The sequence below is a fragment of the Stutzerimonas kunmingensis genome, from assembly GCF_014764705.1.
GTDB lineage: Bacteria > Pseudomonadota > Gammaproteobacteria > Pseudomonadales > Pseudomonadaceae > Stutzerimonas.
Genome location: NZ_JACXXG010000026.1, coordinates 1 through 55919, shown reverse-complemented (window position 1 = coordinate 55919; position 55919 = coordinate 1). Strand labels below are relative to the sequence as shown.

Below are 55919 nucleotides of genomic sequence, written 5' to 3'. Positions count from 1 at the left end.
CTGCGCATTGCCCAGGCACTGGCCGAACGCGCCAGCCCGAGCGAACGCGAAGTGATCTGGCCGCGACTGGCAAAGGAATGCGATCGGCTGGAAGCGTTGATCAGCGAGATTCTCGAACTCTCGCGCCTGGATGCGGAACCCGGCACGACAACGGCCGTCGACCTGCCAGCAATGTTCGAACAACTGGAGGACAACGCCCGCATCGTCGCGCCTGCCCAACGTATCGACAGCCGGGTCGAGCCAGGCCTGGCATTCACTGGCTGGACGGAAATGCTCGAACGTGCGCTGGACAATCTGTTGCGCAACGCCCTGCGCTTCAACCCCGAGGGCGTGCCCGTGGAGCTGCGCGCGCAGCGCGACGGTGACGAGCTGGTACTGAGTGTGCGCGACCACGGGCCAGGAGTCGCCGACGAACACCTGCCGCAACTGAGCCAACCCTTCTTCCGAGCGCCAGGACAAACGGCGGCCGGGCATGGCCTCGGATTGGCCATCGCCCGCCGTGCGGCCGAGCGCCACGGCGGGCAGCTGCAGCTGGCCAACCACCCCGATGGCGGCTTTATCGCGAGCCTGCGTCTGCCGTTGGCAAACGCAGCAAGCACGGTGTCAGAAATCCAGGCCCATCACTGACCGTTCCAGGCGCTGACGAAAGCCTCGGGCTCGAGCACCGGAGCGCTACGGATGCGGCCCTCCGGCGTGCCCAGGTACAGGAAGCCCAGCAGACGTTCCTGCTCGGCCAGGCCCAGTCCCTTCATTACATGCGGGTCATAGGCGAACTCACCGGTGCGCCACACCGCGCCGATCCCCTGGGCATGGGCGGCCAACAGCAGACCATGCGCCGCGCAGCCGGCAGCCAGCAGCTGTTCGCCTTCCGGGACTTTCGGGTGCGCCTTCGGACTGGCGATCACCACGATCAACATCGGCGCACGCAGCGGCATGTTGCGCGCCTTCTGCAGCGCTTCGTCCGAGGCATCGGTCTGCCGGGCCTGCAGAGCGTCGGCAAACAGCTCACCGAGCTTGCCGCGCGCATCGCCCTCGACGGTCAGGAAGCGCCAGGGGTGCAACTGGCCGTGATCCGGCGCACGCAAGGCTGCACGAAAAAGCAGATCGAGTTGATCGGCATCGGGTGCCGGCTCGCATAGGCGAGTGACAGATACACGGTTGAGCAACAGGTCCAGAGCGTCCATCCATTACCTCCTGAAAGGGTCGGACATTCTAGAGGGTGTTGGCGACGTACCGCGAGTGATGGCCGGCCGACAGCGCAAACAACGCGCCGGCCGGCGCTGGTGGCCTGTGCAGTGAGTTGGTTGAGGCAAGTTCGGACGAACATGGATCCGAGACAAGGCGCTGCGACGAGTCATAGCGCGCTTATGGCAAGGAGCAGCAACACAGTATCGGGGCCATGGTCATCCGAAATTGACCAACCGAACTTACCAAACAGCCCACCAGGTCAAGCCACCCGATCCGGCGAGAGCTGCGGCTGCAGCGGCGGCACCAGCGGTGGCAGGCCGTGTGCCGCCCGCGCCGCGTCGCAATGCGCATTGTGCTCGCCGTTCTCCCAGGACGCCTCAAATTCGCGGCAGGTGCTCGAACGCTGCTCGTACATGCTGCAGCGCACGCCGCAACCGACATCGCCCAGCAGTCCGACGCAGCGCGCAGGCTTGCTCTCGGTCCCGAGCATGGCCACATGAAACGGCGAAACCTGAACCGTCAGCTGGTCCGGCACCGCACCGCCGGCAGAAACGCATTCACCAAAATAGAAGGACACACGAAAGTACGCGCAGCAGGCGCCGCACGTGAGGCAGGGATTGTCGATTGACATGGAAGGTGAACACCCAGAGACCGGAAATGGGCCGGCGCCCGGGCGGCTATTCTATTCATGGCGCTGCGCTTGGGAAGGGGCTCCGCGGCTGCCGAGAAAACATTTTTCTACCAGCCGTCGGGCGGTTTACTGGCGGAGCGACGCGAGTAGAATGTCCGCCCTCTTTCACCGTGCCGAGCACCCTCTACATGGCCCTGCCGACCTTACGCATCATCGGTTTCATCCTCGGCATTTTCCTGATCACCCTGGCCGTCAGCATGATCATTCCGATGCTGACCCTGCTGGCATTCGAACGCACCGATGACCTGCAGGCATTCATCTGGGGCAGCCTGATCACCTTTTCCTGCGGCTTCGCCCTTGTCGCACCGGGCAGACCGGCCAACACCAACCTGCGGCCGCGCGACATGTACTTCCTGACCACGATCAGCTGGGTGGTGGTCTGCTGTTTCGCCGCCTTGCCGCTGATGCTGATTCAGCACATCAGCTATTCGGACGCCTTCTTCGAAACCATGTCCGGTATCACCACGACTGGCGCCACCGTGCTCTCGGGACTGGATAGCGCATCGCCCGGGCTGCTGATGTGGCGCTCGCTGCTGCACTGGCTGGGTGGCATCGGCTTCATCGGCATGGCGATCGCGATTCTGCCGCTGCTGCGAGTCGGTGGCATGAGGCTGTTCCAGACCGAGTCCTCGGACTGGTCGGAGAAGGTGATGCCGCGCTCGCACGTGGCCGGGCAGTACCTGCTGGTCATCTACGTGACGTTTACCGTCGCCGCGTTTCTGGCCTTCCTGTTGACCGGCATGAGCATGTTCGATGCCATCAACCATGCGATGTCGACCGTCGCCACTGGCGGCTTTTCCACCTCCGATGCATCGATGGGCAAGTTCGGGCCGTCCGCGCACTGGGTCGCGGTATTCTTCATGCTGCTCGGCAGTCTGCCGTTCACCCTGTACGTGATGACGCTGCGAGGCCATCGCACGGCGCTGCTCAAGGATCAGCAGGTGCGAGGCTTCGTCCTGATGCTCACCATCACCAGCGTGCTGTTCAGCGGCTGGTATTGGCTGAACAATGACATTCCGGCGCTGGATGCACTGCGCATCGTGACCTTCAGCGTAGTTTCCGTGGTTACCACGACCGGTTTCGCGGTGGATGACTACACCCAGTGGGGCGGTTTCGCCGTCATGGCATTCTTCTACCTGACCTTCGTCGGCGGCTGCTCGGGCTCGACGTCGGGCGGGCTGAAGATGTTCCGCTTCCAGGTGGCCTACTCGCTGCTACGCGCCAACTTCAAGCAGCTGATTCACCCCCGCGCGGTAATCCGCCAGCAGTACAACGGGCACAATCTGGACGAAGAAATCGTTCGCTCGATCCTGACCTTTTCCTTCTTCATCACCATGACCATCGGCGTGCTGGCGCTGTGCCTGGCGCTGCTGGGCCTCGACCCGATCACCGCGCTCACGGGCGCGGCGACCGCGGTCTGCAACGTCGGCCCGGGGCTGGGCGAGATCATCGGGCCAGCCGGCAACTTCTCCACACTGCCCGACACGGCCAAATGGCTGCTGTCGATCGGCATGCTGCTGGGACGCCTGGAGATCATCACGGTGCTGGTGCTGCTGACCCCGGCCTTCTGGCGCCACTGACTCAGGCCGCGGCGCCGGAGCCGCGCTTGAACAGCCGGCCGCCAAGCGTAACCAACGCCAATACCACGCCGCCGGCGACGATGCCGAATGCGGCGTCGAGCAGCGTCGGCAACAGGCCGCCGAGTACCGCTCCGATATAGGGCAGTCCGAGCGCTTCGTGGGCGCTGTTCTCGATGAAATGATGCACGGCGCGTATACCGTGCGTGAGGATGCCGCCGCCCACCATGAACATCGCCGCGGTGCCGATGACCGACAGCGACTTCATCAGCCACGGCGCGACGCTAAGAATGCCGCGCCCGATGGCGCTGGCCACACCGCTGGCCCGCTTGCTCAGGGCCAGACCAAGATCGTCGAGCTTGACGATGGCGGCTACCAGCCCGTAGACGCCTATCGTCAACAGGATGGCGATGCCCACCAGAACCATGACCTGCTGACTGAACGACGCGGCGGCGACCGTGCCGAGGGTGATGGCGATGATTTCGGCGGAGAGGATGAAGTCGGTACGCACCGCGCCGCTGATCTTTTTCTTCTCGAACGCCACCATGTCCACGGACGGGTCGGCGAGCGCCTTCACCGTCTCCGCGTGATCGCTGTCATCGCTATGAAGAAAGCGGTGCGCCAGCTTCTCGAACCCCTCGTAACAGAGAAAGGCGCCGCCGAGCATCAACAGCGGTGTGATTGCCCAGGGCAGAAAGGCACTGATCAGCAACGCAGCGGGGACCAGGATCGCCTTGTTGCGAAACGAGCCCTTGGCCACTGCCCACACCACAGGCAGTTCCCGGTCGGCATTCACCCCGGTCACCTGCTGCGCATTGAGTGCCAGATCGTCGCCCAGTACGCCAGCGGTCTTCTTGGCCGCCACCTTGGTCATGAGCGAGACGTCGTCGAGTACGGTCGCAATATCGTCTATTAACGCGAGCAGGCTGGTGGCCAATTGGGTCACTCCATCATGGAAAGGCGCATATAAGTAACCGATCTTCTCTAGCTAAGGCTATGTGGGCTTTCACAGGTTCCTACTGTCGTGGGCGCGCGGCCAGACGGTATTCGCCGGGCGTGACGCCGAACCAGCGCTTGAACGCCCGGTAGAAATTGCTCGGATCGGCGAAGCCAAGCAGATAGGCGATTTCCAGCGGCGCCAGGTCCGGCTGGGCGAGGTGCTGCACCGCCAGATCGCGACGCGTATCGTCCAGCAATTGCTGGAAGCTGCTGCCCTCCTCCTGCAGACGCCGTTGCAGGGTGCGCTCCGACAGGCAAAGCGCCTGCGCCACGACTTCGCGCCTGGGCTCGCCCTGCGGCAGCAATCGACAGAGTATCTGCCGCGCGCGATGCATAACTTTGCTGTCGGAGAAGCGCGAGAGGTACTCACCGGCGAAACGATCATGCAATTGCGCCAGCGCTTCATTGGCCGTCGGCAACGGCATTTCCACATCCTCTTCGCGAAACAGCAACGCGTAGCGAGGCGCGTCGAAGCGCAAAGGCGCCTGGAACAGCTGCCGATAGGGCTCCAGATCATCCGGCGGTTGGCCCTGAAAGCTGACTTCCAGCGGCAGCAACGGCGTTCCTGTGAGCCAGCGGCAGAATGTCAGGCAGCCTGCCAGGGAGCCTTCGGCACTTTGCCTAGCTGGCGGCAAGCGGTCGCCGATTATCGTCAGACTCAACCGATAGCCCTGTGCGCAGGGCTGGAAATCCAGATCGGCACCCTCGGCGATGATCCGCTGGTAGCGCACCAATCTGGCGAAGCCTTCCTTGAGATTGCGGCTGGACATCAGCGCATAGCCGACCACGTTCAGCGCAGCCGGCCGCGCCTGGCGCGCCATGTTCAGGCCAATCGCGGGGTCACCGGAAACCGCCACCGCGCGTTGCCAAAGGCGCGTCATGTCATCCTGGGCAAAGCGCGCGTCGGGGTCGTCCAGAGCGGCATAGTCCAGATGCAGCTCAATGAACAACTGGCGGCAATCGATCCCGGCGGACTCCAGGGCCTGGACGATACTCAGCGCCCAGCTCGAGGAAGTGGTGCGTTCGGTCATGGGGTTTTCTTGTTCTTCGATAGGTGGGGCAGCTGCGCCTAAGGCTACTAAACTGGCCCTGATTGTCACTGACACGCAAGGTTAGCGATGACTAGTCTGTGCGCGACAATAACAGGAGGTACGCCATGAGTACGCAAACCGCCGAACGCTTCAGCCGCTTTGCCGATTTCTATCCGTTCTATCTCGCCGAGCACAGCAACCCCACCTGCCGTCGCCTGCACTTCGTCGGTAGCCTGCTGGTGCTGGGCATACTTGGCTACGCACTCCTTACCCAGCAGTGGCTCTGGTTGCTGGCGATGCCGGTGGCCGGTTATGGCTTCGCCTGGGTCGGCCACTTCATCTTCGAGAAGAACCGGCCGGCGACATTCCAGTATCCGCTCTACAGCTTTCTCGGCGACTGGGTGATGTTCAAGGACATGCTGACGGGCCGGATTCGCTTCTGAGCCTGATGACAGCGGCTATCCGACCGGTGCCATCATTGTTTTCATCCTCTGGTTTGGCGATGCGGCGTTGCTTGGTTATGATCTGACGGCTTTCGCGCGGGCCGGCCATCGCCGAGCTGGCCCCGTGATCGCGAGGCTGTCGCTGATGTGCTCGAAAGCTGTCGCCTTCGCAGGGTGACCCGACGATCGAGCCTAGCGTCAGTCTGCAAGGCGCGAGAGAACGGCGTCGAAAAACTACCAGGGATCGTACGCACACATGACTTCCACTCCGGTTGAGCGCCGCAATGGCCTCGCCACTCGCCCGTTGCGCGAGTACTACTCCCGCGTGCTCGCCTACCTGATCTGCGCCGCCACGCTTGCAGCTGGTACCTACACCCAGTATTTCTCGATGGACCTGCTGTGGATGGTGCCGTACGCCCTGCTCTATCCGCACCTGGCCTATCACCTGAGCTATCGCTTCAAGCGCGATCATCCCGAGCGCACAGCGCAGGTTCTGCTCTGCCTGGATGCCTTGAACGCCGGTGGCGGCATATTGCTGCTCGGTTTTTCGATCGTGCCCAGCCTGATGTTTCTGCTGACACTCAGCTTCAGCGCGCTGGTGAGCGGCAGCCTGCGTAACCTCGCCATCTCGCTGATCTGCGTGGGTGTCGGGGTTGGCCTGGCATCTCTCGTGGTGCCCCTGAGCTACCGCGGTACCACACCGCCACTGGTTTCTCTGGTGAGCATCCTGTTCACGACCTTTTACATATGCGCCACCGCCTACTTCGTGCACCAGCAGGGCCAGCGCCTCGCCCAGGCGCGCAAGGAGATCGAAACGGAGCAGGCCAAGGCCGCGCGCCTGGCACGCAACCTCGCCAAATACCTCTCGCCCCAGGTATGGGAGTCGATCTTCACTGGCAAACGCAGCGTTCGCCTGGAAACCCAGCGCAAGCGGCTCACCGTGTTCTTCTCCGACATCAAGGGATTCACCGAGCTGGCCGAGGAACTGGAGGCCGAGGCCCTTACCGACCTGCTCAACAACTACCTAAACGAGATGTCGAAGATTGCCCTGAAGTACGGTGGCACCATCGACAAGTTCGTCGGCGACTGCGTGATGGTGTTCTTCGGTGACCCTTCTAGCCAGGGTGCCAAGAAAGACGCGGTGGCAGCGGTTTCCATGGCCATCGCCATGCGCAAACACATGAAGGTGCTGCGCCAGCAATGGCGCGCGCAGGGCATTACCAAACCCATGGAAATCCGCATGGGCATCAACACCGGTTATTGCACGGTGGGCAACTTCGGCGCCGATACGCGCATGGACTACACCATCATCGGGCGCGAAGTGAACCTGGCCAGCCGTCTTGAAAGCGCCGCCGAGGCCAGCGAGATCCTGATCTCCCACGAAACCTATTCGCTGATCAAAGACGTCATCATGTGCCGCGACAAGGGCCAGATCGCGGTCAAGGGTTTCTCCCGCCCGGTGCAGATCTACCAAGTGGTGGACTTCCGCCGCGACCTTGGCGCCACCTGCAGTTTCGTCGAGCATGAACTCCCCGGCTTCTCCATGTACCTGGATACCAACGGCGTGCAGAACTTCGACAAGGAGCGCGTGATTCAGGCACTGCAGCAAGCGGCCGAGAAACTTCGCGACAAGGTCATCCTCTGATTCTCTGACCGCTGGCAGCCAGCCGTTGACTAACCGAATCTGGCCAAGTGCCCTGTTTGGTAAGTTCAGTTGGTCAATTTCGGCGCCCAAGGCCCCGATACGGTGTTGCAGCTCCTCGCCATAGCCCGCTATGACTCGTCGCAGCGCCTTGTCTTGGAGCCATGTTCATCCGAACTTGCCTCAACCAACTCACCGCACAGACCAATGGTCAGCGGGCCTGCTTCGGGACAGCCGCCAGATGCTATCGCTGCGCAACTACCATCACCACCTCATCGCCCATAGCCACGAACACCCGCAACTGGTGTTCGGCCTGAAAGGACTGCTGGAATTCGAGATTGCCGGGCGCGGCAGCCGCGTCGGCGAGCAGAGTCTCGCGGTAATTCCGTCCGCCACTCACCATGCCTGTGCCAGTGTCACCGGCAGTCACTGCCTGGTGCTCGATCTCCCGTCGGAGAGCTGGGTTCGTCAGCGCTTGGGCCACCACACCGAACCCAGCCTGCGTCTGATCGATCGACCGGATACCGTGCGCCTGAACGCCAGCCAGCAGCGCCTGGTCGCCTGGCTGGCGCACAGCCCGATCAATGATCCATTGATTGCCGAACAGGGCGCCGTACTCCTGCTCGCCAGTCTGGCCAGTGGACAACATATCCACCATGACCAACACGCGCTGCCGGTCGCCGCTATCGACGCCTTCATCGATCAGCATCTATCCCACCCACTTCAGGTTGCCGACCTGGCCCGTATCGCCGGGTTGTCGGTGGCAGGTCTGCACGCGCGCTTTCTTCGCGAGACGGGCCGAACGCCGATGGAACACGTACGCCAGCGCCGCTTGCAGCATGCCGAGGCGCTGTTGCACGACACCCTCCTGCCGATCGGCGAGATCGCCGCGCAGGTGGGCTATGCCTCGCAAAGCGCCTTCACCGCCGCACTGGTTCGCGCACGAGGCTGCGCACCCCGCGCACTGCGACGCGAGCTGCGCGACAAAACCGGTGACTGACGCGACAGACACACTCCAAGCCACGGCCTAGCATGGTCCTGATTCGCAAGGTTCAGGTAGCCATGACCCTACTCATCCGTTCACACCACACCGCACGCACACACCACTCGCTCGGGTGGATCGTTCCATGACGCCGCGCAACGCCCTGTTGGCCATCCATCTCGGCGCGCTGATGTTCGGCCTGTCCGGCGTGCTCGGAAAACTGGCCGAAAGCTCGGCGCTGATCATCACCTTTGGTCGTGCACTGTTCGCCGTGTTGGCCCTGCTACTGGTGGCGCAGTTGCTGCGACCCAGCGGGGCGACGCCAAACTGGCGGCAGCGTGGCGGTCTGGCCTTGGGCGGGCTGTTGCTGGGTGCGCACTGGTTGACGTTCTTCATCGCAGTGAAGATCGCTGGCGTCGGCATTGCAACCCTGGGCTTTGCCAGCTTCCCCGCCTTCACCGTGCTGCTCGAAGGCCTGCTGTTCCGCGAACGCACCCGCGCCATCGAGTTCGCCATGGTCGGGCTGGTCTGTGCCGGCCTGCTGCTTGTCGCGCCGGCGTTCGATCTCAGCAGCGGACCGACTGCCGGATTGCTCTACGGTGTGCTTTCCGGCCTGCTGTTCGCGCTCCTGTCGCTGCTCAACCGTGCCGTCACCCGCGGCCTCGATCCGGTTCGCTCGGCGCTCTGGCAGAACCTGGCGATCCTCGCAGCCCTGCTGACATTCTGCTGGTCGACGATACCCGCGATACCCGCGCAGGACTGGCTCTGGCTGGCTCTGCTCGGCGTGCTCTGCACCGGACTCGCACACAGCCTGTTCGTCGCTAGCCTGCGGGTCCTGAAGGCGCGTACGACGTCGGTGATCTTCGCTCTCGAACCGGTCTACGGCATCGCCTTCGCCTGGTGGCTGTTCGGCGAGCAGCCGACGCTACGCATGCTGCTCGGCGGCGCCTTGATCATCATCGCCAGCGTGGTTACCAGCCGCTTGAAAAGCCCGCCGAGTGTCGTTCCGAAAGTGGCCAGCTGACGCTCAGCGGTCGTTATGCCCCAACGAGCGCTGCGGGTCGATGCGATCACGCACGCGCTGCTTGAGCTCCTTCGCCTCGGGAAAGCCGCCATCGAGCTTGCGCTCCCAGATCTGCACGCCATCGCAGCTGATATGGAAGGTGCCGCCTGTGGCGGGTACCAGACAGACGCGGCCCAGGTCATCGGCAAAGGTCGACAGCAGCTCCTGTGCGAGCCAGGCAGCACGCAGCAGCCACTGACACTGGGTGCAATACGTAATGACGATTTCCGGTTTGCTTGCGGTCATTCAGGACAGCTCCGAAGGGGATACGGCGGCCTATAATAGCCGCCTCTCCCCCCTTCCCCGGTTCAGCCATGCTCCGCCTGTTCGTTTCCCTGCTGATGCTGTTAACCCTGCCGCCGCTGTTCGCCGAGCCGGCTCAGCCGAAGACCGGGCTCGTCCTGTCTGGCGGTGCGGCGCGCGGGCTGGCTCATATCGGCGTGCTCAAGGCGCTGGAAGAGCAAGGCGTACGCATCGACGCCATCGCCGGCACCAGCATGGGCGCGGTGGTCGGCGGGTTATACGCAGCAGGCTATAGCGTTGCCGAACTCGAGCGCCTGGCATTGACCCTCGACTGGCAGCAAGTGCTGTCCGACGATCCGCCGCGCCAGGACATCCCCTACCGCCGCAAGCAGGACGACCGTGATTTCCTCATCAAGCAGAAGCTGAGCTTCCGCGACGACGGCAGCCTCGGCCTGCCGCTGGGCGTGATTCAAGGGCAGAACCTCGCGCTGCTGCTCGAGCGCCTGCTGGTGCACGCCAGCGACACCCGCGACTTCGACCAGCTGCCGATCCCCTTCCGTGCGGTGGCCACGGATATTGCCAACGATGAAAAGGTGGTCTTTCGCAGCGGCCACCTGCCCCAGGTGATTCGCGCCAGCATGTCGATTCCGGCCGTGTTCGCACCGGTGGAGCTGGACGGCCGCCTGCTGGTGGATGGCGGCATGGTCGACAACATCCCGATGGACGTGGCACGCGACATGGGCGTCGACCGCCTGATCGTGGTGGACATCGGCACGCCGCTCAAGCCGCGCAAGGAATTGCTGACAGTAGTCGACGTGCTCAACCAGACCACCACCATGATGACCCGCCGCAACTCCGAAGCGCAGCTGGCCACCCTGCAGTCGCAGGACCTTCTGATCCAGCCGCCGTTGGCCGCTTACGGCTCCACCGACTTCGCCCGCGCCGAACAGCTGGTCGATGCCGGCTACCGTGCCACGTTGGCTCTGGAGGGACGTCTTGCCGAAATGCGCATCACCACCGGTGGCAATCCGGCACTGAGCCTTGCGCGCTCCAGCGACCCGCGAACACCGGTCATCACCGCTATTAGGGTGGAGAACGACTCGAAGGTCAGCGATGCGGTGATCCGCCGGCATGTCCGCCAGCCGATCGGTGAACCGCTGGATCTGGAGGACCTGCAGAAGGACATGGGCACCCTTTATGGCCTGGACTATTTCGAGCGCGTGGAATATCGCGTTCAACGCGGCAAGCTCGGCAATACGTTGGTCATCAACGCCCGCGAGAAGCGCACCGGCACCGATTACCTGCGACTGGGCCTGAGCCTGTCCGACGACTTCCGCGGCGACAGCGTATTCAACCTCGGTGCGAGTTATCGGAAGAACGGCATCAACGAACTGGGTGCCGAGTGGCTTACCCGGCTGCAGCTGGGTGATCGGCAGGAACTCTACAGCGAGTTCTACCAGCCGCTGGATGCCGGCTCGCGCTGGTTCGTCGCGCCGAACCTGTTCGTCGAGGCGCAGAACGTCGAGTCCATTCTCGACAACGATCCGATTGCCGAGTACCGCCTGCAACGCTACGGCTACGGTCTCAATCTCGGCAGACAGATCGCCAACAATGGCGAGATCCGCTTTGGAATCGGCCAGGCCTGGGGTGAGGCCGATGTGCGAATCGGCGAACAGGATCTACCCGACTTCAGCTTTACCGAGGGCTACTACGAGCTGCAGTACTCGTTCGACACCCTCGACAACATCGACTTTCCCCGCGAAGGCGAGGATATCCGCCTGACCATGCGTCAGTACGACCCCAGCCTGAGTTCGGACCAGCGTTATCGACAGTGGCACCTCAAGCTGGACAAGGCACTCAGCCACGGTGCCAACACCTGGGTGCTCGGTGGGCGCTACGGTCGCACGCTGGATGACGCGGAAGTGGTGACGTCGAGCTTTCTGCTTGGCGGCGCGCGTCAGCTGTCGGGCTTCCGTCAGGATGCCCTGGCCGGCCAGAACGTCAGCCTGGCGCGCATGGTGTACTACCGTCGCGTGACGCCGCGAGCGTTTCAGCCGCTGGACTTCCCGCTCTATCTCGGTGGATCACTGGAGCGCGGTCGCGCCTGGAATGCCGACAATGCCTTCGACAGCGGCTATATCAACGCCGCGAGCATCTTTCTCGGCTACGACACGCCACTGGGGCCACTGAACTTCGGCTTCGGCTTCAATGACGAGGAGGAACAGGCGCTGTACATGAATCTGGGGCGCAGCTTCTAGCCGGCGTGCCCGGCCTGGATCAGCGCCGGTCGAGATTGGCCAGGATCCGTGCATGCACCTGCTGGCACTTGCGCAGATCTTCCTCGTCGATCCCGGCAAAGGCTTCCTGACGCACCTGTGTGGAAATCGCCTCGATCTTCTCGATCAGCGGCCGTGCCGGCGCACCCAGGGAAATACGTTTGGCCCGGCGATCCTCTGCAGACGCCTTGCGATGCACCAGCCCCTGCGCTTCGAGACTATCGAGCAAGCGGGCCAGCGTCGGCCCTTCAACGGCAACGCTTTGGGCCAGCTCGCGCTGAGTGGGTTCGTGATCGAAACGGGCCAGGTGCAACAGCACCAGCCAGCGCGCCTGCGAGAGTCCGAGATCAGCCAGGCGTCGATCCAATTCAGCGCGCCAGCCACGAGAAAGTTGTGCCAATTGCATGGCAAAGCGATGTTGCTCGGCGTACATGTACGGCCATTCCTGCAAAAACTAATTATTAGTGAGCTAACCACAGCTCCGGAAAGCAGGCAAGACGACCTTCGAACCCTGATCGAGCGACAGAAGTCGTAATGATGGCACGGCTGGCGTTGCAGCCCGGCAGACGCCAGCTGTCGCAGCGGCTTCAGACCGAGCTGCAGGATGCACCTAGTTACAATTCGAACTCGACCTGCAGTGCGGCACGCACGCAATAAAGCACCTGTTCGGGTACCCGCCCAGCGAACTGCTCGGCCACGGCGCTCACCGGTGGCAGCTCGCCCTCGCCGTCGAGAAAGGCCTCCTGGATTTCCCCGAGCAGATCCTCGGGCAGATCCAGCGCCTGTTCCAGGCTCAGCTGTTGCAGACCGATGGCTTCGGCGAGCATCGCGTAGACGTTCTTCTCACTGCAGTCGAGCTGACGCGCGATCTGTGCAGGCGTCATGCCTGCGCGCGCCAGCGTGATCAATTCGTGTCGCAGATCGGCAGGTGACTTGGCCACTTCGACGCTGCCTTGCAGAACCTCCAGGAAGGCCTGACCGTAGCGCTCCAGCTTGCGCGCGCCGACACCGCTGATGGTGGCCATGTCCGACAGCGAGGCCGGCTGGCTGCGTAGCATCTCCAGCAGCGTGGCATCCGGGAAAATCACATACGGCGGCACACCGTGTTCTTCGGCCAGTTTGCGGCGCAAGGTGCGCAGCGCTTCCCAGGTTTCCCGTTCCTCGCTGCGCACCAGCTGGCTGGCGGCACTGGCTGCCGGCTTCGGTGCCTTGCTGGTCAGATCACGGCGAAGTTCGAGACTCACCTCTCCACGCAGCAATGGCCGGCAGCTGTCACTCAGACGCAGCCCCCCGAAACCATCCAGGTCGACGTCCGCCAGCCCGCGCGCCACCAGCTGGCGAAACAGCGAACGCCACTCAGCCTCAGCCAGCGCCCTGCCCATACCGAACACCGACAGATGCTGATGGCCCAAGCCGCGGACCTTGTCATTGTCACGCCCGAGGAGGATGTCCACCAGATGGCCGACGCCGTAACGCTGGCCGCTGCGGTAGATCGCCGATAGCGCCTGACGGGCGGGCTCGGTGGCATTCCAGGTCTGCACGCCATCGACGCAGTTGTCGCAATGACCGCAGGGGTTGGGTAGCTCTTCATCGAAATACGCGAGCAGCGCCTGGCGCCGGCAGCGGGTTTCCTCGCAAAGCGCCAGCATGGCATCGAGCTTGTGCTGCTCGACCCGCTTGTGCCGCTCATCACCCTCTGAGTTGTTGAGCATCTGCTTGAGGAAGATCACATCCTGCAGGCCATAGGCCATCCAGGCGTCGGCAGGCAGCCCGTCGCGCCCTGCCCGTCCGGTTTCCTGATAGTAGGCTTCCAGCGACTTGGGCAGATCAAGGTGGGCGACGAAGCGCACGTTGGGCTTGTCGATCCCCATGCCGAAGGCGATGGTCGCGACCATGATCAGGCCTTCCTCGTTGAGGAAACGCTTCTGGTGATAGGCGCGCAGCTCGTTGGGCAGGCCCGCGTGGTATGGCAGTGCCGGAAAGCCCTGCTCGCTGAGGAACGCAGCCAGGTCATCGACCTTCTTGCGCGACATGCAATAGACAATGCCGGCATCGCCGCGGCGTTCGGCTAGAAAACCCAACAACTGCTTGCGCGGCTGCTCCTTGGGCACGATGCGATAGAAGATGTTCGGTCGGTCGAAGCTGGAGAGAAACCGTTCGGCGTTCTCCAGATGCAGGCGCTGGACGATTTCTTCCCGCGTCCGCTTGTCCGCCGTCGCGGTCAGCGCAATACGCGGCACGCCAGGAAACAGTTCGGCCAGCTGGCCCAGCTGCATGTACTCGGGACGGAAGTCGTGCCCCCACTGGGAGACGCAATGGGCCTCGTCGATGGCAAACAGGGCGATCTCCAGCCGCTGCAGGAACGCCAGCATGCGGGGCTGAACCAGTCGCTCAGGCGCGAGATAGAGCATCTTGATCTCGTTGCGCCGGATGCGCTCAGCGATCTCGCGCTGCTCATCGGCGCTCAGCGTCGAGTTGAGCGCAACGGCCGAGACGCCCAGCTCGTCGAGTGTCGCGACCTGGTCGTCCATCAGCGCGATCAGCGGCGAAACCACCACCGCCAGTCCTTCGCGCAACAGCGCCGGAACCTGGTAGCACAGGGACTTGCCGCCGCCGGTCGGCATCAGTACCAGCGCATCGCCGCCACTGCCGACACGCTCGATGATCGCGCCCTGGTTGCCACGAAACGCGTCGTAGCCGAATACGTCTTTAAGGATGCGCTGTGCCTGGTCGAGCATGCCGGTCTCCGAAACAAGGCGCGCAGTATACGCGAGCGAACCATGGAGTTCAGGATCGCGCGGCCAATACGGACGAGGCGTCATCCGAAGGCACGAGTAGCCTGCGCCCCGCGCCTCGTCTAGAATCCGGGTTGTCTTCCAGCCCCCAAGGTAGTTCCCGATGTCATTCGCCGAGCAACTCGCCCGCCTGCAAGTCTTTCTTGATGCAGATGACCTGCACGAGGAAGCACTGGATTACATCGCCGCCCATGGCTACCTGACAGCGCTGTGCATCTGCTCCGAACAGGTGCCCGAGCGTGAATGGATCGACGCGCTGTTCTCCGAACCACCCAAATACAAGGACGGCACCGAGCGCGAAGCCATCGAGGCCACGCTGGTTCAGCTCAAGGCACATATTGCTCGCCAGCTGGCCAGTGACGAGGACATGGAACTGCCGTGCGAACTGGACCTGGGTGAAGAGCCGGACGAATCCGATCTGCGCGGTTGGTGCATCGGCTTCATGGAAGGCGTGTTCATGCGCGAGGCGATCTGGTTCGAGGACTCCGAAGAGGAAGTCAGCGAGCTGTTGCTGCCGATCATGGTCGGTTCGGGCCTGTTCGACGAGCAACCGGAATTCGCCGATATCGCCGACAACCCCGAGCTGGTCGACGAAATGGTGGCGCAGATCCCCGAGCTGCTGACGGCCCTCTACCTGATCTGCCATGCCCCCGAGGAAAAGCCAGCCCTGCTCAAGCCGCGTCGCCACTGACCGGCTGCGGAGGGGGCCAAGCGTCAAGGTGGGCGTCACGCTCACCTGCAACGGTGCGACTGCCGGAGCGCAGTCGCCGGCGCGTCGCCCCACTGCCGGACCTGTCCCGCTGGCTAGCACCACAGGAGGGAAAGGCATTGTTCTGCACATTTCGATGCCCATCGCGAATATCTGACGACGCTGACGTGAGCCAGCCGAGCACAGATCGCAGCGAATCAAAGAACCGGGCTGACTAGTACCATGGCCCATCGCGATATCCGGCAGCATCGCAACCCTCTGATCCGATCGATCCTGCTCGGCGTCGGCTGGCTGGCCGTTGTGCTGGGCGTCGTCGGCATCTTCCTGCCCGTCCTGCCGACCACGCCATTCCTGCTGCTGGCCGCGGCCTGTTTCGTGCGTAGCTCGCAACGTTTCTATGACTGGCTGGTAGGCCACCCACGGCTCGGTCCGTGGTTTCGTGACTACCTGGAAGGGAACGGTATTCCGCTCAAGGGCAAGGTATACGCCATCGCTACCATGTGGATAAGCATCGGCATATCCTGCTGGCTGGTGCCACTGATGTGGGCCCGCATCGGGATGCTGCTGAGCGCGACGCTGGTGACGCTCTACATCCTCAGGCAGAAAACATTGCCGGTCAGCAATGACACTGGTTTCAGGTAAATCAACTCCGCACGGCCATAGCGCTTTCGCTCGCATACCTCTAGGTGTCGGCATGATTACGCCGATATACCTCTCGCCCCATCGCATCGATCTGGCCCTCGATCAAGGCGTCGAACGGACGGAGCAACTCATCGAATCGGCTGGGGCTATCCAGTAGGTTAAGTGCCGTAACGATCGCCTCGATGGTCGACAACGCGCCGGGCATTGGCGCTTTGCGCAAGCGGTAGCGGGAGCTCAGCCCTTCTGGCAGCGCAACCCGGGGCAACTCAGCCAGCCATGGATTGACGTGCAGGATCTTGCGCGCCTTTCGCCAGGTCCCATCCGGCACGATCAGGCGCACGGGTTGGGCGGCATCGGCCAGACTCCCTAGCGGTATGGCATCTTCGCCGGGAAATAACAGGTAGCTCGGCCGTGCGGCATCGCAATCGTCCTCGAAGCGCTCGCCCACCCGCAGTTCTGCATTGCGCAGCCCCAACGCGGCCAGGCGCGCCGTATTGAGCGCATGACTCGCTTCACTGGAATGCTGGAGGATGAGCACCTGGGTACGGCTATCCAGCGCAGGTATCAGCGCGCAAAGGCACAGGGAAGACGGGCGCTGGCAGCGTGAGCATCGTGGACGGGACATGGTTCACCTCGGCGGCGGAGTCTGCCATAACGGCCACTGCTCTGCAGAGCGACTATGCTTGCGACGTCCCCGCATGAGGAGCAGGCATGATCACCGTCCACCATTTGAACCACTCCCGCTCGCACCGCGTCCTGTGGCTGCTGGAAGAACTGGAACTGCTTTACGAGCTGAAGCGTTACCCGCGCGATCCGAAGACCATGCTCGCGCCAGCAGAGCTGAAAGCCGTACACCCATTGGGCAAGTCTCCGGTGATCACCGACGACGACCTGACGCTGGCCGAATCGGCAGCCATCCTCGAATACCTGCTGGAACGCTATGGCAACGGACGCCTGATGCCGCAGAGTGGCACTCCAGAATACCGTCGTTTTCGCTACTGGATGCACTACGCGGAAGGCTCTGCGATGCCCCCACTGCTACTGCGGCTGGTATTCGACCGCGTCGCCAATGGGCCGATGCCGTTCTTTGTTCGCCCCATCGCACGCGCAATCGCCAAGGGCGCTAACAGCGCCTTCATCGGGCCACAACTGAAGACCCATCTCGACTACATGGAAGCGGAACTGGAGAAGGCCGACTGGTTTGCAGGCAACACGTTCAGCGCAGCGGATATACAGATGAGCTTCCCGCTGGAAGCTGCCCGTGCCAGAGCCGGCCTGGACGAGAGTCGCCCACGCCTGATGGATTTTTTGCAGCGGATACAGCAGCGGCCCGCTTACAAACGAGCCGTGGAGCGCGGAGGACCCGCCTTGCCCACCGCGTAGACGCCACCAAACTCAGCGGCGACGGTGATCCTGCTCGCGCGGGGCACGTACCGGTATAGGTTGCATACGAGGCGGTTCGATCAAACCAAGAGCGACCGCCAACTTCCAGAACATCTCGTTGAGCCTTGCTTTCATGGTCACACCCTCCTGCGAAATAACGGGCTACATCGGAGCCATGCGGGCTTCGTGGACAGCATAATTCAACTTTGGCTCCGGCGCTCGTGCCCTTTGCAAGCGCAATCCCCGAATGGAGCGCCGCTTTGTTACGGCGCTTTACAACTGCGACCGAGGCGGCGCTGAGGCGTTCAAACGAATTCACTGCCGGTCTTCAGTTGCGATCGGCCTTGCGTCGATAAGGAAACACATCGATCACCTTGCCGCCGCTGATGGCGTCCTGCAGCCCTTTCCAGTAACCAGCATCGTAGAGCTCGCCATGCAAGCTGGCGAAAAGCCGGCGCTGACCATGGTCGGCGAACAGAAAGCGCGGGAATTCCTCTGGAAACACATCGTTCGGCCCCACCGAATACCAGGGCTCGGACGCCATTTCATCCTCGGGATAGCGCGGCGGCGGAATATGGCGGAAATTCACTTCGGTCAGAAAGCTGATCTCGTCATAGTCGTAGAACACCACCCGACCATGGCGAGTGACGCCGAAGTTCTTCAGCAGCATGTCGCCGGGAAAGATATTCGCCGCCGCCAACTGTTTGATCGCCAGCCCGTAGTCTTCCAGCACCTCGCGCACCTGCTCGTCGCTGGCATGCTCGAGGTAGAGATTCAGGGGCGTCATACGGCGCTCGGTCCAGCAGTGGCGCACCAGCACGGTATCGTCCTGCACCTCGACCGTTGACGGCGCCACCTCCAGCAGTTCGGCCAGACATTCCGGATCGAATTTCGCCTTGGGGAAACGGAAATCTGCGAACTCCTGGGTGTCGGCCATGCGCCCTACCCGGTCGACGCTCTTCACCAGCCGATACTTCTCGATCACAGTGGCTCGGTTGACGCTCTTGATCGGCGAGAAGCGGTCCTTGATCAGCTTGAACACCGTATTGAAGCCCGGCAGCGTGAACACCGTCATCACCATACCGCGAACGCCGGGCGCCATGACGAAGCGGTCGTCAGTATTGGCCAGGTGATCGATCAGCGCACGATAGAACTCCGACTTACCGTGCTTGTAGAAGCCGATCGAGGTGTACAGCTCGGCGATGTGCTTGCCGGGCAGGATGCGCTTGAGGAAGCCGACAAACTCCGCCGGAATCGGCACCTCGACCATGAAATACGAGCGGGTGAAGGAGAAGATGATCGACACCTCCGCCTCGTCGGTGATCAGCGCGTCGGCAATGATGCCTTCACCCTCGCGGTGCAGTAGTGGGATGACCAGCGGCCACTGTTCGTCGCGGGTGAAGATCCGCCCAAGCAGGTATGCCCCCTTGTTGCGATAGAGCACCGAGACGAACAGCTCCACGGTCAGCTCCGGATCCTTGCAGACCCAGTCGGGCAGGGTCTCGTGCAATTGCGCCTGCAGGCGCCGCTGGTCTCCTGGCAAGTCGCAGTAGGGCACGGCGAATGCGTAATCGCCAAGGATCTGTTCGAGCATCCCGCTCAAGTCGCCGTTGGGCTGGTAGGTACGGGTTTGCGCCAGCCGTTCATGAGCACGCACCGCCGGTCGGGTGGTATGGATGAACATGGTGCCGTCGCTGATGCAGTCATGGCTGAACAGCCCACAGAAGATGGAGTTGTACCAGGTCTCCGACAGCTCGTCGTCGAAGCGTGGGTTGATCAACTCGATGTAGGCACTTTTGATCTGCGGCCAGGCCTCGACCTGAAGCAGGTCGGCGTGATCGAAACCGGCCAGCAGGCCACGCCGGGTTTCACCAACCTTCTCTTCGTAGAGGTTGATCCGCGCCGCCGATGCGCGCTGCGCTTCCTGCCATTGCGCCTGCTCGAAGCGCGCCCGCGCGCCTTCGGTGATCAGGCGAAAGTGCTCTCGGTAGTCGTCGAAGCCCAGAAGGATCTGCCGAGCGATTTCAGCGGCCAGTTTCTGCTGCACCATGATGCACCCACTGCAGGACATGAACGTCCGCCGAGCTTAGCAGCACGCAGTTTGAAAGTCGGTTTCGGATTGCCAGTTGGCTGATGGGCGACAACACTTGCAGCTCCCTTCCGGTGGAGCCGCCCCATGCGCCCGCTCGACATGTTCCGCCTGCTTGCTCTCGCCGCCATCTGGGGCGCAAGTTTTCTTTTTCTACGCATCATTGCCCCAGTGCTCGGCACCTTTCCCACGGCGTTCTTTCGTGTGTTTCTGGCAACCGCAGGGCTGCTGGTCATCCTGCTGTTACTGCGCACGCGCTGGGATTTTCGCGGCAAGCTGGGGTTGTGCCTGGTGCTGGGCGTGATCAATTCCGGCTTGCCGTTCGCACTGTATTCGGTGGCCGCGCAGCTGGTGCCGGCTGGCTATTCGGCGATCTTCAATGCCACCACGCCGATGATGGGCGTACTGATCGGCGCCCTGTTCTTCGCCGAGGAGTTGACGCTCGCGAAGATTATCGGCGTTTTCAGCGGGCTCGGAGGTGTGGCATTGCTGATGCGAATCGGGCCGGTGCCATTCGACACGGAGCTGCTGCTCGGCGCACTGGCATGCCTGGGCGCCACCGCCTGTTATGGCTTCGGCGGCTTTCTCACCCGCCGCTGGATCAACCAGGGCGAAGGCCTGGACAGCGAGATGGTCGCATTCGGTAGCCAGCTCGGTGCGACACTGTGCCTGTTGCCATTGTTCGGACTGTCGTTGCTGAATGCGCCGCCGGTGAACTGGGGCGATTCGACGGTCTGGCTGAGTCTGCTGGGTCTGGGGCTGGTCTGTACGGCGTTCGCCTACATCCTCTACTTCCGCTTGCTAGCGGATATCGGACCGGTCAAGACACTGACGGTAACCTTCCTGATCCCACCATTTGGCGTGTTGTGGGGCGTTATCTTTCTTGATGAGCCACTTTCCTGGGCTTACGTCCAGGGCGGTGCGCTGATCGCGCTCGCGCTGTGGTTGATTCTGCGCCAGGCGCCAACCACACGGCCAACGGCGCAGTTGCGACGCAGCTGAATTGCTCAGCGGCGTCGCACCGCATCACTGCACCAGTTCCTGCTCGCTGAACATGTCGGTGAACAGCATGCTGGATAGGTAGCGCTCGCCGGAATCCGGCAGGATCACCACGATGTTCTTGCCCTGCATCTCTGGACGCTCGGCCAGACGGACCGCCGCAGCCATCGCCGCGCCGCAGGAAATGCCGCAAAGAATGCCCTCTTCGCGCATCAGCCGCAGCGCCATCTGTTTGGCCTCCTCGTCGTCGACGAGTTCGACCTGATCGACCATGGACAGGTCGAGGTTCTTTGGCACGAAGCCTGCGCCGATCCCCTGAATCTTGTGCGGGCTGGGCTTGACCTCGTCACCCGCCAAGGTCTGGCTGATAACCGGCGAGCTGGTCGGCTCCACGGCAACGCTGAGGATCTGCTTGCCCTTGGTGTTCTTGATGTAGCGCGAAACACCGGTAATGGTGCCGCCCGTTCCGACGCCGGCCACCAGCACATCGATGCTGCCGTCGGTGTCGTTCCAGATCTCCGGGCCGGTGGTCTTTTCATGGATCGCCGGGTTGGACGGGTTCTCGAACTGCTGCGGCATGTAGTACTGCTCGGGGTTCGAAGCCGCGATTTCGGCGGCCTTCTCGATCGCGCCCTTCATGCCCTTCGCCGGCTCGGTAAGCACCAGTTCGGCACCAAGAGCTTTCAGCACCTTGCGCCGCTCAAGGCTCATGGAAGCCGGCATGGTGAGCATGAGCTTGTAGCCGCGTGCAGCGGCAACGAAGGCCAGACCGATCCCGGTATTGCCCGAGGTTGGCTCGACCAGCGTCATGCCGGGCTTTATCCGGCCGCTGTCTTCGGCATCCCAGATCATCCCGGCACCGATTCGGCACTTAACGGAGTAGGCCGGGTTCTGGCCTTCGATCTTGGCCATGATGCTGACGCCCTTGGGACCAAGGCGGTTGATCATGACCAACGGGGTGTTGCCGATGGAGCGTGCGTTGTCTGCGAATATGCGACTCATGGGAATGCCCTGTCCGAGGTGTACCAGACCAATCAGCCTATGTGCAGTCCAGGCGTCAGTCCAGCCGAACTCACGGCGGAAACCTGGGGTCCATCGTCAACACGCCCACATCCCCGGAATGCCATGACCCGTCGCCTGCTTCCCCTGTGGATTCTTCTCGCACTTGGCCTGCTGCTGATCGTGCTGCACCTCGCCCTGCCCCATCTGGTGCGTAATTATCTGAACGAAAAGATGGCCGACATGGGCGACTATCAGGGCCATGTCGAAGACGTCGATCTGGCTTGGTGGCGCGGGGCTTATCGCGTCGAAGGGCTGCTGATCGAGAAGAAGGACAAGCGCGTACAGGCGCCGCTGTTGAAGGCGCCAGGTATTGATATCGCCATCAGCTGGGACGCAATCCTGCGGCACCGCGAGATCGTCGGTGAGGTGATCTTCGAACAACCGCACCTGAACTTCGTCGATGGCGGCGACAGCGGCGATTCACAAAGCGGTAAAGGAGTCGATTGGCGCGACCAGCTCGATGCCCTGATACCGATCACGCTGAACGAGATTCGCGTTGTCGATGGACAGCTGTCCTTTCGCAACTTCTCTTCCGACCCACAGGTGCACGTCTACGCCAGCGACATCCAGGCCAGCCTGTATAACCTGACCAACACCGATGATGCCGATGGCACCCGCACGGCAGCGTTCGAGGGCACCGGCAAGCTGTTCGACCAGGCACCGATCGAGGCGACGGCCAGCTTCGACCCATTTACCGACTGGGAGGACTTCGAGGTCAATCTGCGCGTCACCGAGGTACCGCTAAAGCAGCTGAACGACCTCAGTCGCGCCTATGCCAACTTCGATTTCGCCGGCGGAACGGGTGATCTCGTCCTCGAAGTGCAGGCCACCGACAGTCAGCTCGACGGCTACATCAAGCCGTTGCTGCGCAACGTGGATATCTTCGATTACGAACAGGACGTGGCAAACGAGGACAAGGGCTTCTTCCGCGGCCTCTGGGAGGCCGTGGTCGGCGGCGGGCAGGAGGTACTTGAGAACCAGAGCAAGGATCAGTTCGCGACCCGTGTCGAGCTGTCCGGCACCACCCGCAAAACCGACGTGAGCCCATTCCAGGCCTTCGTCGCGATACTACGCAACGCCTTCGTCGAAGCCTTCTCGGCTCGATTCGAACGATCCCCGAGCGAGGACGAGTGACCAAGCAGCGTCACCAGAAGCGCACGTGCAGCCATTCAGTGACTGAATGATGCTCTCGCGTTCACACTCACGCGAGCTTCCCTTATAGTCCCCTCCTGACTACAACGAGCGCCTGCGTGCCAGGCCCGCCGAAGGAATCCGCAATGAAATTCGAAGGCACCCAGTCCTACGTCGCCACCGACGACCTGAAACTCGCGGTCAACGCCGCCATCACCCTGCAGCGCCCGTTGCTGGTCAAGGGTGAACCCGGCACCGGCAAGACCATGCTGGCCGAGCAGCTGGCCGAATCCTTCGGCGCCAAACTCATCACCTGGCACATCAAATCCACTACCAAGGCGCATCAGGGCCTCTACGAATACGATGCGGTGAGCCGCCTGCGCGACTCCCAGCTGGGCGTGGACAAGGTCCATGACGTCCGCAACTACATCAAGAAAGGCAAGCTGTGGGAGGCCTTCGAGAGCGAGGAGCGGGTCATCCTGCTGATCGACGAAATCGACAAGGCCGACATCGAGTTCCCCAACGACTTGTTGCAGGAACTCGACAAGATGGAGTTCTACGTCTACGAGACCAACGAAACCATCAAGGCGACCCAACGGCCGATCATCATCATCACCTCGAACAACGAGAAGGAGCTGCCTGACGCCTTCCTCCGCCGTTGCTTCTTCCACTACATCGCCTTCCCGGACCGGGAAACGCTGCAGCGCATCGTCGATGTGCACTACCCCGACATCAAGAAGGATCTGGTCAGCGAGGCGCTGGACGTGTTCTTCGACGTGCGCAAGGTGCCAGGGCTGAAGAAGAAGCCCTCGACCTCAGAGCTGGTCGACTGGCTGAAGCTGCTGATGGCCGACAACATCGGCGAGGCAGTGCTGCGCGAGCGCGACCCGACCCGCGCCATCCCGCCGCTGGCTGGTGCTCTGGTGAAGAACGAGCAGGACGTGATGCTGCTGGAGCGTCTAGCCTTCATGAGTCGACGCGCTAACAGCCGCTGATCGGTGCCGGCTTCGGTGGCGCCGGTCGCGCACTCACTGGAGGAAGAAATCATGCAAACGCATACCGGTAGTTGCCTGTGCGGCGTCGTGCGCTATCGCATCGACGCCCCCATCGACGAGCTGACCCACTGCCACTGCAAGATGTGCCGCAAGGCCCACGGCGCCGCCTTCGCCAGCTACGCGAGCGTGCCATTGGATGCGCTGCATTTCATGTCGGGCAAGGATCAGCTGGGCGTTTACCACTCCTCCGAACATGTGACGCGCACCTTCTGCATCCGCTGCGGCTCCAATCTGCTGTTCGTCGACAACCGCGAGCATGAGGTCGGCGTCGCTGCCGGGACCCTCGATTCACCGCTGCCGGCACCGCCGCAATCGCACATCTTCGTCGACTCCAAGGCGGCGTGGTACGAGATTCACGACGCCCTGCCCCAACACAAAGGCGACAGCCCCCGCTGAGCGCCCCGAACATTGCGCACTATCCACGGTGCGTCAGAGGTTTTCTGCCATGCTGCTTGGCCTGTTCAATGAGATGCGCGCTGCCAAGGTGCCGGTATCGGTGCGCGAACTGCTGGACCTGATCGATGCGCTCAAGCACCGCGTCGTGTTCGCCGACATGGACGAGTTCTATTTCCTGGCACGCACGGTGATGGTCAAGGACGAGCGCCACTTCGACAAATTCGACCGGGCCTTCGGTGCCTATTTCAAAGGCCTGGAAAACCTCGATCAGCATCTCGAGGCGCTGATCCCCGAAGACTGGCTGCGCAAGGAATTCGAGCGCAGCCTGACAGACGAGGAACGAGCGCAGATCCAGTCCCTAGGCGGCCTGGACAAGCTGATCGAAGAGTTCAAAAAGCGTCTCGAGGAACAGAAGGAACGCCACGCCGGCGGCAACAAGTGGATCGGCACCGGCGGCACCAGCCCCTTCGGATCGGGCGGCTACAACCCCGAAGGCATCCGCATTGGCGACGCCGGCAAGCGCCAGGGCAAGGCGGTGAAGGTCTGGGACCAGCGCGAGTACAAGAACCTCGACGACCAGGTCGAGCTCGGTACGCGCAACATCAAGATCGCCCTGCGCCGCCTGCGCAAGTTCGCCCGCCAGGGCGCGGCGGACGAGCTGGATATCGACGGCACCATCGACCATACCGCGCGAGATGCCGGCCTGCTCAACATCCAGATGCGCCCGGAGCGGCGCAACGCGGTGAAGCTGCTGATCCTGTTCGACATCGGCGGTTCGATGGACGCCCACGTGAAGGTCTGCGAAGAGCTGTTCTCGGCCTGCAAGACCGAGTTCAAGCACCTCGAGTACTTTTACTTCCACAACTTCATTTACGAGTCGGTGTGGAAGAACAATTTCCGCCGCACTTCGGAACGCACGTCGACCCTGGACGTGCTGCACAAGTACGGCGCGGACTACAAGGTTGTGTTCGTCGGCGACGCGGCGATGGCACCCTATGAGGTCACCCAGCCGGGCGGTAGCGTCGAGCACTGGAACGAGGAAGCCGGCTACGTCTGGATGCAGCGCTTCATGGAAAAGTACAAGAAGCTCATCTGGATCAACCCCTACCCAAAAGACACCTGGGGCTACACCACGTCCACCGGCATCATCCGCGAGCTGGTGGAGGACCGCATGTATCCGCTGACGCTGAGCGGGCTCGAGGACGGGATGAAGTTTCTGGCGAAGTGAGTTGATCCGTCCGTTCGCCAGCCACTACCTGAGCCGCGACTAGCCCAGGCAATCGGCAGTGCAACCTTCAAGTCACGAGCGAAAGGCACGGTAGCGGCGCCGCGAGCGAAACGGGAAGCTTGCCGCCAGCAGCAGGCTCTCCACCAGCCAGGTTAGCAACAGTGCGCAACTCAGCCCCCAGGCAATGGCTTCGGGCGCCAGCAGGACCTGGAAGCGATAGCTGCTCCAGACCTGCTCGCGCAGACTGCGCTCGGCGCCGAGCAGTACGTGAATGGCGCGTGCGTACCACGGTCGCTGCATCGCCTGCCACTCGCGCTCGAGCAGGCGGGCCCGCGCCACCAGATGCTCGACGCTTTGAGCGTCGTTCTGGAAAACCGGGTCGTCGCTATCTCGATAGTGCTGCACTAGCGCATCCAGATCGCCGCTGAAGAAGCGCCGCGCTGTGTCCTGAAAGCCGTGCAAACCCTGCTCGGCCTCAAGGCGCCTCGCCTCGACGTGCTTGGCATAGGCATCGATGAAACCCGGCACCTGTACGCCCACCAGCAAGCCGAACGCAAAAAGGGTCAGGCGCAGATAACTTCTCAGCATGTCGCCACCTTGCCCTGCGCGACGCATTCGCCCTGTTGCCAGAGGCTCCATTGACCGGGCTCGTGCAGGGTCCATTGCTCGTTATTGGTCAGCGGTTCGGTCGCCAGCACGGCGACGACATCGTCAGGGGTGGTTTCGGCATGGAAGTTCACCGTCAGCTCGGCATCTCTGAGCTGAGCAGGGCCGAACGGGGCGCGCCGGGTAATCTCCGCCAGCTTGGTGCTGCAGAAGCTGAACAACCATTCACCGTTGCTCAGCAGGCAATTGAACACGCCCTTGCGGCGATACTCATTGCAGGCGCCGAGCAACACGGGCAGCAGGCTCTGCGGGTCGCAGCGGTCAGGGAAATCCAGTCGGATGCGGTTCAGCAGGTCGCAGAAGGCGCGCTCGCTATCGGTGTCGCCGACCGGGCGATAGATGCCCTTGCCGGGCTCGAAGTCCGAAAGCTGGCCGTTGTGCGCGAAGCACCAGTGCTGCCCCCAGAGTTCGCGGACGAAGGGGTGGGTATTGACCAGGGAAACCTTGCCGACATTGGCGTGGCGGATATGGCCGATTACCACTTCGCTCTTGATCAGGTAGCGCTGCACCATCTTCGCCACCTCGGACTCGCAACTGGCGACCGGGTCCTGAAACAACCGCAAGCCGCGCCCCTCATAGAAGGCGATACCCCAGCCATCCTTGTGTGGGCCGGTCTTGCCGCCCCGCTGCATCAGACCGGTGAAGCTGAAAACGATATCGGTTGGAACATTGGCGCTCATGCCCAGCAGCTCGCACATGCGTCATCTCCGCTCGGTGTCTGTGAATCGCTCGACTAGAGCCTGGGTTCGGTGCGCATCCGCCCGCGTGACGGCGTGTAGTCCAGCTCGTCATCGCTGTCATCTTCCATACGTTCGCGCAGCGTCCGGCTGTCCTCGGCTTCGTCCGCAGTGTCGCGGCGGCGTCGATACTTTCGCTCGATCGGCCAGCGTATGGCGACGAGCAGCAGATACAGGCCGAACGCGATCAGCCCGTACATGGCCAGATCCGCCACGGCGCGCCAAGCGTTGTTGCCCACCTGGAAGATCATGTCCATGGCGGTAATGGCCACCGCCGGCGCGAAGAGTTCCTTCGCCGGGTCGACGATGGTCGGCGTGAACAGCAACACAGCCGCGATCAGTCGTAGCGGCTCGCGCAACCAGCGCCACATTCCGCGCGTCACCCGGAACCAGAACATCAGGCATCCCAGCGCGGCTATCCCGTAGAGAGCCCAGGCGAGCGAGTAATCGGAGTCGAACATCAGCATGGTGTTTTCTCGGTGACAGCCGTTCACAACTGCCAGCGGCGGCTGGCGAGGCAACAGGGGGTGCATTCAGCGTCGCCACGGGCATGCTATGCCTCGCAGCGACAAGGGCGGCCATGATAGCAGCCTGTGTCCCTCAGCCGTCATCGATGGTGACAACAAGCCACTGGCGAAGGCCGAAGCAAGGTCGTATAAACCTCTTAAACGAGGGGTTATCCCCAAACATCGCCGGGACGGCTGCCTCAGGCAACCGGCAAGCAAGGAGAAACACGCCATGCCCTACCAACACATACTGGTCGCCATCGATCTGACCGAAGAGTGCCATCCGGTCGTGGCTCGCGCCCAGGCGCTGGCCAGCACCTCGAATGCCAAGCTGAGCCTGGTGCACATCATCGAGCCGATGGCCATGGCCTTTGGCGGCGACGTGCCGATGGACCTTTCGATGCTGCAACAACAGCAGTTCGACCAGGCACGCGAGCGCATGAATGGCTTCGCCGACAGCTACCCGGGCCTGGCTCCGGAGAATCGCCACCTCGCCTACGGACAGCCCCGCCAGGAAGTACATCGCCTGGCGAAGGAACAGGGCTGTGATCTGATCGTGGTCGGCAGCCATGGTCGCCACGGACTCGCCCTGCTGCTGGGGTCGACCGCCAACGACATCCTCCACGGCGCGCCGTGCGATGTACTGGCCGTGCGTTTGAAAAAGGCCGATTAGCCAGGTCGCCGCGCAGGGTGAAGCCACTCTGCGCAAGCTGGCGAGTTCAGACCGCTTCGACGCCGTCGCCCGCACTCATCACCAGCGGGCGGATCTTCTGCAGTTGCGTCTCGAGCGAATAGGTCAGGCTCGACGCCATGGAAAAGAAGGTCAGAAAGGCCTTGAGATTGGAGTCGGCGTGACAGGTATCGTGAATACGCTGCCAGAACGCCTGGTTAACCAGTTGCAGCTGCTGAAATGAACGCACCAGCCCGCGCAGTTCCCAGTCCGCATGGCGACCCTCGCGCAGGTTGAAATACTGCCGCGCCAGATAGAGCGATACCGCTCGCAAAACGAACTCGTTGTTGCTGGCAAATGGCAAATGCTGCTTGGCCATGGGCTTGAGTCCGCCGAGCACCGGGCAGGCGCTGGTAGCCATGATCACCCCGAGCAGTGCCCGCAGCCCCTCGTCCAGACCGACCTGCTTGGTGTACTCACGCTCCGGGGTGCGCACCCATACCAAGGCCTTCTTCACTGCCGGCAGACCCTGGAAATCCTCGATCACCCGGTGCAGGTCGACCGCCGCCGGGCAATGGCTGAAATCGTCCTTGCTCAGTGGGCAATTCGAACAGCGCTGATGCTCCAGACGGGTCCATTTCGGCGCCTGCGCGGCGACCTCCCTGTCGTACTCACGATCCAGCTCGATCCTGTAACTGAAGTCGTGTTCATCATCCAGGGTGATGCGGTATTCGATTGCCATTAACGCTCCATCATGACTGCATGATCCGATGCGGATACTTAACTACGCGCCAGCACGCCGGGCATTGATCCATCTCATAAGCCGTGATGGGGAGCCGCATCGTCGGGCAACGATTGGTGTGGCGCGGGCCCCAGCAACCCGCACCCCTGCTCGCCAGAGTGGCAGGATTACTCCTCCAGCTCTGCCCAGCGCTCCAGCAAGCCGTCCAGCTCCAGCTGCAGCGCTTCAAGGCGACTCAACACCGCAGCGGTCACGTCTGCCGGCTGCTGATAGAAGGCCGGATCGGAGATCTGCGTCTGGAGCGCCTCGATTGCCTGTTCCGCCTCATCGATCTGGCCCGGCAAAGCCTCGAGCTCGCGCTGCAACTTGTAGCTGAGCTTCTTCTTCACCGGCGCGACCTCGGCAGCTGCCGCCGCGACCGGAGCCTGCTGCGCTTTCTTGGCGTCCTTCGTCTCGCCGCCGGACTCTGCAACACTCAACAAACGCGGCGAACCACCCTGGCGCAACCAGTCCTGGTAGCCGCCAACGTACTCGCGTACCTCACCACCACCCTGAAACACCAGGGTGCTGGTGACCACGTTGTCGAGAAAGGCCCGGTCGTGGCTCACCATCAATACGGTGCCCTGGAAACCGAGCAACACCTCTTCGAGCAGTTCGAGGGTTTCCACGTCGAGGTCATTGGTCGGTTCGTCGAGCACCAGCAGGTTGGCCGGCTTACTGAACAGCTTGGCCAGCAAGAGCCGTGCCCGCTCGCCTCCAGACAGCGCCTTGACCGGCGTCCGTGCCCGCTGCGGGCTGAACAGGAAGTCGCCGAGATAGCTCAGGACATGACGATTCTGGCCATCGATGGTGATGAACTCACGTCCTTCGGCGAGGTTGTCGACCACGGTCTTTTCCAGCTCCAGCTGGTGACGCAATTGGTCGAAATACGCCACTTCGAGTTTGGTGCCGAACTCTATGGAACCGCTGCTCGGATGAAGCTCGCCCAGCAGCAGCTTGAGCAAGGTGGTCTTGCCGGTACCGTTGGCACCGAGCAAGCCGATGCGATCGCCGCGCTGGATGACCATGGAGAAGTTCTTGATCAGCGGATCGCCGCCGACATGGGCGAACGTCACATCCTCGGCAACGATGACCTGCTTGCCGGACTTCTCCGCGGTTTCCACCTGGAACGTGGCTTTGCCCTGGACATTGCGCCGCTCGCTGCGCTCGGCGCGCAGCGCCTTCAGTGCCCGCACGCGGCCTTCATTGCGGGTGCGCCGCGCCTTGATTCCCTGGCGAATCCACACTTCTTCCTGAGCAAGCTTCTTGTCGAACAGCGCATTGGCCGTTTCCTCGGCGGCCAACTGCTGCTCCTTGTGCACCAGGAAGCTCGCGTAGTCGCCGTTCCAGTCGATCAGGTGGCCGCGGTCCAGTTCGAGGATGCGGGTCGCCAGGTTCTGCAGGAATGCCCGGTCGTGGGTGATGAACAGCACGGCACCGTTGAAACCGGTAAGCGCCTCTTCCAGCCAGGCAATGGCACCGATATCCAGGTGGTTGGTGGGCTCGTCGAGCAGCAGCAGATCCGGCTCGGACACCAGTGCCTGGGCCAGCAGCACGCGGCGGCGCCAGCCACCGGAGAGTTCGGCCAGGGTGCGGTCAGCCGGCAGCTGTAGGCGGCTCAGGGTGCTGTCGACCAGTTGCTGCAAGCGCCAGCCATCCTTCGCCTCGAGCGCCTGCTGCACATGCATGAGCTTCTCAAGATCGGCGTCGTTCTGGATGTTCTGGCTGAGGTGATGGTACTCGGCGAGCAGCTCGCCGACCCCGGCCAAGCCTTCGGCGACCACATCGAATACCGTGCGGTCGTCCGCTCGCGGCAGCTCCTGCGGCAGTTCGCCGATCTTCAGCCCCGGGGCACGCCAGATTTCCCCATCATCGGCGGCACGATCACCTTTGACCAGGCGCAGCATGCTGGATTTTCCGGTGCCATTACGGCCAATGATGCAGACCCGCTCGCCTCGCGCGATTTGCCAGGACACGCCGTCCAGCAACGGCGTGGTGCCGTAGGCGAGAGATACATCGGTGAACTTGAGCAGGGTCATGACTACCTCCGGAAAACAGGGCGCGCAGTCTAACAGATCGCCATGGCCCACCCGCTGTGAGCAAGGCTTTATCAGCCGCACGGGGCTATCGCATCCGTTTGCTGTCGATGGCCACACGAGCCATGGCAGGTACGCTCGTCGGAAGTCTGCCTTTGTTTGTTACGGGAGCTTAATGCGCGTTTAACTGCCCCGTGCGGCAGGCTAAGCTAGCCCCTGCAACAGGCCGATTGCGGCTGTGCCCAGGCGCAGCCGATCACCTGTCATCTCAAGCCCCCGTTTTACGGATGTACCATGCGCGGCCGACTCTCCAGTTTGTGTTTCTGCCTGTTCGTTTCAACCCTCGGCCTGGATGCGTCCGCCGCCAGTCTCAGTCAGCAGCGCCAGTATTACGACCAGGCCAAGCAGGCCCTGGCCAAGGGCGACAGCGGCCCCTACCGGCGTTATTACAACGCCCTGCGCGACTACCCGCTCGAACCTTATCTCGCGTACGACGACCTCACCCATCGCCTGAAATCGGCCAGCAACCAAGAGGTGGAGAAGTTTCTTGCCGAGCACGGTGACCTGCCACAGATCAGCTGGATGAAGCTGCGTTGGCTGCGCCTTCTGGCCGCGCGCGGGGACTGGCAGACCTTCATCCGCTACTACGACCCGAAGATGAATTTCACCGAGCTCGACTGCCTGTTCGGCCAGTATCAGCTACGCAACGACCTGCCAGGTGCCGATGCCACGGCCGAGCGCCTTTGGCTGGTCGGCAAGTCGCAGCACAACGCCTGTGATCCCTTGTTCGAACTGTGGGATATCAAAGGGTTACTGACCGAAGAGCGCCGCTGGAAGCGCACCAAGCTGGCAGTCGAGAGCGGTAACTACGGCGTGGCCAGCTATCTGGTCAAACGCCTGCCGACCCTGCAACCTCAGGGGCAGTTGATGATCGATGTCGCGCAGAAGCCGCAGATGCTTCGCCAGCCGGATCGCTTCGTGCCAACCAGCCCGGAAATGGCCGACGTCGTGTCGATCGGATTGCGCCGCCTCGCCCGGCAGGATCCGGAGCAGGCGCTGAATCTGCTCGACGGCTACGCTCGGCGCTTCGCCTTCTCGGCCGAAGAGAAAGTCGCCATCGCCCGGCAGATCGGGCTGTCGCTGGCCAAGCGTTTCGACGCACGCGCCCTGAAAGTGATGGCAGAATACGACCCCGAACTGCGTGACAACACCGTCAGCGAATGGCGCGCCCGGCTGCTGCTGCGCCTGGGCCAGTGGGATGACGCATACCGGCTTACCCAACGCTTCCCCGAAGACCTGGCCAATACCAATCGCTGGCGCTACTGGCAGGCACGCAGCCTGCAACTGGCCAAGCCCGAAAGCCAGCAAGCGGCACAGCTTTACCAGCCGGTTGCCAGGGAGCGGGACTTCTACGGCTTTCTTTCTGCCGACCGCATTCAGGCACCGTACAAGCTCAACCACCAGCCACTGGCGCTCGATAGCAAGGTCGTGCAAAAGGTGCGCAACACCGCTGGCATCCGCCGCGCGCTGGAATTTCACGACCGCGGGCAGATCGTCGATGGCCGCCGCGAGTGGTACCACGTCAGCCGTCTCTTTAGCAGGGACGAACTGGTGGCGCAGGCGCGGCTTGCCTATGAAAAGGAATGGTATTTCCCGGCGATCCGCACCATCAGCCAGGCGCAGTATTGGGACGACCTGGACATCCGCTTTCCCATGGCCCACCGCAGCACGCTGATTCAGTCAGCCAGGGCCCGAGAGATTCACCCGAGCTGGGCGTTCGCCATCACCCGCCAGGAAAGCGCGTTCATGGCCGACGCCCGCTCCCATGTCGGCGCCACTGGACTGATGCAGCTGATGCCGGCCACGGCCAAGGAAACTGCCAGACGTTTCAATATCCCGCTGGCCTCACAGCAGCAGGTGCTCAACCCCAACACCAATATCCAGCTGGGCACCGCCTATCTGAGCCAGATCTACGGCCAGTTCAACGGCAACCGCGTGCTCGCCTCGGCCGCCTACAACGCCGGGCCGGGTCGCGTACGTCAATGGCTGCGCAACGCCGAGCACTTGTCATTCGATGTCTGGGTGGAAAGCATTCCGTTCGACGAAACCCGCCAGTACGTGCAGAACGTGCTGACCTACTCGGTCATCTACGGGCAGAAACTGAACTCGCCGCAACCGCTGGTGGAATGGCACGAGCGCTTCTTCGAATCTCAGTGATGCGGCGGCTTTCAGGCAACCGAACAGGCCTGCTCACTTGGGCAGGCCTGGCTGAAATTACTCCAGCACTTCCACCGGCATCCCCACCTCCAGCTCACCGGTGCCTTCGGCGATCAGGTTCTGACCGAAGAAGACACCGCCCTTCCCTTTGCGATATGTGAGCAGCGTATTCAGCGGTTCACGATCGGGATCGCGCTCGGCGGTGAACGGGTCGAGGGTGGGAATGACGCAGCGGGAACAGGGCTTGACGATGCGAAACGCCACCTGCCCGATGCGAATACGCGTCCAGCCGTCCTCGGCATAAGGCTCCGTACCGCTGATGACCAGGTTCGGGCGAAACCGCAACATTTCCAGCGGGCGCCCCACCCGACGGATCAGGTCGTCCAGAGAGCCCTGGCCGATCAGCAGAAAGGGAAATCCATCGCTGAATGCCGTGCGCTCGCCCAGCCTTGCGTAGTCAAGATCGACTTGAATGCCGTCGTCTTCGGGCAGATACACCAGTCGGCAGGGCTGACCGAGAAAATCCGTCAGCCAGGCCGCTGCGGCATCGCCAGCATCAGGCACCACGGCATTGGAACTCCATATCTGCACGCAGCGCATTACCTTGGCATCCGGCACGGCAACCAGCAGCTCCTGCATGCCCGGCGCAGTCAGCCGCAGCGCGGTTTCGCCATCCCAGTGCGCCTGTAAAAGCGCCATTGTGGGTACAGCACGCTGGGTAAGAAAGCGACCTGTGCCGGCCGCAACCACCATCCAGCGCCGATCACCGACCAGACCCAGCGCGTCACTCGCGCATTGCTGCAGCGCTTCGCCAGCGGCCGATTTGAGGGGGAAGCGATAGAGCGAGGAGAGATGCATGCGGCGCCTCCTGAGGGGAAGCGCAGCAGCATATCAGGGCTCGACTGCGATGTTCAGCAGCCGACAGAGCGAGGGACTGATCAGTCCTGCTCTTCCATTTTCAGACGGTCCTGGATCACGTCCACGAGCTTTTCCGGCTGGAACTTGGAAAGGAAGTTGTCGCAACCGACTTTCTGCACCATCGCCAGGTTGAAACTGCCCGACAGCGAAGTGTGCAGCACCACGTACAGATCACGCAGGCGCGGGTCATGGCGAATTTCAGTGGTCAGGCGATAGCCATCCATCTCCGGCATTTCGGCGTCGGTGAAGACCATCAGCAACTTGTCGGTCAGCACCTCGCCGGCATCGGCCCAGGCCTTGAGCATGTTCAGGCCCTTCAGTCCGTCGCTGGCGGTGTGAACCTTCAGCCCGAGCTGGCTGAGGGTTTCGCGCAGCTGCGAGAGGGCGACGGTGGAATCGTCCACGCAAAGCACTTCGCGGCCTCTGGCGCGCTCGAGCATCGGATCGGCCAGGCGTTCGGCGGAAATGCTGGTGTCGTAGGGCACGATCTCGGCGAGCACCTTCTCCACATCGATCACTTCCACCAGCTCGTTATCGACCTTGGTGATGGACGTGAGGTAATGCTGACGGCCGGCCGTGGTTGGCGGCGGCATCACTTCTTCCCAGTTCAGGTTGACGATGCGATCCACGCCGCCGACCAGAAACGCCTGTACGGTGCGGTTGTACTCGGTGACGATGATGGTGCTGCGCTCATCCGGCACCAACGGTCGCAGCCCGATGGCGCGAGACAGGTCGACCACCGGCAGCGTCTGCCCTCGCAGGTTGACCACGCCGCAAACCGAGCTGTGGCGGTGCGGCATCAGGGTCATCTTCGGCAACTGGACGACTTCCTGCACCTTGAAGACGTTGATGGCAAACTTCTGCCGCCCGCCGAGCCGGAACATGAGAATCTCCAGGCGATTCTGCCCCACAAGACGGGTACGTTGATCGACTGAATCGAGAATGCCGGCCATTTCCAGGCTCCTTGGGAAAACATGGTAAAAGGCATATCGGCCGGATGCTCCAACGCTTTATGCGACGCAGCGTGTTTTTTATGCCGCGCGTCGCAACCGTCGGAATGGCAAACAGGGGTTATTGCTTGTCGGCATTGCGCAACAGCAAGGGAGAGTCAGGCGGCAGGTGCATGCGCAATGCGCCGGCGCGCACTTCGAAGCGCAGATGGGCGCTGCGGAACGGCTCGCCGTCCAGATTGATGTCGATCTTCGTCGGCGCCTCTACCTCGAGCCAGGGCACCCGCGCGCTGACGGACACAGCCTCGACTCCGAGCAATCCGCCGCTGAGCAATGTTCCCAGCGTACCGACGGCATCGGCCGGCGCAGGCACGATGCAGACATCGAGCAAGCCGTCATCGACGCTCGCCTGCGGGCATAGCAGCTGGCCACCGCCCGCCTGGCGACCATTGCCGATCCCTAGCGCCAGAAACTCGCCCTCCCATTCGAAATCCGGACCGCTGAAGCGGCCACGGGCCGCATCGATCTCGGCAAAGCGCGTCAGCCCGGTCAGCAGGTAAGCACCACCACCCAGGAAACGCTTGAGTTCTTCCGAGGTGCTGGCAGTTACCCGCGAACCGAAGCCACCGGTAGCCATGTTGACGAATGGCCGACCGTTCATCATGCCGATGTCGACGGCCTGCGCAGGCTCGTCCAGCAGCGCCAGCGATTCGAATGGATCGAGCGATATACCGGCAGCCTTGGCAAAATCATTTGCGCTGCCCAGCGGCATCAGTGCCAAGGTCGCGTCTGCCCCGATCTCCAGCATGGTTTCGGCAACTTCACGCAGGGTGCCATCGCCACCACCGGCAACCAGCATTCGGTAGCCCGCACTCAAGGCCTCCTGCACCAGCCGTTGGGCGTCACCAGGTTCCCAGGTCACACGAACCGCCAACTCCCAACCCAATTCACGCTGCTGTTTGACAGCCTCGCGTACCTCCTCATTGAGCGCCTGTTTTCCATGCAGTATCAGCAGCGCCTTGGCATCGCTCATGGCTGTTCATTCCTCGCTATTCGCACCGTTTCATAAGACAGGACCCAGCGCCGGAAGTTGTGCGAAACAAGCGCAGCGGTATTAATCCAAAAGTTCGATCAATGGCGCCGTCGGTCACCGAATGCGCGCACCCAGGTCTTCCAAGACATCCGCAAGTTCCGTCTAAACCTCTTTCAAAACAGTAGTTTGCAGGGAGATAGTGGTTTTCAGCATTTTTTTGGCAGGCCTTTGACTAGTACTGAACTCATTCTGAGAGGCACGGTCGGAGCAGGAGTCCCGATCACGGTTGCGATGGCGGCCTGCTATCACCCTCCCGCGTGCCGCGGCGATTAATTCGAGATTTGAGCCAGCTTTGAGCTGAGGATGGAGCCTTGTATGCGCGTACAGTCAGTTGGAACCCTTGAATATGCTCACCCGAGTTTCGTCGATTACTTCCTTGCCAGCATTCGCCTGATACATGCCCTGACGGCCATCCTGCCGGGGCTCCTGCTTCTGGCCTTCATGGAGCTGCCCACCAGCGGCCCGTTTAGCGCCTTCCTCGGCTTCTTCGCGGTACTGAGCGTCATCATTTTCCAGACCGTTGGCATCTACAGCGAAGAGGTGTTCAGCACCCTGCTGCGCTTCCGCGTGATGTTCGTCGCCTGGGCGGCAGCGTTCAGTTTCCTGGTCTTTATGCATCAAGGCATGGGGATGTTCGGTTATCTCGAGGCCAAACACCTGGCGTTCTGGTTCCTCACCAGCACCATCCTGTTTGGCGCCGAACGCCTGGCGATGCTAGCGCTGTTCCGTCGCCTGATGGCACGCGGCATGTTCCTGCAGAACGCCGTGATCCTCGGCGGCACCGACAATGGCGTACGCGTTGCCGAGTACCTGCAGAACCACCGCGATATTCGCACCGGCGTGCTCGGCTTTATCGACGATCGCCTTGAGCGTCTGCCCAAGGAGCTGGCCAACCTGCCGCTGCTGGGCAACACCCGTGATCTCGAACAGATGATCCGTGAAGAGAAGGTCACCCAGGTGCTGGTCGCCCTGCCCTGGTTCGCCGACAGCCGGATCGGCCAGTTGATCGCCGAGCTACGCAAGCTGCCGGTCAATGTTCTGCTGGTACCCGACATGGTCGCCTTCCGCCATGCCGACAAGCGCATCACCGAGGTCGGCGGCCTGCCGACCCTGATCGCGTCGGATCTGCCGCTGCGCGGATGGTCGCCGATGTTCAAGCGTCTGGAAGATATCGTCATTTCCAGCATCGCCCTGCTCGCCGCCGCGCCGGTCATGCTGGCGATCGCCCTGGCGATCAAGCTCGACTCGCCAGGCCCCGTGCTCTTCAAGCAGAAGCGCTACGGCTACAACAACCGCCTGATCGAAGTTTTCAAGTTCCGCTCGATGTACCACGAGAAGTCGGACGCCAACGCCGATCGCCAAACCACCCGTGGCGATGATCGCATCACCCGTGTGGGCCGCTTCATCCGCAAGACCAGCCTCGACGAGCTGCCTCAGCTGCTGAACGTCTTCCTCGGCAGCATGTCAATGGTCGGTCCGCGCCCTCATGCCACGGCTACCAAGGCTGCCGGCGTGCTGTTCGAGGATGCCGTGGCCGAGTACTCCGCGCGCCATCGGGTCAAGCCAGGCATCACTGGCTGGGCACAGATCAATGGCTACCGCGGTGAAACCGACACGCTGGAGAAGATCGAGAAACGCGTCGAGTTCGACCTGGATTACATCGAGCGTTGGTCCGTGTGGTTCGACCTCTACATCCTGGTGCGTACCCCGCCAGCGCTGCTGCTCAACAAGGATGTGTACTGATCGGCAAACGCGCTGAACACCGCCGAAAAAGATCAGAAAAGCCGCATCACAAGATGCGGCAGGAAGGAACTAATGACACTCCCAAAAATCTCACATTCGTTCACCCCGGGCCGCACCCCGGCGGCTGCGAAGTTGCAGCCACGAGGTTGATCCCATGTTCAAGAACATCTTGATCGTCTGTGTCGGAAACATCTGCCGAAGCCCCACGGCCGAAGCGCTGTTCGCACACAGACTCAGCGGCCAGGACCTGACGATCAGCTCGGCAGGGATTGGTGCATTAGTAGGTAACCCGATGGACAAGACCGCCCATGAAGTACTGCAGGACAACGGGCTGGAGCTACCAGCTCACTGCGCGCGCCAGGTCGACAGCCACATGCTGCACCAGGCGGATCTGATCCTAGCGATGGAGCATAGCCACATTCAGCACATTCGCCAGATCGCACCTGAAGTGCACGGCAAAACGTTTCTCATCGGTAAATGGCAGGACGAGCTGGAAATCCCGGACCCGTACCGCCAATCCAAACCCGCGTTTGAACACGTCCACAATCTCCTGACGAAATCCGTCGAGAGCTGGCTTCCTTACCTGAAATGAAGAAGGAACTTCGATGACAACCATGCCCCGCCCGATCTATGAAACCAAAGAGGACAAGGACATCGACTTGGCCCACCTCTTTGACACCTTCATCAACAACCGCCTGCTGATCCTGGGCATCACCGGGTTCTTTGCAGCCCTGGGGATCGCCTACGCCCTGCTTGCGACGCCGGTCTATCTCGCCAGCGCGATGATCCAGATCGAACCGAAGAACGGGCTGCCAAGCCTGACTGACGTGGTCAACACCAATCCGCCGGTGTCTCCGGCGCAAACCGAGATCGCGCTGCTCAAGTCGCGCTCGGTGGTTGGTGGTGCCGTTGCCAGCCTGAATCTCGACATCCAGATCACCCCCCACCACTTCCCGATCATCGGCGGCTTCATGGCGCGTCGCTTCGAGCCGAGCGAAGAAGGTGAATTGGGTTGGCACCCTGCCGGTCTGGGCGCTTACGCCTGGGGTGGCGAGACGCTGAAGGTCACTCAGCTGGAAGTGCCGGACAAGGTCCATGGCAAGGAGCTGACACTCGAAGCGGCAGAGAACAACGGCTTCATCCTGCGTGACAAGGACGACGAGGTCGTGGTTCAGGGTGTCGTTGGCGAGCCGGTCGAGACAGAGGACTACCGCGTCACCGTGGCTGAGCTGAATGCACGGCCGGGCACCACCTTCACCGTCGTCAAGAACCGTACCTACAACACCACGGAAAGCTACCAGCAGCGTCTGTCGGCCGCCGAACGCGGCAAGCAGTCGGGCATCGTCAACGTGACCCTCGAAGACCCCAACCCGGAGCACGCTATTCGCGTTCTGGAAGAGGTCGCCAGCCGTTATGTAGACCAGAACGTCGCGCGCAATGCCGCCGAAGCCACCCAGAGCCTGGAGTTCCTGAATGAGCAGGTGCCAGCCGTACGCAAGAAGCTGGAAGCTGCGCAGACAGCCCTGAACAAGTACCAGACCGGCTCGGGCTCCGTGGACATCACTGCCGAAACGCAATCCGTGCTGGACCGCATCGTCGATCTTGAGAAGCAGATCTCCGAGCAGAACCTCAAGCGTACCGAGATGGAACGCCGCTTCACCCGTCAGCATCCGAACTTCCAGGCATTGATGAACCAGATCAACCAACTGCAGATGCAGAAGGAAGAACTGGAGAAGCAGATCGGCACCCTGCCGTCGACCCAGCAGGAACTGCTGCGCCTGACCCGTGACGTGGAAGTTTCCTCGGAAACCTATTCCATGCTGCTGAACAAGACCCAGGAGCTGGACATCATTCGCGCCGGCACCGTAGGCAACGTGCGCATCATCGACCATGCTGCCGCGGATCTGGAAAATCCGGTCAAGCCGAACAAGCCGCTGGTGGTCATCGTCGCAACCCTGCTGGGCGCCCTGCTCGCTACCGCATTCGTCTATGTGCGTGAAGCACTCAAGCGTGGCGTCGAGAACCCGGAAGACATCGAGCGTACCGGCACCCCGGTGTATGCCTCCATTCCGTTCACCGACAAGCAAGCCGCGCTGGAAAAACGCCTGGCCAACTTCAAGCGCGACAAGAGCACCGCCTCTTACCTGCTGACCATCAACGACCCGGCCGACCTCGCCACCGAAGCCATGCGCAGCCTGCGTACCAGCCTGCACTTCGCGATGATCGAGGCCAAGAACAACGTCCTGATGATCACCGGCCCGAGCCCTGCGGTGGGCAAGTCCTTCGTCACCACCAACCTCGCCGCGGTCGTTGCACAATCCGGCAAGCGCGTGCTGCTGATCGATGCCGACATGCGCAAGGGTTACCTGCACAAGGTCATGCGCTGTGACGGTGACAAGGGCCTGTCGGACATCCTCTCCGGCCGTATCACCCTGTTCGATGCCATCCAGAAGACCCAACTGAACAACCTGCACGTGATCACCCATGGCCAGCTGCCGCCGAACCCCTCGGAGCTGCTGATGCACGAGAACTTCTCGCGCTTCGTCAAGGAGATCAGCCACATGTACGACCTGGTGATCTTCGATACCCCGCCGATCCTGGCGGTCACCGACGCCGCGCTGGTCGGCAGCCAGGCCGGTACCACACTGATGGTCACCCGCTATGCGCTGAACGGTGTGAAGGAAATCGAGGCAGCCAAGCGTCGACTCGAGCAGAACGGTCTGATCGTCAAGGGCGTCATCTTCAACGCAGTGGTTCGCAAGGCTTCAACCTACGGCGAGTACGGCTACTACCAGTACGAATACGCCAGCACCAGCAAATAAGGTGAGTGCATGGCGACGGCTCACCGTCGCCATGCAGAACACTGCAGCTACCCCCCACTTTCCTCACTGCCGAGCAACTGGCCTTCCGAGCGTCAGTGGAACTTACTTTTGCCCGAAGATAGGTGTTAGCGATGACCAGACACCCCAACCGGCCAGCACAACGCCTCACACGACTGGCTGTGGCACTGGTGGCCACGCTGTCCGCAGTCGGCGCGAGCGCCGCCGATTGGCCAACCAGCGACACGGGCCTCGCCCTGCTCGGGGTCAATATCTCCGGCGCCGGATTTGCCCCACACGTGACTCCGGGCAAGAACGGCACGAACTACTTCTATCCGGAAAAGAAGCACTTCAAGTACTACGCCGATCAAGGCATCCGCCTGATCCGCTTTCCCTTCATCTGGGAGCGGGTTCAACACTCGCTCGATGACGGATTGAACTTCGACCAGATCCGGTTGTTGAAGAAGACCCTGGATCTGGCCGCGATGAATGGCCAGAAGGTCATTCTGGACATGCACAACTATGGTCGTTACCACGGCGAACTCATCGGCTCGAGCAAGGTGCCTTACGACGCCTACGCATCGGTGTGGCGCGAACTGGCCAAGCGCTTCAAGGGTCACCGCGGCCTGCTCGGCTACGACATCATGAACGAGCCACACGGCACCGTTGGACTCTGGCCAGGCGCGGCGCAAGCGGCGGTCGATGCGATTCGCGAAGTCGACGATCAGACGCTGATCTTCATCGAAGGCGAGCGCTGGTCCAGCGCGTACCACTGGCCGCTGGTGAACGCCAACTTCCTCATCAACGACCCGGCCGACCGCATCGTCTACGAAGCGCACCTGTATTTCGACCAGGATTTCTCCGGCAAGTACATGGTGCAGACCAGCCGCGATATCGACCCGATGATCGGCGTCGAGCGCGCGCGCCCTTTTATCGAATGGCTGAAGAAACACGGCCAGAAAGGCTTCCTCGGCGAATACGGCATTCCCGATGACCTGCCCAAAGCGGCGGTCGCCATGGACAACCTGCTCGCCTACCTCAATGACAACTGCGTACCCAGCGCCTACTGGGCCGGCGGCCCCGGCTGGGGCACCTACAAGCTTGCAATCGAGCCGCGCAAGGGCGAGGACCGTCCTCAGATGGAGCTCATGCGCAAACACCTGGCGAACGACTGCACTGCCATTGGCCCTACACCTGCGCACAACGCTGACTGATTCTGGAGTGACTCGAACATGAAATTCGGACTGCTATGGCACTCGTTCTCTTCCGGCAACCTCGGGGTTGGCGCCCTGAGCATTTCCAACATGCTGCTGATCGACGAGGCCGCGCGTAAATGCGGGATCACCCCGGAGTTCCTGATCATCGGTTCGTCCGGCCCCTGCGACTACCCGCCGTCCACCGAGCGTTTCAAGTACGAATTCATCGAGTTCAACGAGAAGGCGCTGCTGAAGAATCCCCACGGCCTGTACCAGGCGATCAGCTCCTGTGACGCGGTATTCGATATCGGCGAAGGCGACAGCTTTTCCGACATCTATGGTGCCAAGCGCCTGATCAAGCTGCTGGTCAGCAAAGGCATGGCCCTGGGCGGTCGCGTTCCGCTGATCCTCTCGCCGCAGACCATCGGCCCGTTCAAGTCGGACTGGGGCACCAAGGCTTCGGCCTGGGCGATGAAGAAGAGCACCATGGTCTTCGCCCGCGATCACCAGTCGTTCGACGTGCTCAAGCAGCTGAACATTCCCAATCGCGACGAAGTCATCGACGTCGCCTTCGCCCTGCCCTTCGAGCGCCAGAGCGAACAGCGCGACCCAAGCAAGCTGGCTGTCGGCCTCAGCGTGTCGGCGCTGCTGCATCACGGCGGATACGAAGGCACCGCCAATCAGTTCGGCCTGCGTGCCGATTACAAGGTACTGACGGACCGCCTGATCCGCACGCTGCTCGATCGCGACCACGAAGTGCACCTGGTGCCCCACGTGATCCCGATCGGCTTCCCCGCCGAAGACGACTACACCGTGTCCCAGCAACTGCAGCAGCAGTATCCCGAGCTCAAGCTGGCGCCGCGCTTCAAGGGGCCGATCGAGGCCAAGTCCTACATCAGCGGCATGGACTTCTTCGTCGGCGCGCGCATGCACGCGACCATCGGTGCGTTTTCCGCCGGTGTGCCGGTCGTGCCGCTGGCCTACAGCCGCAAGTTCGCCGGGCTCTATCAGTCGCTCGACTACCACCGCGTGGTGGACCTCAAGACCGAGGACACCGAGAGCGCACTGGAGCTGGTTCTCGCGCATCTGGACAACCGTGAACAGCTCAAGGCCGAAGTTGCCGCCAGCGGCGCGATCATCCGCCGCAAGCTAGACGCCTACGGCGTGGCGCTGGAGCAGATCCTCTCCACCCTGCACCAGCCTCAGGCCGCGTATCAGAGATAACCATGCGCGATCACGCCCTGATGGGGGTTACCACGGCGGCCCGCACCGCCGTGCAGCTCGGCACCCTGCTGATCCTCGCGCGAACGCTGGGGCCGAGAGACTTCGGCTTCATTTCGATCGTGATCACCTGGTCGACCATCGTCGCCCTGGTGACCGACTACGGCTTCGGCATGCGCGCCTTGCGCGACATCGGCGCCGAGCGCCATCGCGCGGGCGAGATCATGTCCGCCAGCCTGGCGGCGAAGTCCGTACTGGTACTGCCGGCCTGCATCGTGCTGCTGCCGATCATTCTGTTCGTCCTCGATCTGCACACCACCGAGCGCTTCGCCGCAGTGCTGTTCCTGCTCGGCACGATTGCCTCCTCCTATGGCGACCTTGGCCTGACGGTGTTTCGCAGCATTGGCCAGTTCCATCGCGAGACGAAGATCGTGGCTGCGACGGCACTGGTGCATTTCGTCCTGATCGGCGCGGCGATCCTGCTGCGCAACGATGTGCTGGCCATCGGCGCCGCCTTTCTGGTGTCACGTCTGATCTACGCGACTTTCGCCCTGCGCGCGCTGTCGAAGATCCTCGAACTGGGCGGCATCCTGCGCAACTCCTGGAAGGTGCTGGCCGAGCGCTTCAGGTCTTCCACCAGCTTCGCGGTGGACAGCGGTGCGACCAACATCTTCGCCCAGCTGGACGTCATCCTCGTCAACCACCTCGCCGGGCGCGAAGCCGCAGGCATCTACTTCGCAGGCTCGCGCCTGATCCAGGGCGCGGTGCCGTTCAGCGTGCTGCTGGCCAGCGTGCACATCCCTCGTTTCGCCTACCAGCTGCACAACAAGGCCGCCGGGCTGGCCCGCTATGGCCTGCGCATCCTCGGCGAATACGCGGGCATGGGACTGGTGTTTGCCCTGGCGTTCTTCTTCATCGGGCCGCTGTTCACCGACTACTTCCTCGGCGCCGAGTACGCCGAGCTGAACACCCTCTGGCTGGCCTTCGCCTGCTTCACCGCGGCACGCTTCATCGCCGCCGGCCTTGGCGTACAGCTGATGGCGATGGGCACAGGCTTCCTACGCACCTTCGGAATCATCGCCTCGGGCGTGATCACGGTGCTCTGTTACTGGATTTTCATCCCCTCGCACGGGATACAGGCGGCTCCCTGGGTGTCCACTCTGGGCATGGTCGTCCTGACGCTTATCTACGGTTATGCGGTGTTCAACATCTATCGCAAGCGGCGCCAGCCGGCATGACCGAACTCGTTAAATACTGCCGGTCGCGCATCGCGCTCGACCGGCCGCTCAAGGGAAGGCAGGTATGAAAGCTTCATTGAATCGCGTGCTGAACAACGACTTGTGCAGCGGCTGTGGCATGTGCAGCTCGGTCGCAGACGACGACGCTATCAAGATTCGTCTGACTGGCGATGGCTATCACCGTCCGGTCCTCAACAGCCAGTACCAGAACAAGCCGGTGGCCAACGCGCAGACCAGCGCCGCTTTCGCCAAGTCCTGCCCGGCGCTGAATCTGGATATTCGCCCGTACAAGTCGGAGAACTACCACCCGATATGGGGCGAGATCCTCGACACTCTCAAAGGCTACGCCGCTGATAACGAGATCCGTCAGGCTGGCTCGTCCGGCGGCGTGATCTCGGCGCTGGCGCAGTATTGCCTGGAGAACAAGCTGGTCGATGGCGTGATCCAGATCCAGGCTTCGCAGACCGATCCGCTGGAGAACGTCGCCACCATCAGCCGCTCGCGGCAGAACGTCATCGCCTCTTCCGGCTCTCGCTACGCGCCGGCCAGCCCGGGCGAAGCGCTGAGGTGGGTGGCCATGTCCACCGAGAAGTACCTTTTCATCGGCAAGCCGTGCGACGTCGCCGCCGTGCGCCAGATGCAGCAGCACAACCCGCGGCTAAAGGAGAACATTCCCTACATCGTCTCCTTCATGTGCGCCGGCACGCCGAGCCTGCAGGGCACCGAGCAGGTGCTGGACAAGCTGGAGGTAAAACGCAGCGACGTCACCGCCTTCCGCTACCGCGGCGACGGCTGGCCGGGGCTGACCAAGGCCACGCTGAAGAATGGCGACGAACGCACCATGACCTACAACGATTCCTGGGGAAAGGTGCTCAACCGCCACCTGCAAACCCGCTGCAAGATCTGCCCGGACGGCATTGGCGAATTCGCCGACATCGTCTGCGCCGATGGCTGGGAAGGCGATGAAAAGGGCTACCCCTCCTTCGAGGAGCGCGAGGGCAATTCGCTGATTCTGGTACGCACCGCAAAAGGTCGCGAACTTTTTCGCAACGCGGAGGCTGCTGGCGTTGTCAAAGCCGAGGCTTTCGATACGGGCGGCATCTTCTCCATTCAGCCGTTCCAGTACTACCGCCGCACGACGATCCTGCCGCGGCTGCTGGCGATGAAGCTGCTGTTGCTCAAGACCCCTACGTACAAAGGCTTCGAGCTTGGCAAAGGGGTAAAGGAGATCGGGTTCTACCAGAGCTTCAAGGCGTTCACCGGTCTCTTGGTGCGGCGCAAGAAGATCAAGAAGCGGGCGCTGGAAACAGCTTGAAAGGCTGTGGCGCTCAAGGAACCAATACCTAAGGACTCAGGTTGATGACGAATTTCAGTTCACGCTTCTTCTTTTTTCCGTTGCTGATACTGGCACTGATACTGCACTTCTCGGTGTTTGGTGACAGCCCGCACAACCCCTACGGCATCAAGGGGCTGAACGAGCTGTACCTGGCAGTCAGCATCGTGTTCACCATTCTGCTGTTGCTGGCATCGGCGGAAAACGCTCCGCGTGAATTTCGCATCCTGATGTACTACTGCCTGTACAGCACGGTCGTTTTTCTCTTGATGCCGGCGGTTTTCGCCTATTTCACCTACGGCCAACCGATCGTGTTCGGGCTCATCGAAGAGCGCCGCGTGCTGTTCTGCCTGGGCTTTGCGCCGCTGTTGTTCCTCGGCAAGCGCGTCAGCACCCTGCAGTTCGAACGCGCCCTGCTCTATGCAGCCTTGGCCGCCGCGTTCTTCTCCTGGTGCTTCAAGTTCGGTGTGATCCCCGACATGCGCCCGGAAGTGCGCTCGGATGACCGCCCGGATCGATCATCAATCGGTCCGTACCTGATCTGCCTGGCGTACTTCTACTGCATCCAGATCTGGTCGAAGGGCGCCTCGCCGATCAACGGGGCCGCGCGGAACAAGACCTTCTATCTAGTGATCGCCGCCCTACTGCTGCTGACCCTGGTGTTTGCAACCCAGACGCGCCAGCTGATCGTCCTGTGCCTGGCCTTCACCCTGTTCTGTCTGCGTGCCAAGGCCGTCATCTGGGCGGCTTCGCTATCGATTCTGCTGTCGCCTTTCTATTTCTACCCGAGCCTGCTGGAAATTCTCGGGCTCAACACGGAGTTCTACGACAGCACGCTGGAAGGCGTGGAAGACGGCGCCCGCTCGGTCACCATTTCTCTGATCTTCGACCATCTGGATCAGGTCAACTGGCTGCCCAGCGGCTCGCTTTCGCTGATGTGGCAGGACGGCTTCATCCCGTACTTCGGCGAGCACTTCTTCCTGTCAGATGTCGGAATCATCGGAACGCTGTTCCGCTTCGGCTTTCTGACCTTCCTCATCGTCCCGATGACACTGTTCGTCTATCACCGCATCGCTAAGAACATTGCCACCGACATGACCTTCATCTACTCGACGATGCTGGCCTTCTTCGTCATCTGGCCGCTCAACGGATTCTTCGAATACGGCCAACCGGTTTTCGCATTGCTGTTCGTCATTCACGCCCTCAGGGCCCGTCACCTTCGCCGCCAGGAACCCATCCATGAACGTCGCGCTTATCCTCAACTACAAGGCAGCTACTGAAACCATCAGTTGCGTTGAGAGCTTGCTCGCTCATTGCCCGGCTCTCAACCATGTGGTGGTCATCGACAATGACTCCCAGGATGGTTCCGTGGTGGCATTCAACCAGTGGCTGGAAGCGCAGCCGCGCCACAACGTTACCGTTCTCGCCAACCCGGAGAACAACGGCTACGCCGGTGGCAACAACTACGGCCTGCGTTGGGCGCTGGACAATCTGCCAGTGACCACTTTCTGGATCGTCAACAACGACACCTATGTCGACAGTGATGCCTTTACACCGTTGCTCGATGCGCTGAAGGAGAACGATCGCCAATTCGTCGGCTCGGTCATCCTCAGCGCCGACACCGGGCGCCTGGAATGCTACGGCGGCGGCAAACTCTACCCGCTGCTGGGCAAGGCCAAGCTGCTGGGCAAGGACCAGACCCTCGAAGCCATGGCAAATACCAGCGAGCAGCCGGATTACCTGATGGGCTGCAGCCTGGCGTTCTCGGCCAAACTGGTCGATCGCATCGGCCTGATGGACGAGGCGTACTTCATGTATTCCGAGGAAGTCGACTGGCAGTTCCAGGCGAAGAAGAAAGGCGTTGCGATCCGCGTCGTGCCGAGCAGCCGGCTCTTCCACTACGGCTCGCTGAGCTCGGGCGGCCGCTCGGCCTTCTATCACTACTACCGCAATCGCGCCGCCACCCGATTCAACAAGCGCTTCTACGGCCAGGGTTTTGCCTTCGCGTCGGCCTGTTTCCTGTCGGCGATCACCGTCATCAAGGAGTTCAACCACCCCAGCCTCGCCTGGTCCGGCATCAAGGGCGCCTTCAAGGGAGTAACGATGAGTGTCTAACGAGACTAACCACGCGTTCGGTGTGAATTTCTATACCGGCAGCAAGGCGACGCTGCTGAACTGCATTCGCGAGGGGGTCAAGCAGCCCTACTCGTTCGTGGTGACCCCCAATGTCGACCACCTAGCGCAACTGCAGGATAACCCTGCACTGCGTGAGGCTTACGCCAAGGCTCGCCTGCGCCTGTGCGACAGCCGAATCCTGCAGCCACTGCTGCAGCGCCTCGGTGTACAGATCGAAGAAGTGATTCCGGGCAGCGACCTTACCGTCGACCTGCTGGAATGGGCAGACCGCGAGCGCCTGCGCATCGTCCTGATCGGGGCGACCGAAGAGGAATGCGTCAAACTGCGCGCGATCTACCCCGGAATCACGCTCTATCACCACAATCCACCGATGGGCTTCATCAATCGTCCGGATGAAGTGCAACGGGCATTGCAGTTCGTTCGGGAAAACCCGTCCGAACTAGTGCTCTACGCAGTCGGCGCGCCGCGCCAGGAAATACTTGCCAGTTCCATCGAAAGTCACGAACGGACCGGTATGGGCTTTTGTATCGGCGCATCCATTTCGTTTGCTACCGGCAGTATTAAACGGGCCCCGGTGTGGATGCAGAACTGCAAACTCGAATGGTTGCATCGCATGCTTTCCGAACCCAAAAGGCTGGTTAAGCGCTACGCACATGACGCGATGTTCATAGTTCCGGCATTCATGCGGGAAAAAAACTACCGCGTGCAGAAGGCCAAGCCGGCGAAACAGGACAGCTAATCCCAATGATCGAAAAATTGGGCGCAATTGCACTGAACGACGGTGAACCCAGCGAAATCGAGACGGTCTATCCCTTCTGTGTGAGCGTGACAGGATGGCAATTCAACATCTAACTAACCATGAGCGCCATCCCGCCTCGGTGGTAACGCAGCAGCCGTATGTGAAGAACTTAGGAATTAAACCTGCCCAACCAAACAGCCGCTGACTTTACAACCAGGAGGGAAATAAAAACGCGTCTACGTAGCTGAATAGATAGCTGCTGGAGATGAACAATTCAGGAAGGAGAGAAACTTTGGCTACCGATCCAGTTTGGTCGCTGAGGAGTGTGGAGTGATGACTCCGGTCCTCTTGGAAAGGCGAAAAAAATACTCAAACGCCTCAGGCAGAAAAGTGAATCAAGCCGTCTCACTCTTTGAACAACAACCACTCCGTCAAGGATGAACAACCCATGAAACCATTTATCGCTCTAGCTTTTACTTCCGCCCTGGTATTGCAGGGCTGTGCGTTCGCTCCCGGCCAATACCTCGATCCCGATGAGTTCAAGGAAGGCGCCGAAGCCGAGCACGGCACCGTTCAGCTGATCCGCATCACCCCCGAAATGCTCAAGGGTCACCTCGCCTCTGACGCGGGCACCTCCAGCAAGCAGGAACTGCTCAACTACAAGCCCGGCGCCTACCGCATCGGCGCCAACGACCTGCTCTACATTACCGTCTGGGACCACCCGGAGCTGACCGCGCCGTCCGGCCCGCAGCAGCAGCTGGATGCCAACGGTCGTCTGGTACGCCCCGATGGCACCCTGTTCTACCCGTACATCGGCAACATCGAAGCCGCGGGCAAGACCATAGAAGAACTGCGTGCCCTGATTGCGCGTCGCCTGACCAACTACATCGACAGTCCGCAGGTCGATGTATCCATCCTGCGCTTCGGCAGCCAGCGCGTCGTCGTATCCGGTGCATTCGACACCGCCGGCGAAGTCCCGGTGACCACCGCTCCGATGACCATCACCCAGGCTATCGGTCAAGCCGGTGTGGATACCGAAACCGCGGACCTCACCGGTCTGACGCTCAAGCGCGACGGTCGTGAGTACATGCTTGACATGGATTCGCTGAACCGCCCGGACTCGTGGCTGCACCAGGTTTACCTGAAGGACGGCGACCAGCTGCACCTCCCGTACAACGACCAGCGCAAGATCTACGTGCTGGGCGAGGTCAACCTGCCACAAGCGCTGTCGTTCAAAGCCACCAGCATGAACCTGATGGACGCGATCGGCACCGCAGGCGGCATTCGTCAGGAGACTGCCGATGGTGAGGCGCTGTACGTGATTCGCGGTGCTGAAGACATGATGACCGAGCCGGCCAAGGTCTTTCAGCTGAACGCCGAGTCGCCGACCGCCCTTGCCCTGGCCAAACACTTCCCGCTGCAGCCGCAGGACGTCGTGTTCGTCGGTCCGGCCAACATCACTCGCTGGAACCGTTTCATCAGCCAGCTGCTGCCGTCGGCTAACGTTGTTGGCATCGGTGCCGCAGCGGAATACAACATCAACCGCTAAGCCGCACTGCGTGATCGTCTGACGATCACTTAAAAAAAGCCGCAGAGTCAATCGATCTCTGCGGCTTTTTTGTGCCCATGCTATGCATCTGACAACTACCAGACGCCTGTCAGATACAAGCCCTTGTGCGGCCAGCCGATCAGGCTCGATAGCACGGCTCGGCTTTATCGCGGGCCAAAAGAAAACGGGCTTGCTACGGCTTCGTAGTAGGCCCGTCTCCAGACGGTATCACCAAGCTGTTAGCGCACGGCTTCGAACAGGCCGGCAGCCCCCATACCGCCACCGACACACATGGTCACCACGCCATAACGCAGGTTGCGCCGCTGCAGCTCACGGACGATATGCCCGGCGGTGCGCGACCCGGTCATTCCGAACGGGTGCCCGATCGAGATCGATCCGCCATTGACGTTGTACTTCTCGTTGTCGATGCCAAGCGTGTCGCGGCAATACAGACATTGCGATGCAAAGGCCTCGTTGAGTTCCCACAGATCGATGTCGTCGATCTGCAGCCCCTTGGCCTTGAGCAGACGCGGCACGGCGTATACCGGCCCGATGCCCATCTCCTCCGGCTCACAGCCTGCGACGGTGAAACCACGGAAAAAGGCGCGCGGCTTGAGGCCAAGTTCGATGGCCTTGTCCAGGCTCATCACCAGCGTCATGGACGCGCCATCGGACAGCTGCGAGGCGTTGCCGGCGGTGACCGAGCCGTCTTCAGCGAACACGGGCTTGAGTCCGGCCAGGCTTTCCAGCGTGGTGTCCGGGCGGTTGCAATCATCTCCCTCGACCACACCCTGATGCACGGTGCGCTCGCCGGTGTTCTTGTCCTCGGTGTAGTACTGGACATTCATCGGCACGATTTCATCGCTGAACAGCCCATCGGCCTGCGCACGCGCAGTACGCTGCTGGCTCTGCAGCGAGTAGAGATCCTGCTGCTCGCGAGTCACGTTGTAACGGCGTGCCACCAGTTCGGCCGTCTGGCCCATGGTGTGGTAGATGCCCGGCACACGCTCCTGGATGATCGGGTTGAACAGGTGATCGGTGTTGCGGCTCTTCAGGGTCAGGGTGATCGACTCCACCCCGCCGGCGACGATGATATCGCTGCAACCGGAGGCGATCTGGTTGGCCGCGACGGCGATGGCCTGCAGGCCCGACGAACAGTAGCGATTGAGCGTCATACCGGCGCAGCCAATGCCCAAACGGGACAGCACCGCGACGTTGCGACCGATGTTGTAGCCCTGCGCGCCCTCGTTAGAGCCAGCACCGACGATGCAATCCTCGACGAGTGCGGGGTCGAGATCATTGCGCGACAGCAACTCATTGACGCAATGCGCGGCCATGTCATCAGGACGGGTCATGTTGAACTTGCCACGGAAGGACTTGGCCAGACCGGTCCGTACGCTATCGACGATCACTACTTCACGCATGGGATACCTCAATTATCGAGGCGGTCGCGGGGATGTTATGACGGCGCTGGGCGCGCGGATTGTTCCACGACCGCTGGGTGGACGGTGAACCGAGCATAGTTCCGGCGTCGCTAGCGTGGCGACGACCATTCAGCAAGCATATGCACGGCCATCGCCTCGCTGGCCGGCACCCTTTTGCGCAGGCTTGCCAGCAATCCCGTAGGTGAGCGCATAGCGCCTGACCAGCGGCCTCGCTGATTCGCGGGCAAGTCCGCTTCCACAGAGGCGTGGTGCGCCGGATCAGGGATCGTTCCTAACGCTTAACAGGGCAGCGGAATCACCCTTGCCCACAGAAACGACACGAACGACAGGCACAGGCCAGGTGTGGGAGCGGACCGCGAACAACCCACCGGCAGCTCCGCGGTCACAGGGTCGCGGTCAACGCCCCTTCTCGATCGCCGCCTCCAGCGCCTCATTCAACGTTCGCAGCACCTTCACCCTGGCGAAGCGCTTGTCGTTCGCCTCCACCAGCGTCCAGGGCGCGATCTCGGTACTGGTGCGGTCGACCATATCCGCCACAGCGTGGCCGTACTCATCCCAGCGCTCGCGGTTGCGCCAATCCTCCTCGGTGATCTTGAAGCGCTTGAAGACTGTCTCCTCGCGTTCCTTGAAACGCTTGAGCTGGGTTTTCTTGTCGATGGTCAGCCAGAACTTCACCACCACGATGTCGGCATCGACCAACTGCTCTTCGAAGTCGTTGATTTCCGAATAGGCACGCAACCATTCATCCGGGGTGCAAAAACCTTCCACCCGCTCGACCAGTACGCGGCCATACCAGGAGCGATCGAAGATGGTGAACTTTCCGCGCTCCGGTACATTCCGCCAGAAGCGCCAAAGCCAGGGCTGCGCGCGTTCTTCCTCGGAGGGCGCGGCGATCTGTATGGTCCGGTACATGCGCGGGTCGAGCGCGCCGGTCACGCGACGAATCGCACTCCCCTTGCCCGCCGCATCATGTCCCTCGAACAACGCCAGCACGCCCCGCTTGCGCAGACGGCGATCCCGCAACAACTGCGACAACCGCGCCTGCTCCTCGGCGAGCTGCTGCTGGTAGTCGTCCTTGGTGAGCTTCTGGCTCAGATCCAAGCTGTCCAACAGGCTCAAATGATCCAGATCGATCTGTAGCGGCGCCGAATGCGGCTGCGACGCCGCCTGCCCAGGCTGCTCCGCGGCGGCCAGCGCGGCCTGCAGGCCTTCGAGCAAGATGCGGCCGACGGTCAGGCTGCGATAACGCTCGTCCGCACCCTCAATCACATACCAGGGCGCAAAATCCCGGCTGCTGAGCCGCAGGATCTTCTCACCGTGGCGCACGAACTTGTCGTAAGTCTTCGACTGTTGCCAATCCAACGGGCTGATGCGCCAGCTGTGCAGCGGGTCATTCTTCAGCGAATCGAGCCGGGCGTTCATACGCTCCTTGGACAGATGGAACCAGAACTTGAAGATCAGCGAGCCCTCGTCACAGAGCATCCGCTCCAGGCGCTGCGCCCGCGCGGTGGCGAGTTTCAGCTCGGCACCATCGATGCGCCCGTGCACACGATCCTCGAGCATCTTGCTGTACCAGTTGCCGAAGAAAATCCCGGTGTGGCCCTTCGGCGGCAGGCGCCGCCAGAAACGCCATGCCGGTGGATGCGCGAGCTCTTCGTCGCTGGGCACATCGAAGCTGTCGACACGTATCAGCCGCGGATCCATCCACTCGTTGAGCAGCTTGATCGTTTCCCCTTTGCCGGCGCCCTCGATGCCATTGATCAGTATGAGGACCGGGAACCGTGCCTGGGTCTTAAGCCGGTACTGCGCCTGCAGCAGCGCTTCACGCAACTCTGGCACCGCCGCATCGTAGGTCTCCTTGTCGATGGAGTGACCAATTTCGGCTGATTCGAACATCGCTTTCTCCGTCCAGGTGATGCGCTCAACCCTAGCAGGCACCCTGAAGGCATAGCGAGCAGCGCGTGAAAAAATAACCGCAGCCTTGATACGGTCTATTCCTCCTGAAGCGGAGCTGCAGCCGTTAGCAACGATGGCGTGCAGTTGATTTGCACACCCTCTCCCTGCGGGAGAGGGACGGCGGGAAGCAGTCCAGATGCCAAGCATCAACCTGGAACGGGACCGATGCCGGTGAAACAGCGCGCTGAGCAAGGGGTAATCCGCCAGGCGAAGTACGGCGCGTCCGCCGCAGCGCGATCACATCCAATACCTGCCTTGAGGCAGAATAGCGACCATGAACGATCTGCCTTCCTACCCGCGCTGCTGCACGCCACTCACCGACCACTGGCCGCTACCGCAAGCCTTGGCGGGTGTCAGCCTGATGAGCACACGCTTCGACCCGGCATTGCTCGATCCTGAGGATTTTGGCCGCTGGGCGATTCCCGCACAGAAAGGCGTCAGCAAGCGGCAGGCAGAGTTTCTCGCTGGACGCTTGTGCGCTCGGGAGGCCCTGCGAGGCCTGACCGGCACTGCATTCGTGCCGCCAGTGGGTGAAGACCGCGCACCGCAGTGGCCGCGCGGCGTCGTTGGCTCCATCACCCACGGCGCAGGCTGGGCAGGCGTCGTGGTGGGTTCCAGCCAGCAATGGAGCGGGCTGGGGCTGGATATCGAGCGCCTTCTTGCTCCCGAACGAGCCGACCGCCTGGCCGCCGAAATCCTCACACCCCGCGAACTGGAACTCTACTCTCCGCTAAACGAAGACGAGCGCTCCGAACTGGTAACCCGAACCTTCTCGTTAAAGGAAAGTCTGTTCAAAGCACTGTATCCGCTGGTGAAGCGACGCTTCTACTTCCAGCATGCCGAAGTGCTGGACGCCACTCATCAAGGAGCTGCGCGCCTGCGTTTGTTGATCGATCTATCCGCAAACTGGCGCAACGGCATCGAGCTAGGCGGCCAGTTCACTACCTTCGAAGGCTACCTGCTCAGTTTGGTCAGCATTCCAGCCCAGCCTGGCTCGACCAAACCAGGCTAGTACGTCGCCCTGTTGGCGAGCCGCTAGAAGGCTCGCTTTCTGGCGTAGCCAAGCTGGCGGCCCAACAATCGCCTCATCCGAAAAACCGAACCCGCGGGCTTTCAGCGAGTCAACCAGACACCCCAAATCACTGGCGCGCACGCCTATAATCGCGCCTTTCTGAAAACCGACACAGGTGAACACATGGCCAATCCATACCACGATCACAACCTGGCCCTGCTGGCCCATCTGCGCGGCATCCTGCTCGCCATGGGCGAGGCCGAACAAGTCTCGGAAGAAAGCCACGCACTGTTTCTCGAACGCTTCGACGAGCTGATCATGAATCTGCAGAACGTCCCGGAAGAGCGTCATATGGGCCAGGACCTGATCTGCCAGGTTTTCCACCGCTATCCCCAAATCGCCCACCTGGTTCCGCGCGATTTGCTGTGGTACTTCGGCGGCGACTGCCTGCACTTCATGCCGGATGACGAGATCGCCGTCTTCCAGCAACTCGAAGAGCGCCGCTACGAAGCCGAGCAGAACGACGAACCGTTCGACTGGAACCGTGAAAAGCAGCTGCTGAGCATGCCGGATGAGGGTGCACGACACTAAGCTTTCACCTTCAACACCGTGAGGCTCGACTCGGCTTCAGCGCATTCGTGCATTTGATACTTGAGATGGCACTCTGCGATGGGCCCGGCAGAGATATAAATCCACATTAACGACGCTGCAGGAAATTTATTCCTCGTCATTCACCCGATCCCGCAACTCCTTCCCAGGCTTGAAATGCGGGACGAATTTTCCGTCAAGGCTGACGGATTGGCCGGTTTTGGGATTGCGGCCTACGCGGGGGGCGCGGTAGTGCAGGGAAAAGCTACCAAAGCCGCGGATCTCGATCCGGTCGCCAGTGGCCAGAGCCTGAGCCATTTGCTCAAGCATGGTCTTGATGGCCAGCTCGACATCCTTCGACGACAGCAGCCCCTGCTGGGTGACGATTCGCTCGATCAACTCCGACTTGGTCATGGTTTTCCCTTCGTTTTCAAGCGGCTAGATCATTCGGGTTGCGGTCGTTTGTAGCATGTTGTTCAGAGTTTGAACAGCCCGAGCGGGATTGACGAGCAAGGAGTGCTTCGTTTATCGGAGCACGACACGGAATGCAAAGGGACGGATGAGTAACCAGTCCTTGGCGTGATCGATGGAAGCAAGAGCCGAGGTGGATCTTTCTTTGGGATCGGGTAGGAGGCGGCCTCACGGCCGCCGTCCTCCCACACCACCGTGCGTACGGTTCCGTACACGGCGGTTCAGGCCATGCGGTTAAGCCGATTGATCGTATCCAGTATCGAGACCAGTCCAAG

The 55919-nt window shown here is 61.7% G+C and carries 52 protein-coding genes (1 of these 52 running past the window's edge); 30 read left to right on the top strand and 22 right to left on the bottom strand.

Annotated elements, in window-relative coordinates:
* Nucleotides 1-627: the end of a sensor histidine kinase gene (locus IEG05_RS17580; protein WP_045666004.1), read on the top strand. 732 nt of this gene lie to the left of the window's left edge; the window shows 627 of its 1359 coding nt (coding positions 733-1359); its start codon lies off the left edge, out of view; its stop codon occupies nucleotides 625-627.
* Here IEG05_RS17580 and IEG05_RS17575 read toward each other — a convergent pair.
* On the bottom strand, nucleotides 621-1184 hold the full coding sequence (locus IEG05_RS17575; protein WP_045666003.1) for an NAD(P)H nitroreductase: 564 nt from the start codon (nucleotides 1182-1184) through the stop codon (nucleotides 621-623). The genes IEG05_RS17580 and IEG05_RS17575 overlap by 7 nt on opposite strands.
* Nucleotides 1185-1447: 263 nt before the next feature.
* Nucleotides 1448-1819 carry a YkgJ family cysteine cluster protein gene (locus IEG05_RS17570; RefSeq protein WP_003300645.1) on the bottom strand — a complete coding sequence of 124 codons (372 nt, stop codon included), beginning with the start codon at nucleotides 1817-1819 and terminating at the stop codon, nucleotides 1448-1450.
* Nucleotides 1820-2007: 188 nt separating this feature from the next.
* On the opposite strand from IEG05_RS17570, the gene IEG05_RS17565 reads away from it, so the two are divergent.
* Nucleotides 2008-3459, top strand: a complete 1452-nt coding sequence (locus tag IEG05_RS17565; protein ID WP_014820755.1) for a TrkH family potassium uptake protein — start codon at nucleotides 2008-2010, stop codon at nucleotides 3457-3459.
* A gap of 1 nt (nucleotide 3460) precedes the next feature.
* On the opposite strand, the gene IEG05_RS17560 is transcribed toward IEG05_RS17565, so the two are convergent.
* Nucleotides 3461-4393, bottom strand: a complete 933-nt coding sequence (locus IEG05_RS17560; protein ID WP_191122456.1) for a DUF808 domain-containing protein — start codon at nucleotides 4391-4393, stop codon at nucleotides 3461-3463.
* 79 nt (nucleotides 4394-4472) lie between these two features.
* The gene (locus IEG05_RS17555; RefSeq protein WP_191122455.1) at nucleotides 4473-5486 is read right to left on the bottom strand and encodes an AraC family transcriptional regulator; all 1014 of its coding nucleotides are present in this window, start codon (nucleotides 5484-5486) and stop codon (nucleotides 4473-4475) included.
* A gap of 125 nt (nucleotides 5487-5611) precedes the next feature.
* Between IEG05_RS17555 and IEG05_RS17550 the strand changes: the two genes are divergently transcribed.
* From IEG05_RS17550 to IEG05_RS17535, 4 genes are all read left to right on the top strand, one after another.
* The gene (locus tag IEG05_RS17550) at nucleotides 5612-5929 is read left to right on the top strand and encodes an Mpo1-like protein (RefSeq protein ID WP_003300651.1); all 318 of its coding nucleotides are present in this window, start codon (nucleotides 5612-5614) and stop codon (nucleotides 5927-5929) included.
* Between the two features lie 256 nt (nucleotides 5930-6185).
* Nucleotides 6186-7574 carry an adenylate/guanylate cyclase domain-containing protein gene (locus IEG05_RS17545; RefSeq protein WP_003300653.1) on the top strand — a complete coding sequence of 463 codons (1389 nt, stop codon included), beginning with the start codon at nucleotides 6186-6188 and terminating at the stop codon, nucleotides 7572-7574.
* Nucleotides 7575-7812: 238 nt separating this feature from the next.
* Nucleotides 7813-8571, top strand: a complete 759-nt coding sequence (locus IEG05_RS17540; protein WP_125876263.1) for an AraC family transcriptional regulator — start codon at nucleotides 7813-7815, stop codon at nucleotides 8569-8571.
* Between the two features lie 127 nt (nucleotides 8572-8698).
* Nucleotides 8699-9577, top strand: a complete 879-nt coding sequence (locus IEG05_RS17535) for a DMT family transporter (RefSeq protein WP_191122454.1) — start codon at nucleotides 8699-8701, stop codon at nucleotides 9575-9577.
* Between the two features lie 3 nt (nucleotides 9578-9580).
* On the opposite strand, the gene IEG05_RS17530 is transcribed toward IEG05_RS17535, so the two are convergent.
* The gene (locus IEG05_RS17530; protein ID WP_003300657.1) at nucleotides 9581-9862 is read right to left on the bottom strand and encodes an Rdx family protein; all 282 of its coding nucleotides are present in this window, start codon (nucleotides 9860-9862) and stop codon (nucleotides 9581-9583) included.
* A gap of 68 nt (nucleotides 9863-9930) precedes the next feature.
* On the opposite strand from IEG05_RS17530, the gene IEG05_RS17525 reads away from it, so the two are divergent.
* The gene (locus tag IEG05_RS17525; protein ID WP_191122453.1) at nucleotides 9931-12117 is read left to right on the top strand and encodes a patatin-like phospholipase family protein; all 2187 of its coding nucleotides are present in this window, start codon (nucleotides 9931-9933) and stop codon (nucleotides 12115-12117) included.
* A 19-nt stretch (nucleotides 12118-12136) separates the two neighbouring features.
* On the opposite strand, the gene IEG05_RS17520 is transcribed toward IEG05_RS17525, so the two are convergent.
* A complete protein-coding gene (locus IEG05_RS17520; RefSeq protein ID WP_014820763.1) occupies nucleotides 12137-12568 on the bottom strand; it encodes a MarR family transcriptional regulator in 432 nt (143 codons plus the stop codon).
* Between the two features lie 181 nt (nucleotides 12569-12749).
* Nucleotides 12750-14873 carry a DNA helicase RecQ gene (recQ, locus tag IEG05_RS17515; RefSeq protein ID WP_191122452.1) on the bottom strand — a complete coding sequence of 708 codons (2124 nt, stop codon included), beginning with the start codon at nucleotides 14871-14873 and terminating at the stop codon, nucleotides 12750-12752.
* A 160-nt stretch (nucleotides 14874-15033) separates the two neighbouring features.
* On the opposite strand from recQ, the gene IEG05_RS17510 reads away from it, so the two are divergent.
* Together IEG05_RS17510 and IEG05_RS17505 are read left to right on the top strand one after the other, a co-directional pair.
* Entirely contained in the window at nucleotides 15034-15621 is a 588-nt protein-coding gene (locus IEG05_RS17510; protein ID WP_191122451.1) for a UPF0149 family protein, read from the top strand.
* Between the two features lie 240 nt (nucleotides 15622-15861).
* Nucleotides 15862-16281, top strand: a complete 420-nt coding sequence (locus IEG05_RS17505) for a YbaN family protein (RefSeq protein WP_023445116.1) — start codon at nucleotides 15862-15864, stop codon at nucleotides 16279-16281.
* Between the two features lie 40 nt (nucleotides 16282-16321).
* Here the strand turns inward: IEG05_RS17505 and IEG05_RS17500 are convergent, their stop codons facing one another.
* Nucleotides 16322-16906, bottom strand: coding sequence for a tRNA-uridine aminocarboxypropyltransferase (locus IEG05_RS17500; protein WP_191122450.1), 585 nt, complete (start codon nucleotides 16904-16906; stop codon nucleotides 16322-16324).
* Between the two features lie 86 nt (nucleotides 16907-16992).
* Here IEG05_RS17500 and IEG05_RS17495 point away from each other — a divergent pair, with 86 nt between their 5' ends.
* Nucleotides 16993-17664, top strand: a complete 672-nt coding sequence (locus IEG05_RS17495; RefSeq protein ID WP_191122449.1) for a glutathione S-transferase — start codon at nucleotides 16993-16995, stop codon at nucleotides 17662-17664.
* Between the two features lie 12 nt (nucleotides 17665-17676).
* Here the strand turns inward: IEG05_RS17495 and IEG05_RS23565 are convergent, their stop codons facing one another.
* Both IEG05_RS23565 and aceK read right to left on the bottom strand, forming a co-directional pair.
* A complete protein-coding gene (locus IEG05_RS23565; RefSeq protein ID WP_260466202.1) occupies nucleotides 17677-17799 on the bottom strand; it encodes a PA1414 family protein in 123 nt (40 codons plus the stop codon).
* A gap of 193 nt (nucleotides 17800-17992) precedes the next feature.
* The gene (aceK, locus tag IEG05_RS17490) at nucleotides 17993-19714 is read right to left on the bottom strand and encodes a bifunctional isocitrate dehydrogenase kinase/phosphatase (RefSeq protein ID WP_191122462.1); all 1722 of its coding nucleotides are present in this window, start codon (nucleotides 19712-19714) and stop codon (nucleotides 17993-17995) included.
* Nucleotides 19715-19840: 126 nt separating this feature from the next.
* On the opposite strand from aceK, the gene IEG05_RS17485 reads away from it, so the two are divergent.
* A complete protein-coding gene (locus tag IEG05_RS17485) occupies nucleotides 19841-20755 on the top strand; it encodes a DMT family transporter (protein ID WP_191122448.1) in 915 nt (304 codons plus the stop codon).
* Between the two features lie 24 nt (nucleotides 20756-20779).
* Here the strand turns inward: IEG05_RS17485 and cysK are convergent, their stop codons facing one another.
* Nucleotides 20780-21754 carry a cysteine synthase A gene (gene cysK / locus IEG05_RS17480; RefSeq protein WP_044314189.1) on the bottom strand — a complete coding sequence of 325 codons (975 nt, stop codon included), beginning with the start codon at nucleotides 21752-21754 and terminating at the stop codon, nucleotides 20780-20782.
* Between the two features lie 123 nt (nucleotides 21755-21877).
* Here cysK and IEG05_RS17475 point away from each other — a divergent pair, with 123 nt between their 5' ends.
* The 4 genes from IEG05_RS17475 to IEG05_RS17460 all read left to right on the top strand — a co-directional run bounded on the left by IEG05_RS17475 (nucleotide 21878) and on the right by IEG05_RS17460 (nucleotide 25624).
* The gene (locus tag IEG05_RS17475; protein ID WP_090522999.1) at nucleotides 21878-22948 is read left to right on the top strand and encodes a DUF748 domain-containing protein; all 1071 of its coding nucleotides are present in this window, start codon (nucleotides 21878-21880) and stop codon (nucleotides 22946-22948) included.
* Between the two features lie 143 nt (nucleotides 22949-23091).
* Nucleotides 23092-23940: an AAA family ATPase gene (locus IEG05_RS17470; protein ID WP_023445108.1), complete on the top strand. Its 849-nt coding sequence runs from the start codon at nucleotides 23092-23094 to the stop codon at nucleotides 23938-23940.
* A 51-nt stretch (nucleotides 23941-23991) separates the two neighbouring features.
* Nucleotides 23992-24396, top strand: coding sequence for a GFA family protein (locus IEG05_RS17465; protein WP_102832880.1), 405 nt, complete (start codon nucleotides 23992-23994; stop codon nucleotides 24394-24396).
* Nucleotides 24397-24445: 49 nt separating this feature from the next.
* Nucleotides 24446-25624, top strand: coding sequence for a vWA domain-containing protein (locus tag IEG05_RS17460; RefSeq protein ID WP_014820776.1), 1179 nt, complete (start codon nucleotides 24446-24448; stop codon nucleotides 25622-25624).
* 72 nt (nucleotides 25625-25696) lie between these two features.
* Here IEG05_RS17460 and IEG05_RS17455 read toward each other — a convergent pair whose 3' ends face one another.
* From IEG05_RS17455 to IEG05_RS17445, 3 genes are read right to left on the bottom strand one after another with little or no spacing between them, the layout of a single operon-like run.
* Nucleotides 25697-26212 carry a DUF2937 family protein gene (locus IEG05_RS17455; protein WP_191122447.1) on the bottom strand — a complete coding sequence of 172 codons (516 nt, stop codon included), beginning with the start codon at nucleotides 26210-26212 and terminating at the stop codon, nucleotides 25697-25699.
* Nucleotides 26206-26988, bottom strand: a complete 783-nt coding sequence (locus IEG05_RS17450) for a class II glutamine amidotransferase (protein WP_191122446.1) — start codon at nucleotides 26986-26988, stop codon at nucleotides 26206-26208. Before IEG05_RS17450 ends, IEG05_RS17455 begins: the two co-directional genes overlap by 7 nt.
* 35 nt (nucleotides 26989-27023) lie before the next feature.
* Nucleotides 27024-27494 (bottom strand): MFS transporter, encoded by a 471-nt coding sequence (locus IEG05_RS17445; RefSeq protein ID WP_191122445.1) that lies wholly within the window; start codon nucleotides 27492-27494, stop codon nucleotides 27024-27026.
* 271 nt (nucleotides 27495-27765) lie between these two features.
* Between IEG05_RS17445 and IEG05_RS17440 the strand changes: the two genes are divergently transcribed.
* Nucleotides 27766-28206, top strand: coding sequence for a universal stress protein (locus IEG05_RS17440; RefSeq protein ID WP_014820780.1), 441 nt, complete (start codon nucleotides 27766-27768; stop codon nucleotides 28204-28206).
* A 46-nt stretch (nucleotides 28207-28252) separates the two neighbouring features.
* Here the strand turns inward: IEG05_RS17440 and IEG05_RS17435 are convergent, their stop codons facing one another.
* Nucleotides 28253-28945, bottom strand: a complete 693-nt coding sequence (locus tag IEG05_RS17435; protein ID WP_044314193.1) for a DUF6901 family protein — start codon at nucleotides 28943-28945, stop codon at nucleotides 28253-28255.
* Nucleotides 28946-29112: 167 nt separating this feature from the next.
* The gene (locus tag IEG05_RS17430; RefSeq protein WP_191122444.1) at nucleotides 29113-31023 is read right to left on the bottom strand and encodes an ATP-binding cassette domain-containing protein; all 1911 of its coding nucleotides are present in this window, start codon (nucleotides 31021-31023) and stop codon (nucleotides 29113-29115) included.
* 291 nt (nucleotides 31024-31314) lie between these two features.
* On the opposite strand from IEG05_RS17430, the gene IEG05_RS17425 reads away from it, so the two are divergent.
* Nucleotides 31315-33237 carry a transglycosylase SLT domain-containing protein gene (locus IEG05_RS17425; RefSeq protein ID WP_191122443.1) on the top strand — a complete coding sequence of 641 codons (1923 nt, stop codon included), beginning with the start codon at nucleotides 31315-31317 and terminating at the stop codon, nucleotides 33235-33237.
* Between the two features lie 57 nt (nucleotides 33238-33294).
* Here IEG05_RS17425 and IEG05_RS17420 read toward each other — a convergent pair whose 3' ends face one another.
* The 3 genes from IEG05_RS17420 to yegS all read right to left on the bottom strand — a co-directional run bounded on the left by IEG05_RS17420 (nucleotide 33295) and on the right by yegS (nucleotide 36138).
* Nucleotides 33295-34095: an MOSC domain-containing protein gene (locus IEG05_RS17420; protein ID WP_179486229.1), complete on the bottom strand. Its 801-nt coding sequence runs from the start codon at nucleotides 34093-34095 to the stop codon at nucleotides 33295-33297.
* Nucleotides 34096-34175: 80 nt separating this feature from the next.
* Nucleotides 34176-35108 carry a chemotaxis protein CheV gene (locus IEG05_RS17415; protein ID WP_014820785.1) on the bottom strand — a complete coding sequence of 311 codons (933 nt, stop codon included), beginning with the start codon at nucleotides 35106-35108 and terminating at the stop codon, nucleotides 34176-34178.
* 118 nt (nucleotides 35109-35226) lie between these two features.
* Nucleotides 35227-36138, bottom strand: coding sequence for a lipid kinase YegS (gene yegS, locus IEG05_RS17410; RefSeq protein WP_102832814.1), 912 nt, complete (start codon nucleotides 36136-36138; stop codon nucleotides 35227-35229).
* Nucleotides 36139-36513: 375 nt separating this feature from the next.
* Here yegS and IEG05_RS17405 point away from each other — a divergent pair, with 375 nt between their 5' ends.
* From IEG05_RS17405 to IEG05_RS17355, 11 genes are all read left to right on the top strand, one after another.
* A complete protein-coding gene (locus IEG05_RS17405) occupies nucleotides 36514-37941 on the top strand; it encodes an undecaprenyl-phosphate glucose phosphotransferase (RefSeq protein WP_014820787.1) in 1428 nt (475 codons plus the stop codon).
* 154 nt (nucleotides 37942-38095) lie between these two features.
* Nucleotides 38096-38533 (top strand): low molecular weight protein-tyrosine-phosphatase, encoded by a 438-nt coding sequence (locus IEG05_RS17400; RefSeq protein ID WP_014820788.1) that lies wholly within the window; start codon nucleotides 38096-38098, stop codon nucleotides 38531-38533.
* Between the two features lie 13 nt (nucleotides 38534-38546).
* Nucleotides 38547-40763 carry a polysaccharide biosynthesis tyrosine autokinase gene (locus tag IEG05_RS17395; RefSeq protein ID WP_042926903.1) on the top strand — a complete coding sequence of 739 codons (2217 nt, stop codon included), beginning with the start codon at nucleotides 38547-38549 and terminating at the stop codon, nucleotides 40761-40763.
* 131 nt (nucleotides 40764-40894) lie between these two features.
* The gene (locus IEG05_RS17390; protein ID WP_191122442.1) at nucleotides 40895-41974 is read left to right on the top strand and encodes a glycoside hydrolase family 5 protein; all 1080 of its coding nucleotides are present in this window, start codon (nucleotides 40895-40897) and stop codon (nucleotides 41972-41974) included.
* An 18-nt stretch (nucleotides 41975-41992) separates the two neighbouring features.
* The gene (locus IEG05_RS17385; protein WP_191122441.1) at nucleotides 41993-43180 is read left to right on the top strand and encodes a polysaccharide pyruvyl transferase family protein; all 1188 of its coding nucleotides are present in this window, start codon (nucleotides 41993-41995) and stop codon (nucleotides 43178-43180) included.
* Between the two features lie 2 nt (nucleotides 43181-43182).
* Nucleotides 43183-44415: an oligosaccharide flippase family protein gene (locus IEG05_RS17380; protein WP_191122440.1), complete on the top strand. Its 1233-nt coding sequence runs from the start codon at nucleotides 43183-43185 to the stop codon at nucleotides 44413-44415.
* 64 nt (nucleotides 44416-44479) lie between these two features.
* Complete coding sequence (locus IEG05_RS17375; protein ID WP_191122439.1) at nucleotides 44480-45730, top strand: Coenzyme F420 hydrogenase/dehydrogenase, beta subunit C-terminal domain; 1251 nt, start codon at nucleotides 44480-44482, stop codon at nucleotides 45728-45730.
* A 44-nt stretch (nucleotides 45731-45774) separates the two neighbouring features.
* On the top strand, nucleotides 45775-47028 hold the full coding sequence (locus tag IEG05_RS17370; protein ID WP_191122438.1) for a hypothetical protein: 1254 nt from the start codon (nucleotides 45775-45777) through the stop codon (nucleotides 47026-47028).
* Complete coding sequence (locus IEG05_RS17365) at nucleotides 46988-47863, top strand: glycosyltransferase family 2 protein (protein WP_191122437.1); 876 nt, start codon at nucleotides 46988-46990, stop codon at nucleotides 47861-47863. Before IEG05_RS17370 ends, IEG05_RS17365 begins: the two co-directional genes overlap by 41 nt.
* On the top strand, nucleotides 47856-48623 hold the full coding sequence (locus IEG05_RS17360) for a WecB/TagA/CpsF family glycosyltransferase (protein ID WP_036998962.1): 768 nt from the start codon (nucleotides 47856-47858) through the stop codon (nucleotides 48621-48623). The genes IEG05_RS17365 and IEG05_RS17360 overlap by 8 nt, the downstream gene beginning before the upstream one ends.
* A gap of 448 nt (nucleotides 48624-49071) precedes the next feature.
* On the top strand, nucleotides 49072-50172 hold the full coding sequence (locus IEG05_RS17355; protein ID WP_044314203.1) for a polysaccharide biosynthesis/export family protein: 1101 nt from the start codon (nucleotides 49072-49074) through the stop codon (nucleotides 50170-50172).
* 239 nt (nucleotides 50173-50411) lie between these two features.
* Here the strand turns inward: IEG05_RS17355 and IEG05_RS17350 are convergent, their stop codons facing one another.
* Entirely contained in the window at nucleotides 50412-51596 is a 1185-nt protein-coding gene (locus IEG05_RS17350; protein ID WP_191122436.1) for a thiolase family protein, read from the bottom strand.
* A 417-nt stretch (nucleotides 51597-52013) separates the two neighbouring features.
* On the bottom strand, nucleotides 52014-53513 hold the full coding sequence (gene pap / locus IEG05_RS17345; protein WP_191122461.1) for a polyphosphate:AMP phosphotransferase: 1500 nt from the start codon (nucleotides 53511-53513) through the stop codon (nucleotides 52014-52016).
* Nucleotides 53514-53847: 334 nt separating this feature from the next.
* On the opposite strand from pap, the gene IEG05_RS17340 reads away from it, so the two are divergent.
* On the top strand, nucleotides 53848-54585 hold the full coding sequence (locus IEG05_RS17340; protein ID WP_191122435.1) for a 4'-phosphopantetheinyl transferase family protein: 738 nt from the start codon (nucleotides 53848-53850) through the stop codon (nucleotides 54583-54585).
* A 183-nt stretch (nucleotides 54586-54768) separates the two neighbouring features.
* Entirely contained in the window at nucleotides 54769-55176 is a 408-nt protein-coding gene (locus IEG05_RS17335) for a PA2817 family protein (RefSeq protein ID WP_014820800.1), read from the top strand.
* A gap of 126 nt (nucleotides 55177-55302) precedes the next feature.
* Here IEG05_RS17335 and ihfB read toward each other — a convergent pair whose 3' ends face one another.
* On the bottom strand, nucleotides 55303-55587 hold the full coding sequence (gene ihfB / locus IEG05_RS17330; protein ID WP_003292908.1) for an integration host factor subunit beta: 285 nt from the start codon (nucleotides 55585-55587) through the stop codon (nucleotides 55303-55305).
* Nucleotides 55588-55919: the final 332 nt, after the last annotated feature.

What these genes read in the sequence shown, in the direction of transcription:
- IEG05_RS17575 (WP_045666003.1), bottom strand. Translation starts at nt 1,184, where the DNA reads ATGGACGCTCTGGACCTGTTGCTCAACCGTGTATCTGTCACTCGCCTA.
- IEG05_RS17570 (WP_003300645.1), bottom strand. Translation starts at nt 1,819, where the DNA reads ATGTCAATCGACAATCCCTGCCTCACGTGCGGCGCCTGCTGCGCGTAC.
- IEG05_RS17565 (WP_014820755.1), top strand. Translation starts at nt 2,008, where the DNA reads ATGGCCCTGCCGACCTTACGCATCATCGGTTTCATCCTCGGCATTTTC.
- IEG05_RS17555 (WP_191122455.1), bottom strand. Translation starts at nt 5,486, where the DNA reads ATGACCGAACGCACCACTTCCTCGAGCTGGGCGCTGAGTATCGTCCAG.
- IEG05_RS17550 (WP_003300651.1), top strand. Translation starts at nt 5,612, where the DNA reads ATGAGTACGCAAACCGCCGAACGCTTCAGCCGCTTTGCCGATTTCTAT.
- IEG05_RS17545 (WP_003300653.1), top strand. Translation starts at nt 6,186, where the DNA reads ATGACTTCCACTCCGGTTGAGCGCCGCAATGGCCTCGCCACTCGCCCG.
- IEG05_RS17540 (WP_125876263.1), top strand. Translation starts at nt 7,813, where the DNA reads ATGCTATCGCTGCGCAACTACCATCACCACCTCATCGCCCATAGCCAC.
- IEG05_RS17535 (WP_191122454.1), top strand. Translation starts at nt 8,699, where the DNA reads ATGACGCCGCGCAACGCCCTGTTGGCCATCCATCTCGGCGCGCTGATG.
- IEG05_RS17530 (WP_003300657.1), bottom strand. Translation starts at nt 9,862, where the DNA reads ATGACCGCAAGCAAACCGGAAATCGTCATTACGTATTGCACCCAGTGT.
- IEG05_RS17525 (WP_191122453.1), top strand. Translation starts at nt 9,931, where the DNA reads ATGCTCCGCCTGTTCGTTTCCCTGCTGATGCTGTTAACCCTGCCGCCG.
- IEG05_RS17520 (WP_014820763.1), bottom strand. Translation starts at nt 12,568, where the DNA reads ATGTACGCCGAGCAACATCGCTTTGCCATGCAATTGGCACAACTTTCT.
- recQ (WP_191122452.1), bottom strand. Translation starts at nt 14,873, where the DNA reads ATGCTCGACCAGGCACAGCGCATCCTTAAAGACGTATTCGGCTACGAC.
- IEG05_RS17510 (WP_191122451.1), top strand. Translation starts at nt 15,034, where the DNA reads ATGTCATTCGCCGAGCAACTCGCCCGCCTGCAAGTCTTTCTTGATGCA.
- IEG05_RS17505 (WP_023445116.1), top strand. Translation starts at nt 15,862, where the DNA reads ATGGCCCATCGCGATATCCGGCAGCATCGCAACCCTCTGATCCGATCG.
- IEG05_RS17500 (WP_191122450.1), bottom strand. Translation starts at nt 16,906, where the DNA reads ATGTCCCGTCCACGATGCTCACGCTGCCAGCGCCCGTCTTCCCTGTGC.
- IEG05_RS17495 (WP_191122449.1), top strand. Translation starts at nt 16,993, where the DNA reads ATGATCACCGTCCACCATTTGAACCACTCCCGCTCGCACCGCGTCCTG.
- IEG05_RS23565 (WP_260466202.1), bottom strand. Translation starts at nt 17,799, where the DNA reads ATGAAAGCAAGGCTCAACGAGATGTTCTGGAAGTTGGCGGTCGCTCTT.
- aceK (WP_191122462.1), bottom strand. Translation starts at nt 19,714, where the DNA reads ATGGTGCAGCAGAAACTGGCCGCTGAAATCGCTCGGCAGATCCTTCTG.
- IEG05_RS17485 (WP_191122448.1), top strand. Translation starts at nt 19,841, where the DNA reads ATGCGCCCGCTCGACATGTTCCGCCTGCTTGCTCTCGCCGCCATCTGG.
- cysK (WP_044314189.1), bottom strand. Translation starts at nt 21,754, where the DNA reads ATGAGTCGCATATTCGCAGACAACGCACGCTCCATCGGCAACACCCCG.
- IEG05_RS17475 (WP_090522999.1), top strand. Translation starts at nt 21,878, where the DNA reads ATGACCCGTCGCCTGCTTCCCCTGTGGATTCTTCTCGCACTTGGCCTG.
- IEG05_RS17470 (WP_023445108.1), top strand. Translation starts at nt 23,092, where the DNA reads ATGAAATTCGAAGGCACCCAGTCCTACGTCGCCACCGACGACCTGAAA.
- IEG05_RS17465 (WP_102832880.1), top strand. Translation starts at nt 23,992, where the DNA reads ATGCAAACGCATACCGGTAGTTGCCTGTGCGGCGTCGTGCGCTATCGC.
- IEG05_RS17460 (WP_014820776.1), top strand. Translation starts at nt 24,446, where the DNA reads ATGCTGCTTGGCCTGTTCAATGAGATGCGCGCTGCCAAGGTGCCGGTA.
- IEG05_RS17455 (WP_191122447.1), bottom strand. Translation starts at nt 26,212, where the DNA reads ATGCTGAGAAGTTATCTGCGCCTGACCCTTTTTGCGTTCGGCTTGCTG.
- IEG05_RS17450 (WP_191122446.1), bottom strand. Translation starts at nt 26,988, where the DNA reads ATGTGCGAGCTGCTGGGCATGAGCGCCAATGTTCCAACCGATATCGTT.
- IEG05_RS17445 (WP_191122445.1), bottom strand. Translation starts at nt 27,494, where the DNA reads ATGCTGATGTTCGACTCCGATTACTCGCTCGCCTGGGCTCTCTACGGG.
- IEG05_RS17440 (WP_014820780.1), top strand. Translation starts at nt 27,766, where the DNA reads ATGCCCTACCAACACATACTGGTCGCCATCGATCTGACCGAAGAGTGC.
- IEG05_RS17435 (WP_044314193.1), bottom strand. Translation starts at nt 28,945, where the DNA reads ATGGCAATCGAATACCGCATCACCCTGGATGATGAACACGACTTCAGT.
- IEG05_RS17430 (WP_191122444.1), bottom strand. Translation starts at nt 31,023, where the DNA reads ATGACCCTGCTCAAGTTCACCGATGTATCTCTCGCCTACGGCACCACG.
- IEG05_RS17425 (WP_191122443.1), top strand. Translation starts at nt 31,315, where the DNA reads ATGCGCGGCCGACTCTCCAGTTTGTGTTTCTGCCTGTTCGTTTCAACC.
- IEG05_RS17420 (WP_179486229.1), bottom strand. Translation starts at nt 34,095, where the DNA reads ATGCATCTCTCCTCGCTCTATCGCTTCCCCCTCAAATCGGCCGCTGGC.
- IEG05_RS17415 (WP_014820785.1), bottom strand. Translation starts at nt 35,108, where the DNA reads ATGGCCGGCATTCTCGATTCAGTCGATCAACGTACCCGTCTTGTGGGG.
- yegS (WP_102832814.1), bottom strand. Translation starts at nt 36,138, where the DNA reads ATGAGCGATGCCAAGGCGCTGCTGATACTGCATGGAAAACAGGCGCTC.
- IEG05_RS17405 (WP_014820787.1), top strand. Translation starts at nt 36,514, where the DNA reads ATGCGCGTACAGTCAGTTGGAACCCTTGAATATGCTCACCCGAGTTTC.
- IEG05_RS17400 (WP_014820788.1), top strand. Translation starts at nt 38,096, where the DNA reads ATGTTCAAGAACATCTTGATCGTCTGTGTCGGAAACATCTGCCGAAGC.
- IEG05_RS17395 (WP_042926903.1), top strand. Translation starts at nt 38,547, where the DNA reads ATGACAACCATGCCCCGCCCGATCTATGAAACCAAAGAGGACAAGGAC.
- IEG05_RS17390 (WP_191122442.1), top strand. Translation starts at nt 40,895, where the DNA reads ATGACCAGACACCCCAACCGGCCAGCACAACGCCTCACACGACTGGCT.
- IEG05_RS17385 (WP_191122441.1), top strand. Translation starts at nt 41,993, where the DNA reads ATGAAATTCGGACTGCTATGGCACTCGTTCTCTTCCGGCAACCTCGGG.
- IEG05_RS17380 (WP_191122440.1), top strand. Translation starts at nt 43,183, where the DNA reads ATGCGCGATCACGCCCTGATGGGGGTTACCACGGCGGCCCGCACCGCC.
- IEG05_RS17375 (WP_191122439.1), top strand. Translation starts at nt 44,480, where the DNA reads ATGAAAGCTTCATTGAATCGCGTGCTGAACAACGACTTGTGCAGCGGC.
- IEG05_RS17370 (WP_191122438.1), top strand. Translation starts at nt 45,775, where the DNA reads ATGACGAATTTCAGTTCACGCTTCTTCTTTTTTCCGTTGCTGATACTG.
- IEG05_RS17365 (WP_191122437.1), top strand. Translation starts at nt 46,988, where the DNA reads ATGAACGTCGCGCTTATCCTCAACTACAAGGCAGCTACTGAAACCATC.
- IEG05_RS17355 (WP_044314203.1), top strand. Translation starts at nt 49,072, where the DNA reads ATGAAACCATTTATCGCTCTAGCTTTTACTTCCGCCCTGGTATTGCAG.
- IEG05_RS17350 (WP_191122436.1), bottom strand. Translation starts at nt 51,596, where the DNA reads ATGCGTGAAGTAGTGATCGTCGATAGCGTACGGACCGGTCTGGCCAAG.
- pap (WP_191122461.1), bottom strand. Translation starts at nt 53,513, where the DNA reads ATGTTCGAATCAGCCGAAATTGGTCACTCCATCGACAAGGAGACCTAC.
- IEG05_RS17340 (WP_191122435.1), top strand. Translation starts at nt 53,848, where the DNA reads ATGAACGATCTGCCTTCCTACCCGCGCTGCTGCACGCCACTCACCGAC.
- IEG05_RS17335 (WP_014820800.1), top strand. Translation starts at nt 54,769, where the DNA reads ATGGCCAATCCATACCACGATCACAACCTGGCCCTGCTGGCCCATCTG.
- ihfB (WP_003292908.1), bottom strand. Translation starts at nt 55,587, where the DNA reads ATGACCAAGTCGGAGTTGATCGAGCGAATCGTCACCCAGCAGGGGCTG.